Origin of the sequence: Hyphomonas sp. KY3 (assembly GCF_017309975.1) — a bacterium.
GTDB lineage: Bacteria > Pseudomonadota > Alphaproteobacteria > Caulobacterales > Hyphomonadaceae > Hyphomonas.
The window spans coordinates 1,750,447-1,807,780 of record NZ_CP022271.1 but is presented as its reverse complement, the minus strand read 5'-3'; the positions used below and the strand labels follow the sequence as shown (position 1 = coordinate 1,807,780).

Annotated in this window: 53 protein-coding genes and 1 pseudogene (1 of these 54 cut by a window edge); 24 read left to right on the top strand and 30 right to left on the bottom strand. The window is 56.4% G+C overall.

Features of this window, described 5'->3' with window-relative positions:
• A protein-coding gene (locus tag CFA77_RS08915) for a TetR/AcrR family transcriptional regulator (protein ID WP_206990398.1) crosses the window boundary here: on the top strand, window positions 1–517 show its 3' portion. 116 nt of this gene lie to the left of the window's left edge; 517 of the gene's 633 nt are visible here — the last part of the coding sequence; its start codon lies off the left edge, out of view; the stop codon is at window positions 515–517.
• A gap of 54 nt (window positions 518–571) precedes the next feature.
• Here the strand turns inward: CFA77_RS08915 and CFA77_RS08910 are convergent, their stop codons facing one another.
• Window positions 572–1,516, bottom strand: a complete 945-nt coding sequence (locus CFA77_RS08910) for a phasin family protein (RefSeq protein WP_206990397.1) — start codon at window positions 1,514–1,516, stop codon at window positions 572–574.
• A 144-nt stretch (window positions 1,517–1,660) separates the two neighbouring features.
• Between CFA77_RS08910 and CFA77_RS08905 the strand changes: the two genes are divergently transcribed.
• Window positions 1,661–2,362, top strand: coding sequence for a dienelactone hydrolase family protein (locus CFA77_RS08905; protein WP_206990396.1), 702 nt, complete (start codon window positions 1,661–1,663; stop codon window positions 2,360–2,362).
• Here the strand turns inward: CFA77_RS08905 and phoB are convergent.
• The 5 genes from phoB to pstC are packed head-to-tail and all read right to left on the bottom strand — an operon-like array spanning window position 2,359 to window position 7,580.
• A complete protein-coding gene (gene phoB / locus CFA77_RS08900; RefSeq protein ID WP_034812767.1) occupies window positions 2,359–3,045 on the bottom strand; it encodes a phosphate regulon transcriptional regulator PhoB in 687 nt (228 codons plus the stop codon). The genes CFA77_RS08905 and phoB overlap by 4 nt on opposite strands.
• 26 nt (window positions 3,046–3,071) lie before the next feature.
• Complete coding sequence (gene phoU / locus CFA77_RS08895; RefSeq protein ID WP_034812765.1) at window positions 3,072–3,764, bottom strand: phosphate signaling complex protein PhoU; 693 nt, start codon at window positions 3,762–3,764, stop codon at window positions 3,072–3,074.
• Window positions 3,765–3,773: 9 nt separating this feature from the next.
• Window positions 3,774–4,604, bottom strand: coding sequence for a phosphate ABC transporter ATP-binding protein PstB (gene pstB / locus CFA77_RS08890; RefSeq protein ID WP_084333129.1), 831 nt, complete (start codon window positions 4,602–4,604; stop codon window positions 3,774–3,776).
• Window positions 4,604–6,172: a phosphate ABC transporter permease PstA gene (gene pstA / locus CFA77_RS08885; RefSeq protein ID WP_206990394.1), complete on the bottom strand. Its 1,569-nt coding sequence runs from the start codon at window positions 6,170–6,172 to the stop codon at window positions 4,604–4,606. Before pstA ends, pstB begins: the two co-directional genes overlap by 1 nt.
• Window positions 6,165–7,580: a phosphate ABC transporter permease subunit PstC gene (gene pstC, locus CFA77_RS08880; protein ID WP_206990393.1), complete on the bottom strand. Its 1,416-nt coding sequence runs from the start codon at window positions 7,578–7,580 to the stop codon at window positions 6,165–6,167. The genes pstA and pstC overlap by 8 nt, the downstream gene beginning before the upstream one ends.
• A gap of 129 nt (window positions 7,581–7,709) precedes the next feature.
• Here pstC and hslV point away from each other — a divergent pair, with 129 nt between their 5' ends.
• Window positions 7,710–8,267: an ATP-dependent protease subunit HslV gene (gene hslV, locus CFA77_RS08875; protein ID WP_206990392.1), complete on the top strand. Its 558-nt coding sequence runs from the start codon at window positions 7,710–7,712 to the stop codon at window positions 8,265–8,267.
• Window positions 8,268–8,329: 62 nt separating this feature from the next.
• Window positions 8,330–9,634: an ATP-dependent protease ATPase subunit HslU gene (gene hslU / locus CFA77_RS08870; RefSeq protein WP_206990391.1), complete on the top strand. Its 1,305-nt coding sequence runs from the start codon at window positions 8,330–8,332 to the stop codon at window positions 9,632–9,634.
• Here the strand turns inward: hslU and CFA77_RS08865 are convergent.
• Window positions 9,631–10,434, bottom strand: a complete 804-nt coding sequence (locus CFA77_RS08865; RefSeq protein WP_206990390.1) for an NUDIX hydrolase — start codon at window positions 10,432–10,434, stop codon at window positions 9,631–9,633. The genes hslU and CFA77_RS08865 overlap by 4 nt on opposite strands.
• Before the next feature lie 122 nt (window positions 10,435–10,556).
• On the opposite strand from CFA77_RS08865, the gene CFA77_RS08860 reads away from it, so the two are divergent.
• A complete protein-coding gene (locus CFA77_RS08860) occupies window positions 10,557–11,234 on the top strand; it encodes an EAL domain-containing protein (RefSeq protein WP_206990389.1) in 678 nt (225 codons plus the stop codon).
• Here CFA77_RS08860 and CFA77_RS08855 read toward each other — a convergent pair.
• The 5 genes from CFA77_RS08855 to hfaA all read right to left on the bottom strand — a co-directional run bounded on the left by CFA77_RS08855 (window position 11,231) and on the right by hfaA (window position 16,377).
• Entirely contained in the window at window positions 11,231–12,391 is a 1,161-nt protein-coding gene (locus tag CFA77_RS08855; protein WP_206990388.1) for a DUF2336 domain-containing protein, read from the bottom strand. The two genes, CFA77_RS08860 and CFA77_RS08855, sit on opposite strands and share 4 nt — an antisense overlap.
• 141 nt (window positions 12,392–12,532) lie before the next feature.
• Window positions 12,533–13,870 carry a trigger factor gene (gene tig / locus CFA77_RS08850; RefSeq protein WP_034812882.1) on the bottom strand — a complete coding sequence of 446 codons (1,338 nt, stop codon included), beginning with the start codon at window positions 13,868–13,870 and terminating at the stop codon, window positions 12,533–12,535.
• 336 nt (window positions 13,871–14,206) lie between these two features.
• The gene (locus tag CFA77_RS08845) at window positions 14,207–15,121 is read right to left on the bottom strand and encodes a hypothetical protein (protein WP_206990387.1); all 915 of its coding nucleotides are present in this window, start codon (window positions 15,119–15,121) and stop codon (window positions 14,207–14,209) included.
• A 12-nt stretch (window positions 15,122–15,133) separates the two neighbouring features.
• Window positions 15,134–15,988 (bottom strand): CsgG/HfaB family protein, encoded by an 855-nt coding sequence (locus tag CFA77_RS08840; protein WP_206990386.1) that lies wholly within the window; start codon window positions 15,986–15,988, stop codon window positions 15,134–15,136.
• A 2-nt stretch (window positions 15,989–15,990) separates the two neighbouring features.
• The gene (hfaA, locus tag CFA77_RS08835) at window positions 15,991–16,377 is read right to left on the bottom strand and encodes a holdfast anchoring protein HfaA (protein WP_206990385.1); all 387 of its coding nucleotides are present in this window, start codon (window positions 16,375–16,377) and stop codon (window positions 15,991–15,993) included.
• A gap of 229 nt (window positions 16,378–16,606) precedes the next feature.
• Between hfaA and CFA77_RS08830 the strand changes: the two genes are divergently transcribed.
• The 4 genes from CFA77_RS08830 (at window position 16,607) to CFA77_RS08815 (ending at window position 20,298) form a co-directional block, all read left to right on the top strand.
• Entirely contained in the window at window positions 16,607–17,158 is a 552-nt protein-coding gene (locus CFA77_RS08830) for a heme NO-binding domain-containing protein (RefSeq protein ID WP_206990384.1), read from the top strand.
• Window positions 17,159–17,160: 2 nt separating this feature from the next.
• A complete protein-coding gene (locus tag CFA77_RS08825) occupies window positions 17,161–18,852 on the top strand; it encodes an ATP-binding protein (RefSeq protein ID WP_206990383.1) in 1,692 nt (563 codons plus the stop codon).
• A 14-nt stretch (window positions 18,853–18,866) separates the two neighbouring features.
• Complete coding sequence (locus CFA77_RS08820; RefSeq protein WP_206990382.1) at window positions 18,867–19,472, top strand: response regulator transcription factor; 606 nt, start codon at window positions 18,867–18,869, stop codon at window positions 19,470–19,472.
• 151 nt (window positions 19,473–19,623) lie between these two features.
• The gene (locus CFA77_RS08815; RefSeq protein WP_206990381.1) at window positions 19,624–20,298 is read left to right on the top strand and encodes a Crp/Fnr family transcriptional regulator; all 675 of its coding nucleotides are present in this window, start codon (window positions 19,624–19,626) and stop codon (window positions 20,296–20,298) included.
• A gap of 161 nt (window positions 20,299–20,459) precedes the next feature.
• Here the strand turns inward: CFA77_RS08815 and CFA77_RS08810 are convergent, their stop codons facing one another.
• The gene (locus CFA77_RS08810; RefSeq protein ID WP_206990380.1) at window positions 20,460–20,819 is read right to left on the bottom strand and encodes a hypothetical protein; all 360 of its coding nucleotides are present in this window, start codon (window positions 20,817–20,819) and stop codon (window positions 20,460–20,462) included.
• 223 nt (window positions 20,820–21,042) lie between these two features.
• Between CFA77_RS08810 and CFA77_RS08805 the strand changes: the two genes are divergently transcribed.
• Together CFA77_RS08805 and CFA77_RS08800 are read left to right on the top strand one after the other, a co-directional pair.
• Window positions 21,043–21,978, top strand: a complete 936-nt coding sequence (locus tag CFA77_RS08805; protein WP_242517290.1) for a bifunctional enoyl-CoA hydratase/phosphate acetyltransferase — start codon at window positions 21,043–21,045, stop codon at window positions 21,976–21,978.
• Window positions 21,975–23,150 carry an acetate/propionate family kinase gene (locus CFA77_RS08800; protein ID WP_206990379.1) on the top strand — a complete coding sequence of 392 codons (1,176 nt, stop codon included), beginning with the start codon at window positions 21,975–21,977 and terminating at the stop codon, window positions 23,148–23,150. The genes CFA77_RS08805 and CFA77_RS08800 overlap by 4 nt, the downstream gene beginning before the upstream one ends.
• Here CFA77_RS08800 and CFA77_RS08795 read toward each other — a convergent pair.
• From CFA77_RS08795 to CFA77_RS08780, 4 genes are read right to left on the bottom strand one after another with little or no spacing between them, the layout of a single operon-like run.
• On the bottom strand, window positions 23,147–24,439 hold the full coding sequence (locus CFA77_RS08795; RefSeq protein ID WP_206990378.1) for an efflux RND transporter periplasmic adaptor subunit: 1,293 nt from the start codon (window positions 24,437–24,439) through the stop codon (window positions 23,147–23,149). The two genes, CFA77_RS08800 and CFA77_RS08795, sit on opposite strands and share 4 nt — an antisense overlap.
• Before the next feature lie 4 nt (window positions 24,440–24,443).
• The gene (locus tag CFA77_RS08790) at window positions 24,444–26,819 is read right to left on the bottom strand and encodes an ABC transporter permease (RefSeq protein ID WP_206990377.1); all 2,376 of its coding nucleotides are present in this window, start codon (window positions 26,817–26,819) and stop codon (window positions 24,444–24,446) included.
• Window positions 26,813–27,562 (bottom strand): ABC transporter ATP-binding protein, encoded by a 750-nt coding sequence (locus CFA77_RS08785; RefSeq protein ID WP_206990376.1) that lies wholly within the window; start codon window positions 27,560–27,562, stop codon window positions 26,813–26,815. Before CFA77_RS08785 ends, CFA77_RS08790 begins: the two co-directional genes overlap by 7 nt.
• Window positions 27,563–27,572: 10 nt before the next feature.
• Entirely contained in the window at window positions 27,573–28,445 is an 873-nt protein-coding gene (locus CFA77_RS08780; protein ID WP_206990375.1) for a universal stress protein, read from the bottom strand.
• 164 nt (window positions 28,446–28,609) lie between these two features.
• Between CFA77_RS08780 and CFA77_RS08775 the strand changes: the two genes are divergently transcribed.
• The 3 genes from CFA77_RS08775 (at window position 28,610) to CFA77_RS08765 (ending at window position 32,500) form a co-directional block, all read left to right on the top strand.
• On the top strand, window positions 28,610–31,312 hold the full coding sequence (locus tag CFA77_RS08775; RefSeq protein ID WP_367173564.1) for a cation-translocating P-type ATPase: 2,703 nt from the start codon (window positions 28,610–28,612) through the stop codon (window positions 31,310–31,312).
• Between the two features lie 98 nt (window positions 31,313–31,410).
• The gene (locus CFA77_RS08770; RefSeq protein ID WP_206990373.1) at window positions 31,411–31,926 is read left to right on the top strand and encodes a hypothetical protein; all 516 of its coding nucleotides are present in this window, start codon (window positions 31,411–31,413) and stop codon (window positions 31,924–31,926) included.
• A 136-nt stretch (window positions 31,927–32,062) separates the two neighbouring features.
• Complete coding sequence (locus CFA77_RS08765; RefSeq protein WP_206990372.1) at window positions 32,063–32,500, top strand: host attachment protein; 438 nt, start codon at window positions 32,063–32,065, stop codon at window positions 32,498–32,500.
• Between the two features lie 4 nt (window positions 32,501–32,504).
• On the opposite strand, the gene CFA77_RS08760 is transcribed toward CFA77_RS08765, so the two are convergent.
• Together CFA77_RS08760 and CFA77_RS08755 are read right to left on the bottom strand one after the other, a co-directional pair.
• Window positions 32,505–34,778 carry a bifunctional diguanylate cyclase/phosphodiesterase gene (locus CFA77_RS08760; RefSeq protein ID WP_206990371.1) on the bottom strand — a complete coding sequence of 758 codons (2,274 nt, stop codon included), beginning with the start codon at window positions 34,776–34,778 and terminating at the stop codon, window positions 32,505–32,507.
• A 37-nt stretch (window positions 34,779–34,815) separates the two neighbouring features.
• Window positions 34,816–35,427 (bottom strand): AraC family transcriptional regulator, encoded by a 612-nt coding sequence (locus CFA77_RS08755; protein WP_256434911.1) that lies wholly within the window; start codon window positions 35,425–35,427, stop codon window positions 34,816–34,818.
• Window positions 35,428–35,506: 79 nt separating this feature from the next.
• Here CFA77_RS08755 and CFA77_RS08750 point away from each other — a divergent pair, with 79 nt between their 5' ends.
• From CFA77_RS08750 to CFA77_RS08730, 5 genes are all read left to right on the top strand, one after another.
• On the top strand, window positions 35,507–35,863 hold the full coding sequence (locus CFA77_RS08750; RefSeq protein ID WP_206990369.1) for a hypothetical protein: 357 nt from the start codon (window positions 35,507–35,509) through the stop codon (window positions 35,861–35,863).
• A gap of 28 nt (window positions 35,864–35,891) precedes the next feature.
• The gene (locus tag CFA77_RS08745) at window positions 35,892–36,569 is read left to right on the top strand and encodes a hypothetical protein (protein WP_206990368.1); all 678 of its coding nucleotides are present in this window, start codon (window positions 35,892–35,894) and stop codon (window positions 36,567–36,569) included.
• Between the two features lie 1,025 nt (window positions 36,570–37,594).
• Complete coding sequence (locus tag CFA77_RS08740; protein WP_206993125.1) at window positions 37,595–38,887, top strand: tetratricopeptide repeat protein; 1,293 nt, start codon at window positions 37,595–37,597, stop codon at window positions 38,885–38,887.
• A gap of 104 nt (window positions 38,888–38,991) precedes the next feature.
• Window positions 38,992–39,444: a hypothetical protein gene (locus CFA77_RS08735; RefSeq protein ID WP_206993124.1), complete on the top strand. Its 453-nt coding sequence runs from the start codon at window positions 38,992–38,994 to the stop codon at window positions 39,442–39,444.
• 385 nt (window positions 39,445–39,829) lie between these two features.
• Window positions 39,830–41,182, top strand: coding sequence for an MFS transporter (locus tag CFA77_RS08730; RefSeq protein ID WP_206993123.1), 1,353 nt, complete (start codon window positions 39,830–39,832; stop codon window positions 41,180–41,182).
• Window positions 41,183–41,267: 85 nt separating this feature from the next.
• Here CFA77_RS08730 and CFA77_RS17300 read toward each other — a convergent pair.
• The 6 genes and pseudogenes from CFA77_RS17300 to CFA77_RS08700 all read right to left on the bottom strand — a co-directional run bounded on the left by CFA77_RS17300 (window position 41,268) and on the right by CFA77_RS08700 (window position 44,887).
• Window positions 41,268–41,896, bottom strand: a pseudogene (locus CFA77_RS17300) (transposase).
• 154 nt (window positions 41,897–42,050) lie between these two features.
• Entirely contained in the window at window positions 42,051–42,314 is a 264-nt protein-coding gene (locus CFA77_RS17295; protein WP_206993122.1) for a MoaD/ThiS family protein, read from the bottom strand.
• A gap of 2 nt (window positions 42,315–42,316) precedes the next feature.
• Window positions 42,317–43,360, bottom strand: a complete 1,044-nt coding sequence (gene moaA / locus CFA77_RS08715; RefSeq protein ID WP_371822988.1) for a GTP 3',8-cyclase MoaA — start codon at window positions 43,358–43,360, stop codon at window positions 42,317–42,319.
• Between the two features lie 11 nt (window positions 43,361–43,371).
• Window positions 43,372–43,818 carry a cyclic pyranopterin monophosphate synthase MoaC gene (gene moaC / locus CFA77_RS08710; protein ID WP_367173563.1) on the bottom strand — a complete coding sequence of 149 codons (447 nt, stop codon included), beginning with the start codon at window positions 43,816–43,818 and terminating at the stop codon, window positions 43,372–43,374.
• A gap of 52 nt (window positions 43,819–43,870) precedes the next feature.
• Window positions 43,871–44,431 carry a molybdenum cofactor biosynthesis protein B gene (gene moaB / locus CFA77_RS08705; protein ID WP_206993119.1) on the bottom strand — a complete coding sequence of 187 codons (561 nt, stop codon included), beginning with the start codon at window positions 44,429–44,431 and terminating at the stop codon, window positions 43,871–43,873.
• Window positions 44,432–44,437: 6 nt separating this feature from the next.
• A complete protein-coding gene (locus tag CFA77_RS08700) occupies window positions 44,438–44,887 on the bottom strand; it encodes a molybdenum cofactor biosynthesis protein MoaE (protein WP_206993118.1) in 450 nt (149 codons plus the stop codon).
• A 94-nt stretch (window positions 44,888–44,981) separates the two neighbouring features.
• Between CFA77_RS08700 and CFA77_RS08695 the strand changes: the two genes are divergently transcribed.
• Window positions 44,982–45,737 (top strand): sulfite exporter TauE/SafE family protein, encoded by a 756-nt coding sequence (locus tag CFA77_RS08695; RefSeq protein ID WP_206993117.1) that lies wholly within the window; start codon window positions 44,982–44,984, stop codon window positions 45,735–45,737.
• A gap of 9 nt (window positions 45,738–45,746) precedes the next feature.
• Window positions 45,747–46,937: a molybdopterin molybdotransferase MoeA gene (locus CFA77_RS08690; RefSeq protein WP_206993116.1), complete on the top strand. Its 1,191-nt coding sequence runs from the start codon at window positions 45,747–45,749 to the stop codon at window positions 46,935–46,937.
• 30 nt (window positions 46,938–46,967) lie between these two features.
• On the opposite strand, the gene CFA77_RS08685 is transcribed toward CFA77_RS08690, so the two are convergent.
• A complete protein-coding gene (locus CFA77_RS08685; protein ID WP_206993115.1) occupies window positions 46,968–47,582 on the bottom strand; it encodes a molybdenum cofactor guanylyltransferase in 615 nt (204 codons plus the stop codon).
• Window positions 47,583–47,912: 330 nt separating this feature from the next.
• Here CFA77_RS08685 and CFA77_RS08680 point away from each other — a divergent pair, with 330 nt between their 5' ends.
• Genes CFA77_RS08680 through CFA77_RS08670 form a run of 3 tightly spaced genes read left to right on the top strand, consistent with a single transcriptional unit; the run spans window position 47,913 to window position 51,077 of the window.
• Complete coding sequence (locus CFA77_RS08680) at window positions 47,913–49,145, top strand: hypothetical protein (RefSeq protein ID WP_206993114.1); 1,233 nt, start codon at window positions 47,913–47,915, stop codon at window positions 49,143–49,145.
• Complete coding sequence (locus CFA77_RS08675) at window positions 49,129–49,797, top strand: ANTAR domain-containing response regulator (protein ID WP_242517532.1); 669 nt, start codon at window positions 49,129–49,131, stop codon at window positions 49,795–49,797. Before CFA77_RS08680 ends, CFA77_RS08675 begins: the two co-directional genes overlap by 17 nt.
• Window positions 49,797–51,077, top strand: coding sequence for a CmpA/NrtA family ABC transporter substrate-binding protein (locus CFA77_RS08670; protein WP_242517531.1), 1,281 nt, complete (start codon window positions 49,797–49,799; stop codon window positions 51,075–51,077). Before CFA77_RS08675 ends, CFA77_RS08670 begins: the two co-directional genes overlap by 1 nt.
• On the opposite strand, the gene cobA is transcribed toward CFA77_RS08670, so the two are convergent.
• The 4 genes from cobA to nirB are packed head-to-tail and all read right to left on the bottom strand — an operon-like array spanning window position 51,070 to window position 57,322.
• Window positions 51,070–51,828, bottom strand: coding sequence for a uroporphyrinogen-III C-methyltransferase (gene cobA / locus CFA77_RS08665; protein ID WP_206993113.1), 759 nt, complete (start codon window positions 51,826–51,828; stop codon window positions 51,070–51,072). The two genes, CFA77_RS08670 and cobA, sit on opposite strands and share 8 nt — an antisense overlap.
• 4 nt (window positions 51,829–51,832) lie before the next feature.
• Window positions 51,833–54,529 (bottom strand): nitrate reductase, encoded by a 2,697-nt coding sequence (locus tag CFA77_RS08660; protein ID WP_206993205.1) that lies wholly within the window; start codon window positions 54,527–54,529, stop codon window positions 51,833–51,835.
• A 10-nt stretch (window positions 54,530–54,539) separates the two neighbouring features.
• The gene (gene nirD / locus CFA77_RS08655) at window positions 54,540–54,857 is read right to left on the bottom strand and encodes a nitrite reductase small subunit NirD (protein WP_349678450.1); all 318 of its coding nucleotides are present in this window, start codon (window positions 54,855–54,857) and stop codon (window positions 54,540–54,542) included.
• 26 nt (window positions 54,858–54,883) lie between these two features.
• Window positions 54,884–57,322, bottom strand: a complete 2,439-nt coding sequence (gene nirB / locus CFA77_RS08650) for a nitrite reductase large subunit NirB (protein WP_206993111.1) — start codon at window positions 57,320–57,322, stop codon at window positions 54,884–54,886.
• Between the last annotated feature and the right edge of the window lie 12 nt (window positions 57,323–57,334).

The window sequence follows — 57,334 nt, the reverse complement described above, 5'->3', positions numbered from 1 at the left end:
CTATTACCATTTCAAGGGCAAGGACGCGATCATCCATGCCCTGTTTGACCGGTTCGAGAACGAGATGCGCATCATCCTGAGCGGGTCCCGTGGCCGGATTACCAGTCTGGAGGACAGCTGGGTCTACCTCTACATCATTCTCGAAGAAATTTACGACTTTCGGTTTTTTTATCGCGATCTTGGACTATTGCTCGATCGGTATCCTGACCTTGCCAAACGGTTCAGATCCATCCTGTCGCGGATGCGGACCGCGCTTGTTGGTGTGCTGGATGAATTGACCGCGGGATCGGTGTTGCGGCTGGATCCGCGTCTGAGAGAAGTTCTGACAGACCAATTCATGACGACCCTGACCTTTTGGTTGGCGGAGGATCATTTGAATGCGGACAGCCATGATGGGCCAACCTTGATCCACAGGACTGTGCTTCAGGTCATGTGCCTGTTGCCACCCTATATGGGTGACCGGGGTGTGGAGACGCTGACAGATCTCTTCGAGCATTACGACACCGTCGTCGCATAAGAAAAGGGCGGTCCCTCACGGAACCGCCCTCACCAGTTTCATGATGGTGCCGGACTACTTCATCAGCACTTTGGCTTGTTTGACCCATTCATCGCGGGCGATACGGCCACGCGCCATAATCTTGGCGTCCAGGGCCTGAATGTCTGCCGCCTTGAGCGCGGCGATATCGGCAAAGCTCTTGAGACCCGCCGCTTTCAGCTTGGCGGCTAGTGCAGGGCCGACCCCTGTCATGAGCGTGAAGTCATCCGCCTTGGTTGACGCGGCAGAGGCCGGTTTTGCCTTTGCGACAGGCTTGGCTTTTGCAGATGTCTTCGGTTTAGCCTCCGCTGGCTTTACGACGGCGTCCTGAACAGCCTTTGATGTGCGTTGGGCCGCCTTCTTGCTCGTCTTAACAAGATCCGCACCGGACTCCGTTGCCACAGCTTCGATCTCTTCGGTCAGCCGTGAAATACGCTGCTTCAGATCATTGCTGCGGTCTTTGGTTTTGGACCGAGCCTTCGAAACCGTTTCAGCAACTTCGTCTTCCAGTTTGTCGAGCTTGGCGGCGAGCTTGCCACCTTTCTTGCCGAGGCCCTTCACGCCCAGCAAGTCGCGCATGCGTTCCATCCGAGCTTCGAACTCGTCACGTGCCTGAGTCTGAAATTCGCGGGCGACGCTGGCATATTTGGCCGCGTTCTTCGAAGCGTTCTGAACAACATCATTGTCCTGAACGCGTGCGCGGACGTCATGCTCAATCTCTTCGCCACGCTTGACGAGGTCTTCGAACAATTCGGTGGACTGCTTGTTGAACGTCTTCGTATTGGCGATTGCCTTGTCATAGGCTTTGCCATAGGCGCCTACGCCTGCGAGCCAGATCTTGTGTGCCATGTCGGCCGTGTTTGGCTCAGGCGCTTTGGAAGCCTTCTTTGCCTTGGCTGGCTTCTTGGTGGATTTGGAGGCTTTTGCGCTCGCGGCTTTTGCCGACTTCGCTTTCGCCTTCTTCTCATTTTTCTTGGCCATGTGTGGCGGGTCCTTTATCCGTAAGTTTCAATGGAACAGGACGTATCGAAAATTCCTAGAATCTTCATACTAATCGCTGCCCCCCTTGAAACAGAGGACCGAATGCCCTGTATCTGACAGGCACACACCAAGGAGAGCAATGACATGAGCGAAGTTGATTACACTGTCGATGGCAAGACCTATGAGGGCTACTTCCTACGCCCAAAGGGCAAGGATACAGCTCCAGTCGTCGTGATCGCCCATGCATGGGGCGGCCTGGGCGACAATGAGCGCGAGAAGGCCGAACGCATAGCAAAGCTTGGTTATGCCGCTTTCGCCATGGACGTCTATGGCAAGGGAAAGCGCGGCACGACGGTCGAAGAGAACCAAGCCCTCATGAATCCTCTTGTTGGCGACCGGGCCGAATTGCAGAAGCGCCTTGCAGGTGGCCTTGCTGCCGCAAAGCAACAAGTGGGTGTTGACCCAACGAAAGCGGCAGCCATCGGCTTCTGTTTTGGGGGTCTCGCCGTTCTGGACATGGCTCGCGCCAATCATGAGGTTCTGGGCGTAGCCTCATTCCACGGCCTGTTCCGCCCAGCCGAAAATGTGCCGGCACCGAAGATCACCGCGAAAGTGATGATCGAGCATGGCTGGCATGATCCAATGGCCACTCCGGAAGACGTGATGGCCATTACGAAGGAACTGGACGGGTCAGCTGCGGACTGGCAATTGCACGTGCACGGTAATTCCATGCACTCCTTCACGACGCTTGGCGCTGATAGCAAGGAAATGGGTACGGTCTACAACGCAGATGCAGACCGTCGCAGCTTTGAAAACCTCGAAAACTTCCTGACTGAACTTTTCTAGTCAGCTCGAAGGGCATACCCGGCGGAGCGGACGGTCCGGATCGGATCGTCCCCGCCTTCCTGACGCAATGCCTTGCGCAGACGCCCAACATGCACGTCTACGGTTCGCGCCTCGACATAAACGTCCGAGCCCCAGACTGTGTCGAGCAATTGCTCGCGTGAAAACACACGTCCCGGATGCTGCATGAAATAGTCCAGCAAGCGAAACTCGGTCGGCCCGAGATGGATATCCTGCCCATTCCGGGCGACCTTGTGCGCGACCCGGTCAATCTCGATATCCCCTACTGTAATTCGGTCATCCTTCAGGCCGGGACGAATACGGCGCAACACGGCGCGAACACGCGCCATCAATTCTGTCGTTGAAAAAGGCTTGGTGACGTAATCATCGGCGCCGGTATCGAGCCCCCGAATGCGGTCACTTTCTTCGCCCCGTGCGGTCAACATGATGATCGGCAAGTTCGGATTGGCCCCGCCACTGCGGATCCGACGGCAGACTTCGATGCCGCTGACCTTGGGAAGCATCCAGTCAAGCAACAGCAGATCTGGTGCGCGCTCCTCGATCATCAGCATCGCTTCTTCACCATCGCTGGCAATTGCGACCTCATAGTCCTCTTTCTTGAGATTGTAGAAAAGCAACTCCGAAACGGCGCTCTCATCTTCAGCGATAAGCACATAGGGCTTCATGACAGATCCTCTTGTCCTACGTCTTTTCAGACGCCCGTATTGGGGGCTTTCGGGCGCTCATGGGGCATGAGATATTCGCCAGTGATTTGAAAGTAAATGAATTCTGCGATGTTCGTGCAGTGGTCGCCGATGCGTTCAAGGTTTTTGGCCATGAACAACATATGCGCTCCAGCACCGATGGTGCGCGGATCCTCGATCATGTAAGTGATCATTTCCCGGAACAATGAATTATAGTGCTGGTCGATGTCGTCATCGCTTTCCCAGACCATTTTGGCGGTCTCGGCATTGCTGGTCGCATAAGCATCCAACACGGAATGCAATTGCAGTGACACCGGGCGTGCCATGCGCGCTACGCCGTGGCGCATCATGGACGGGACAGCATCATCCAGCATCAGGGTGCGTTTGCCGATATTCTTCGAAAGATCACCAATCCGCTCCAGCTCACCCGCCGTCTTCAGCGCCGCAAAGACCGACCGCAGATCATGAGCCATGGGCTGGCGGCGCGCGATCAGACTCACAATCTGGCGCTCCACTTCTTCTTCCAGCCGGTCGACACTGGGATCGCGGGAGATCACATCCTTTGCGAGTTCCTTGTCATTGCGGTCTACTGCCTGGCAGGAATCCAGGATCATCGTTTCCACAATGCCGCCCATACGCATGAGATCGGCAGCGATCTTGTCGAGCTCGTCTGTAAATGCTGAGACGATGTGATCTGCCATGCAGTCTCCCTATCCGAACCGGCCGGTGATGTAGTCTTCAGTGCGCCGCTCACGCGGGCTGGTGAATATTTGGTCGGTGTCGCCCATCTCAACGAGGTGGCCAAGATGGAAGAAGGCCGTGCGTTGCGACACTCGCGCTGCCTGTTGCATGGAATGGGTCACGATTACAATGCAATAGCGCTTTCTGAGCTCATCAATCAGTTCTTCGATCCGTGCCGTTGCAATCGGATCCAGCGAAGAACACGGCTCATCCATCAAAATAACCTCAGGTCGCACGGCGATTGCGCGGGCAATGCACAAGCGCTGCTGCTGCCCACCTGACAGGCTGGTGCCGGGCTGGGTGAGCCGGTCTTTGACTTCCTGCCACAGACCGGCGCGGCGCAGGCTTTTCTCGACGATGGCATCGAGTTCCTGCCGATCGTCTACGAGTCCATGAATGCGCGGCCCATAAGCGATGTTATCGTAAATGGATTTCGGAAACGGGTTGGGCTTCTGGAACACCATGCCGACACGCGACCGCAATAGCACCGGGTCGACATCTGGCGAATTGATGTTCTCACCATCCATGAAGATGTCGCCGGTCACCTTCGCTCCATCAATCGTATCATTCATACGGTTCAGGCAGCGCAGAAAGGTGGATTTTCCACACCCGGATGGGCCAATTAGCGCCGTAACCGAACGGTCGAAAACTGGCAGCGACACATCGAACACGGCCTGTTTGCCGCTGTAAAAGACGTTGACGTCCTGACAATTGATGCGGGGATAAACCAGCGCCTGCGCCTGGTCAGCGCCTTCTCCGGTCAAAGCCGGATCGTGATCTGTCTGGGCCGTGGTATCCATTACCATCTCCGCTCGAATTTGCGTCGCAACATAACGACGATGACATTCATTGTAACAAGAAGCGCCAGAAGGATCACGATAACTGCAGCCGTCATCGGCTCCCAGGCGCGCTCCGCATTTGACGCCCAGCTATAGATCAGCACCGGTAGCGCAGTTGCCTCGTCGGTCGTCGAGGACGGCACTTCCGCAACAAATGCCACCATTCCAATCAGAAGCAATGGTGCTGTCTCCCCCAATGCGCGCGCCATTCCGAGGATTGCGCCGGTCAACATGCCCGGAAAGGCGAGCGGCAGAACATGGTGAAACACGGCCTGCATTCGAGACGCGCCAACAGCGAGCGCGCCGCTTCGGATCGACGGGGGCACAGCCCTGAGGGCTGCGCGGGCAGCTATGATCACAACCGGCAGGATCAGCAAAGCCAGAACGAGACCGCCCACCAGAGGCGCCGATCGCGGCAAACCGAACGTGCCGAGCAACAAGGTGGCCCCCAACAGGCCAAAGACGATGGACGGTACCGCTGCCAGATTGTTGATGTTCACCTCAATCAGTTGAGTCAGCCGGTTCTTCGGCGCGAACTCCTCAAGGAATATGGCGGCAAAAATGCCCATGGGGATGGCAACCATGCCAGTAACCAGCATCGTCAACAGAGATCCAACAATTGCCGCTAGAGATCCCGCAAGTTCCGGATATGTGCTGTCTGTGCTGGTCAAGAGGCTCGTATGGGGCACGCGCCGAATGATACCTTCCGATTTCAAGGCCAATGCCCATGCGATCTGCAAATCAGAAATCGTCCGGTTGCTCTCGGGAACGGCCACGATCAGACCCTTCAACGGCTTGCCTTGAAAGTCTGCGAGATCGCCAGCCAGTATCTCGAACCCGGCGGTCTGGTCTTGCAAATCTGTCAGACGCGCCACTGCGCTGTCGGCGATCACCAATACCGATGGCGCGCCTTGCTGCGATCCGAGCGCTGTGAGCGAGGAAAGAACGGACTCCAAGGCCGGATGCCTCAGGACCATTTCATCCGTACCCTGCCCCAGGCTGATTTGTGCGCCCTGTCCAAGCCGGAACGGTATGCTGCGCGGCGACGACCGCTTCAGGAACAGGTCGACGTCATCCGAAACGGGAACCTGGATCGAGACCGTCTGGTCAATCAATGTAGGATTTTTCGCCACCCGACGCGCGAGCGGCAAAACCGCCAGCCGGTCAATCAAGGCGCTGAAGTCCTTCCGTACTGCGGGAGTGTCTTCCAGGTTAGCGAATTCCGCAAAAAGGTCATCCCGCACCAGCGTGTAGAAGCCTTCGATATTTCGGGTGATTTCTTCTGGCGAGGCATTGCCATCGGGTACAATGCGGTCAGCCTCGAGCACGATATCAGTCTTCACCACATGATAGGTGACCGCGCTGCTCGCCTTCCAGGCAATCGCGCAGATCAAGAAGACCAAAGAGAAAAGTGCAAAGCCAAGGGCCACGAGCCCATACACCCGGAATCGCGTGTCCGCAGCGCGGCGGCGGCGCAGGTGCTTCAAGGCCTTTTCTGACCGAAGCGGTGTTTCCACGGGACTACTCATACTTCTCTCTGTATCGCTGGACGACCCGGAGGGCGATCAGGTTAAAGCCGAGTGTAACGACGAAGAGGACAAGTCCCAACGCAAAGGCTGACAGCGTCTTCGGACTGTCGAACTGCGTCTCCCCCGTCAGAAGTGCCACAATCTGGACCGTAATTGTCGTCAAATCCGTAGACGGATCGAAAGAAATGCGTGCCCGCTGACCTGCCGCCATAACAACAATCATGGTTTCGCCTATGGCTCGGGAAACGGCCAGCAGCATGGACGCGACAATACCCGGCAAGGCGGCCGGCAAGATGATCTGTTTGATCGTCTCCGACTTGGTTGCCCCCATAGCGAACGCAGCATCACGCAAAGTTTGCGGCACGGCATTGATCACGTCATCCGACAAGGATGACACAAATGGAATGACCATGACGCCCATGACCAATCCCGCCGCCAGCGCGCTTGTCGGTTGTGCTGCCAGCAAAGGTTCGGACGTGATGCCAATATTGATCAACAAGCTGTTGATCCCGAGTGCAGCCGCCCTCACACCGGGCGCAATTACCAGAAGCGCAAAGAAACCATACACAACCGTCGGAATGCCGGCGAGCATCTCTAGCAACGGCTTCGTGTACCGCCGAACGCGCGGGGAGGCATATTCCGACAGGAATATAGCGGCGAACAACCCGATCGGGGCCGCCACCAGCATCGCGATCAATGCGATCATGAACGTGCCGAAGAAAAGTGGTAGTGCGCCGAATTCTGCGCTCGTCTGCGCGTTCCACCGCGTGCCGAACAGAAAGTCGGTTATCGGCACCTGAGCGAAAAAACGTATGCTCTCGTAGAGAAGGGAAGCAACGATACCGACTGTGGTGGCGATCGCGATGGCCGCGCACAGGAACAGGAATGCTTCTGCCCCACGCTCCACTTTGAGCCGGGCCCGAAAAGCTGGAGCGACCTGGCGACGCGCATAGGCGATACCTCCAATCGCAGCCAGAACCATCGCCCCCAGCGTAGCACCATTCAGACTGCCAGATAATTCAAGGTAGCGGTTCGTAACCGTCGCGAATATGCGGTCTGCGCCCGTATAGCCGCCAGTCCGCGCCGCCGCTGAGACAGCTTCCAAATAGGATTGAAGCTCAGCCCTGGAAAATTGGCGGAAGCCCTCCGGCAACTCGTTGTCCAGCCACCCGAAGATGGCCGCGCGTGAAAACAGGATATAGGCCGACGCGATGAATAGCGTGGGCAGCAGGCCCCACATTGCCACATAGTAGCCGTGATAGTTTCCACGTGAATGAAATTTGTGACGGCCCGACACCAAGTAACGCTCAGCGCGTATTCGCCCCACAGAAAATCCGGTCGTGACCACGAAGATTATCAGCGCGGTCAGCAACCATCCCATAGGTAGTTGGCCGAGCTGTTGCACCATTCAGGCGGTTCCCTTCCATCCGCGCCCAGATAGCCGGGCAAAGCTACACTTATATGACATATCTCTGTGGAAATTCATGTAACAGGTCCTCTCTTGAACAGACAGCACGGATCGGCCACATCATTCGCCATGACGCACGACACTGACAACGCCGCCATTTGGCATGGCACAACCATTCTCGCCGTCCGCAAGGGCCGAAAACTCGTCATGCTCAGCGATGGGCAGGTTTCGATGGGTCAGACCATCATGAAAGGCAACGCCCGCAAGGTCCGCCGAATCGCTGGCGGAGACATTCTCGCAGGATTTGCCGGCGCAACTGCGGACGCTTTCACCCTGTTTGAGCGACTTGAAGCCAAATTGGAGCGCCACCCTGGCCAGCTCCAACGCGCTGCCGTTGAACTTGCCAAGGATTGGCGGACCGAGAAATATCTTCAGAAACTCGAAGCCTTGCTGATCGTAGCCGACAAGGAATCGACACTCGTCATCACAGGCGCCGGTGATGTGTTGGAGCCCGAACACAATGTCGTTGCTGTCGGGTCTGGCGGCAATTACGCCCTGGCCGCGGCCCGCGGCCTTTACGACTATGAGGACGACTCCGAAGAGATCGGCCGCAAAGCAATGCAGATTGCTGCCGACATCTGCGTCTACACCAATAGCCATTTCACGCTGGAAACGCTGGACCTCTAGGTTCCCGCATTTCGCGCCTTGTTTCACGCTGGCCGAGCGCCAGACCCAGTTCGGAAGTCCTGATGAAAGACCTTACTCCCCGCGAAATTGTCGCAGAACTTGACCGCCACATCGTTGGGCAGACTGGCGCGAAGCGCGCAGTTGCCATAGCACTCCGCAATCGCTGGCGCCGGAAACAGGCACCCGACTCGATCCGATCTGAGATCACGCCGAAGAATATCCTGATGATCGGACCCACGGGCGTTGGCAAGACTGAAGTGTCTCGTCGTCTTGCCCGACTTGCCAATGCGCCTTTCCTGAAAGTTGAAGCCACAAAGTTCACGGAAGTCGGCTATGTCGGGCGTGATGTGGAACAGATCATCCGCGATCTGGTGGAGTCATCGGTTTCGATGATCCGCGAACAAAAACGAGAGGGCGTAACGGCGCAGGCGCGAGATGCAGCCGAAGAACGTCTACTCGATGCGCTGGTCGGCGAAGAGGCCCAGTCCTCCACACGCGAAGTCTTTCGTACCAAACTCCGCGCCGGAGAACTCGACGACAAGCCGGTCGATCTCGACATCGCTGAAACCAACAGCCCGATGCAGATGATGGATATTCCTGGCCAAGGTGGCTCCATGGGCATGATCAATCTCTCCGACATGCTGGGTAAAGCCATGGGCGGGCGCACGAAGCGTGTGCGAACGACGGTCAAGGAAGCCTACCAACCGTTGATCGAGGAAGAAGCTGATCGGTTGCTGGACGAAGACGCGATTGTCCGGGAAGCCGTTCATGCGGTCGAAGAAGATGGGATCGTCTTCCTGGATGAGATCGACAAAGTTGCCGCCAAACAAGGCCGTGGCGGCGCTGATGTCAGCCGCGAAGGCGTTCAACGCGACCTCTTGCCCCTAATCGAAGGCACCACTGTCAGCACCAAGCGCGGCGCCATCAAGACCGACCATATACTCTTTATTGCTTCCGGCGCGTTTCACGTTTCGAAACCGTCTGACCTCCTGCCCGAACTGCAGGGGCGCCTCCCCATCCGCGTCGAACTCGACGCTCTGACACGGGATGATTTACGTCGTATTCTGGTAGAACCCGAAGCCAGCCTGATCCGCCAGTATCAAGCCCTGATGGAAGCTGAAGGCGTCACACTGGAATTCGAAGACGCTGCCATCGACCGCCTTGCCGATCTTGCCGAGGCCGTGAACAGCAGCGTGGAAAATATCGGCGCCCGTCGCCTGCAAACAGTCCTGGAGCGCCTGCTGGACGAAATCAGCTTCGAGGCGCCCGACAAGTCAGGCGAGACCATCACGATCACGCCCGACTATGTGAATGAGCGTGTCGAGAGCCTGGCTGGAGATGCCGACCTCTCGAAATTCATTCTCTAGACGTTTACGCGGGACAGCAGCTCAACGGTCTGGCCGTACCCCTCCACGTCTGGAATGATCAGACACGGCTCGCCTTCGGGTGTCTCTGACTGCTGCGGTTTGACGGTTATAACGGTTTCGCGGCCAAATCGCTCGACCGCATCGGCCACGGAACTGGCCGTTGCGAACTTTTTCAAATTCATCCGGGTGGGGAAGATGATAATAGCCTCACCGGTCTCCTCTGCATCCAGTGCGGCTTGCGCCCCAATCCACACAGAGTCCGTTGTCTCGCGGCCATCATGGGCGGCAATCTGATCTGGCGGTGCAGGCGCAACATAGAAATGCGTATCAAAGCGCTTGGGCATCATGTCGGGTGTGATCCAGTGCCCAAAGTAAACGAGACTATCGAGCGCGAGCACGAGATCATTGTCGCGTATCAGCTCCAGAAAGCTCTGCTCGCCCCGGTCTACAGCTGACCGGAATGCATCCAGTTTTTCCGCCATGTCAGGGCCAACCAGCGGCTGATTGGTACCACGCTGCGCGCGCGGGCGCGCCAGCAGCAGGCCCGACTCCTCATAAGCTTCGCGCACCGCCGCGATACGCGCGTCCTGCTGCACCGGCCCGAAATCGCCATCGGTGTAGGGATCCCAATCCGCGCTTGCATCTTCCGCATTTGCCTTGCCACCTGGGAAGACGAGCGCGCCCGCAGCAAAGTCGATCTGATAGTGGCGTTTCACCATCAGAACTTCGGGAATGTTTGCTCCATCTCGAACGATGAGCACTGTGGCCGAGAGTCTTGGTGCGTCGGGCTGCGTTGTCATTTTCTTATGGTCCCGTATTTTTCTGTCAAATTTCCTCAAAATCCCAACGGATTTCTGCGCGTGATCTTCAATCCTCTCCCTTAGGTAAGGCAATAGGCACGGTCAGAAAGACGGGAAGAGTGATGCGGGAATTGCTTCAAACGAAAGTTGTCGCCCACAGTGGACAGAAGGTCCATCTCCGCTTCCAGCCTGTCATGCATGTGCTCGACGGTACCTCGTTTGGTACGGTCTGCGAGATGTCCAAGCGGTATGAAGAGAAGGCCGCCTTCGGCCCGGCCGCTTCCCAGTCAGCAACAGGCCCAGCCAAATGGCTTGCTGATCGTCTTCTCGAAGTCGCCAGCGCGGCGCATACATTTGACAATCGGATGCGCCCAATCATTGTGCCGGCCCCGGCAGCAGCGCTTGGGGATGACAACACAGCTGTAGGCTGTGATGCCGCGATCCGCCGAACGACCCTCTGCCAACAAGAAATCAGTCTCGAATTCCAGGATTCTGTCTTCGCCGATGGGCGCACGGAGGCGATCCACAGCGTGGCAAGTCTCCGCAAGCGCGGCTTTCGCGTATCAATCGATATGCGTAAATCGTGGCAGACCCAATTGCGCGATGGCCTCGGTCTGATGATCGATAGTATCCGAGTGGATGCCCGAGAACTGCAAATCAATGAAGAGCTGATGGATTTGTGCGAATTTGCCAGCGCCGCCGGTATTCTCGTCATCGCCGACAAGGCGAATTGGCGTGATGGAGCGTTTTTCGACAGTCTGGGTGTCCAGGCGGGCGTCCGAATGCGCACCGACTGCTAGGCGACATCTACCGTACCGCTGGCTTCGTCCATCGCCGCCATTTCCGAATAATAGTCCAGTTTCTCAAGCAGATAGTCGAGGTCTTCCTTCGGGATGGCCTGGAACTGGGTCAATACACGTTCGATCATGCGCGCGCGGAATCGGGCCCGATCATTTGGCCCACCGTCATGCGTTGTCTCATGGAAAACATTCACAGCGGCCCGGAACGCGGGCAGCATTTTCCGGGGCATACCGGCTCTATCGAATACAGCCTGTAGCCCCAACGGCCCCGCATCGTGGATCATCAACCAAACGCGCTGGTGGCCCACACCAGATAATTCCGCCAGAGAATGCTCAACGAACGGCATCTGGCCACAGCAGAGCGCCCGCATAATCAGTGAATGCGTCAACCGTCCATTCAGGTGCAGTTGCGAGACGAAACGCGGTAAATCATAAGTTCGCCCCGCCTGCTCTACCAGATCAATCGTTGCCCGCTCACGCGATGCCGAGGCGAGGTCGATCGCCATTTGTGCCGGAAGCTCGTGGCGATTGACCAGCAAGTCAAACAACTGGCCAGAAACCAGCGAAACCATCTTTTCGGCGATATGGGTGGGGATGTATTCGCGACTGATAAAGCCCTTTTGCACATCCTCATCAGACCCAAACCGGCGGATCGAGTTGTCATAAGCGGCGTCCGTAAACTCCGCCCCTTCATTTTCGGACAACATCCGCACGGCCTCAACCGTTCCATGCTCGGAAATCACGTCTGTCAGTGTCGTCGACAGGGTTTCACGATTGGCAATTGCGGCCTGTTTTGCCGCGGTGACGGACAGGACAAGTTCAATCAGATCCTCTTCGGTAAACACCGGCGAGTCCTGCAGTACGGGAATGGCTACAGCCTCGATATCCTGCGCCAGCTTCAAGGCGATCTCTCGTGGCAAAATCGGCGAGTTTCGTAACGTGACAGACAAGGTGCGCCGCACCAGATCCGCCGCATCATCCGCGAGTATTCCCATGATTTCCTGTGCATATTCGCGCTCGGAATCACTCAGCACATCCAGAGCGATCCGGCGACACAACCGATGGGCAACCGATGCCCGATCTTCGGGTGTTTCACCCTTGATCAGTCTGTGGATGTCCTGTTCGTTCAGTTGTGGGCGAATACTCTGGACGCTCATCTTCTGATGCCTCTTATTTTCGATTCGATACAAACTCGCGGCATGCGGTTAACATCCGGTTTACCTATTGGGGTTCGCCACATGAAAAAAGCCAGCCCCTGCGGACTGGCTTTCATCAGATTTCGTCTACTGGCGTGAAGACTACTCGTCTTCTTCCTTGAACAGGTCTTCGCGGGACACCGTTTCCTCGGTGATTTCAGCGACTTCCAGAATATGGTCGACGACCTTGTCTTCGTAGATCGGTGCGCGCAGCTGGGCCATCGCGCCAGGATTGTTGCGGAAGAATTCCACCACCTGCGTTTCCTGACCTGGATACTGGCGTGCTTCGCGGACCAGAGCCTGGTTCACTTCCTGCTCGGAAATGCGAACGTCGGCCACGCGGCCGATCTCGGCGAGGACCAGACCGAGGCGCACGCGACGCTCTGCGATCTTGCGATACTCTTCCTTGAGTTCGTCTTCCGACTTGTCCTTGTCTTCGTCAGCGGTGCGACCCGCATCCATCTCCGACTGCAGTTGCTGCCAGATCTGATTGAACTCCTGCTCCACCATGTTTGGCGGCAGGTCGAAGCTGTGAGCCTCATCCAACTGGTCAAGCAGGTTACGCTTCGCTTTGGCGCGGGACGCACCGTCATGCTCAGCTTTCAACTGGTCTTTCACAAGGCCGGTCAGCTGCTCAAGGCTTTCCAGACCGAGGCCCTTGGCGAATTCGTCGTCGAGTTCAGCCGTTTTTGGCGCGCGAACTTCGTGCACTTTCACTTCGAAGACAGCTTCCTTGCCGGCAAGGTCAGCGGCGCCGTACTCTTCCGGGAACGTTACGGTCACGTCTTTTTCGTCACCCGCCTTCACGCCGACCAGTTGGTCTTCGAAGCCCGGGATGAACTGGCCGGAACCAATGACCAGTGTCTGCTGCTCGGCGCTACCACCTTCAAAGGCTTCGCCATCGATCTTGCCCACGAAATCCATGACGACTGCGTCGCCTTCCTTGGCTTTCGCCGTCTTGGCGCGCGGTTCATACTGTGTGTTCTGTTCGGCGATACGGCCAAGCGCTTCGTCGATCTGTTCCTGAGCGACGTCCGCGACGGGGCGCGTGATGGTCAGCTTGGTCACATCGGCCGGCTCGAATTCCGGCATCACATCGACATTCATGTTGTAGGACAGGTCGGCTTGGCCCTTGACCACAGCTTCCATGTCGCCGTCGATCTGGACGTCTGGCTGGCCAGCCGGGCGCAGCTCATTGTCTTCAAGCGCCTTCTGGTTGGTCTCGGTGACCAGCTTGTTGATCAACTCGCCCATCAGGTCCTGGCCGTACAGCTTGCGGACATGGGATGCGGGCACTTTGCCCGGACGGAAGCCCTTGAGCTTCATTTGCGGCCGGATTTCTTCAATCCGCTCGTCGAGTTTGGCCTGCAGTTCCGAGGCCGGCACTTTAACGGCGAACGTGCGGCTAAGACCTTCTGCCTTGGTCTGGGTAACTTCCATCGGTTCAATCATCCGTATCTTGGGTCACGGGCGCAAGAAATGCGCGCGGGCGCCCTGTGAATCCTGTCTGAAGGGGCGGCTTATGTCATAGCCGAAAGCCCCTGTCCACGTTGGACTATAAGCGTATTACAGCACTTTCGGTCACCTCCTGACCAGAAAGCCCAGTTCGAACGGATTCAGAGCCACAGAGAGGCCCCGAAACCGCCCGCGAGCAATGGAAAAAGGCCCGTCCGCACAGGACGAACGGGCCTTGGACCAAAGAGCACTTTATCTATCAATGAGGGCGCCGAACTTGCATTCGGGGGACTGACGGCAGTCCGGCGCCCCCTTCCACACCTACTGAACGGAGATGTTCACCGAGTTGCCGATGGATGCAGCGGTGGCTGCGGCCTCGGCACCATGGGACACCTGGGCAGCAAGTGCAGAAATCTGATGGCCAGAATTCGCCTGTCTGACGCGAGTCAGGGCGTTGCCCACGACATCAGAGTTCAGGCTGGTGAGCGATGCGGAATTGCCGATCGCAGCTGCGGTGGCTGTTCCGTCAGCAAAGCCAACCAAACGACCGTTCAATTCGGCGACCATCGTACCGGAATTGTACTGCTGCGCAGTCATGCTGCCGCTTCCCGGGATCTCAACGGATAGCGAGTTGCCGATCGACGCCGCAGTTGCGGTGACTTCAGTTATCTCACCGATCGTCGCATTCATCTGAGTGGTCATGTATCCGCTGTTCGATTGCGTTGAGCGGCTTGCGAGTGTGCTGGCTTCTGACGTGACCGATGCAGTATTGCCGATGGCAGCTGCCGTCGCTGTTGCGATACCGGAATTCTCGATGTTCACATTGGCATTGGCATAGACTGCACCTGAATTGCCTTGGTTGACCGATGAGACGGCGTCGGCAACCGAGTCGATCGAATAGGAATTGCCGATTGTCGCAGCCGTGCCGGTGACTTCACCCATCGCACCGCTGAGAAGGTTGAGAGTTGCACTCTGATTGCCGCTGTTGACCTGACGCGTTGCGTAGTCAACTGCGTTGGCGGCGGCATCGGACACGTCACCAAGAGCTGAATCGCCCAGCACGTCCAAATCGGCATCAACCAAACTGTCGCCACCAATGTCGACAGAGGCATCGACGACGTCTCCAATGCCGAGATCGACATCGACTGGACCTCTGCCATTATTGTTGCCGCGGTCGGCGACCGCCTGTCCGCACAGAATGAGGGCAGAAGCGAAGAAAAGAGCAGACCGTTTCATGAATATTCTCCTTTAATGATTAGTCTGTTGAAAGGCAGGCACGTCCGACATGACGAACTCTGCTTGAGAGCAGGCTTGCGCGGACGGACCGGCGATGCCTGAGACGAGATCGAAAACGGCGCTTTCGATGATCGTTCGGATTGCAGTGTGCACAGGCTCCTGAGCGCGCTCGCCCATGCCAATGTCGATGGTTGTGTCCCCAATGAATTCGAACACACCCGCGCGAATTTCGCGCCCGCGAATTATTTTCCGTTGGCTGACCAGATTTACCACGCTCAAATCAGTGGCATTGACCAGACGGAGGTCCAGGGCGACAGTCATTGCATAGTGGCGTTCACCACCTACAACAGGCCCTATACGTGCTTCGCGAACATCGCTGTGCACGTTGAAATTCAGTTCCGTGATACCGCCGAGCAGGATGTAGTCGCTGCCGGCAATCGAACCTGTGAATACTTTGCGGTAGTCTTCGGTTGGTTCGCCAGCTTCACTGATCAACCGATTGTTTGCGAATTCCAGCTCCTGCTCGGCGACCGCCGTATCCAGACGTTCAGCCAGTGGAAAACCAGCCTGGCTCACTGCCGACATCACCATCAGAGAGGCGCCCTGCGTGGCCACTGCGCCTTCGAAAGTTGAAAATCTTCCGGTCATGTCGCGAATGTCGCCCACGGCAATCCGTGGTTTCTCCGCTGGTGTGCTCCACTTCATGCAGCTGAGCTGGCCCGAATACGCAGTGGAGCTATCTTCCACGATTGCGCCCGTCGACAAGTAGTCGGGATTGGAGACGATTCCTTCCATCGACGTGCAAGCCGTCGAGAAGACCAGACCTGCGCCGATCAGAAACGTGCGAAATGCTTTTCGATAGGTCATGATCAGTCACTCCCACTCGTTGGAAGGTGAGCGACGATTGCGGTCTGATTCCCCGTGTTGATTTGGGAGGCATCCACCATCACGGTGTTGTTGTTGCCTTCAATATCCACACTGATCATGTTGCCGATTGCGGTAGCACTGCCGCCAGTTGTTGTACCTGACCATGACGGCATCATCGCACGCGTGCTCCCGAAGGGAGCGTTAGTGGCTGAGGATCTGGATCCTCCGCCGGCGACGATGACGCGATTGGCCTGGGCATCGCGGCTGAAGCCTAGCGGCGTATCTGACCATCCGCCGGCTTCCATGCTTATCTGAGCCGAAGCCGGGATAGCAGACACAAGCGATGCAGAAATCGCAATTGCTTGTAGTTTCAGTTTCAAATTCGTCATTTCGTATCCCCGAATGAGTACCAAGCTCGAGGACACAATCGACCTTTATTGTGGCGCCGTATATTCTCCGGAAGGACGGTCTTGCAGCGCAAAGGGCGGGGCCGACCTGACCTTTTGGTCAGGTAGTTCCCTCAATCGATCACTGGTATTCATTCAAAAGGCATAGAAGCCCTGGCACGATCGGGCCGAGGTCTACTGCTTTGCTGTATTTGGAATGAACTGGAGCCAAATGATGAAGGGAGTTGTGTTCAGACAGTTTCTGGAATTCGCAGAAAAGGAGTTCGGCGAAGCCAAAATCGACGAATTGCTGCGCACGACCGACTTGGAATCGGCTGGAGTGTATACGAATGTCGGATATTACGACCATGTCGAAATGCTGACATTGGTTACCGCGCTCTCAAATCAGACAGGCCGGTCCGCACGACAACTCCTGGTTGGCTTTGGACGCAGTCTGTTCCCCACGCTTATTGCGAGTCACCCTCAAGACGGTATCAGCCATGCCTTTGACTTGATCGAACGCATACATGGCGTCATTCACCGGGATGTTCGTAAACTGTATCCCGATGCTGAAGTCCCGGATATCCAGCCCCGATCTCGTGATGGAGACCGCGAAATGCGCATCACATACGCCTCGGGACGACCCATGGCCGATTTATGTGAAGGCATGATCATGGCGGCTCTTGATCACTATAATAAACTCGAAGATTTTGAGATTGTACGAACCGATAGTAAACATCGGTACCTTTATAATGCGGAATTTCATGTATTCCGCAGGGATTGAACTTGAGCGAAAGTGATGAAAATCTCGCACGGCTAAAACGGAAGCTCGAGAGAGAGTCTGCTGCACGCACGGCTGCGGAAAACCTGCTGGAAGTTCGATCCGCTGAACTTTATGAAATCACCGAGCAACTCCGTGAGGAAGCCCTCCAAGTCAAACACTTGTCGACCGCGATTGATGTGTCTGCTGACGGTGTCGCCATCACCAACAAGGATGGCGTCTTCACCTACATGAATCCGACCCATGCCAGTATGTTTGGGTACGCCTACGCCGGTGAGTGTATCGGACGACCCTGGACGATTTTGTACGCCAAGGACACGTTACGCCGATTTGAACGCGACATCTTTCCTCTCTTCCAGCAAAACGGGTATTGGCGCGGCGAAGTCGCCGGCATTGCCAATGATGGTTCAAAAGTACATCAGGATCTGTCGCTGACGGCGATCGCGGATGGAGGCATCCTCTGCTCCACACGCGATGTGGGCATCATTCGGCGCCGCGAAGCCCAACGAGAACAATTGCACGAAATGCTGCTCGACGCAGAACGCCGCGATGCGCTCGGCCGTATGGCGAAATCAGTTGGGCACGACTTCGCAAACATACTGGCCATCATAAACGCCTCTGCACAATTGCTGGCTGATGACGGACAGGCCGACATCTTCGAATTGTTGATAGAGCGCATTCTCCAATCCTGTAATCAGGCCAATGATCTGGTCGAAGACTTGATGCATTTCGATACCGAACCAGAGCAAAAAGTCTGTTCCCTGAACGACCTCGTTCGGGATGTCAGCGAACTCAACAGCAACCAGTTCCTGGCAACGCAGGGCTTCGAAACCCTGGTGACCACAAGCAAGCTCATCTGCGAAACCGATCCGACCCTGTTTTCCCGGATGGTCTTCAATCTTGTCAAGAATGCACGCGAGGCCATCAACGAGAATGGGAGCGTCTACCTCTCCCTGGAGCAGATCGATGAAGACAGTACGGTGGAACCTGACTTTCACCCATCCGCAATTTGCAACCGTGGAGACTGCCAGTCATTCCCGGCTGCGCGCCTGATCGTGCGCGACGATGGAGTCGGCATGTCTCAAAAAGCTCTTGATACAGCTTTTTTGCCATTTCAGTCGACCAAAGGTACCGGGCGCGGGCTTGGACTGGTTACGGTTGATGCCCTGTTACAGGGTCAGATGGGCCGAATGCGCGCTTTCAGCCGCCCCGGCGAAGGGACGATGGTCGCGATCGACTTGCCCTTGCTGGACGCACGCGCGCCCAGAACGTTTCCCAATTCCATCAACGACCCCGATAAGCCAAGTACGGGCGCTCAAGGCGCACTGGTCATAGACGATGATCAATTTCAAGTGGACCTTGTCGTCACCCTGTTGAGAGAATTCGGTTGGGATGCTGTGGGTTTTACAAATCCGGTCGCCGCACTTGGCGTCTTCAAAGTTGCACCCTGGGCCTTCGAGTTGATTGTAACAGACCGTCGCATGCCACAAATGAGCGGTGATGAGCTGGTTCTCGAATTGCTGGATGTCCGGGCGGACATCCCCGTCGTAATGAGTTCCGGCGCTCTCGCATCCCCCCTGCCAGCCGGTCTGGCCGCGACCATTGCCAAACCACTGTCTCGTGAAAAATTATGGGCAACCCTGCACAAGATTGGCAAAACTGCGCCGGCACATCCACCATTGTCAGCGAACGAGTGAATCGGATTTACAGCATGCACCTTCTAATTGCCGATGATCATGATCTCGTGCTGGACGCCGTCCGGTCACTGCTGGAGCACGAATTGCCCGACGCGAAGATTACGATCATGCGCGATGGCGATGTCGTCAGGACCGCTCTTCAGAATGGCGATCGCTATGATCTCGCTTTGCTGGACCTGCGGATGCCGGGCATCACGGGTGTTCAAGACGTCAAAGAGCTTATTGCCATGTTTTCCGATCAACCGATTGCGATCCTGTCAGGTGTTGCAGGGCAGATGGAGATAACTGCTCTATTGGAAAGTGGCGCCCGGGGCTTTATTCCCAAGACCATGCCGGGCGACGGCTTGGTCGCCGCGGTCCGTCTTATTCTGGCAGGACAGGTTTTCAGTCCCACCCAGACCGACAAGAGTCAGGGAGCAGACGGCTCAAGTCTCACCCCACGTGAACGCGAAGTGCTGTTCTGCCTGCAGCGAGGGGAATCCAACAAACAGATCGCCCGGTTACTCGACATTCAGGAAACAACAGTAAAGCTACACTTGCGGTCGTTGGCCTTGAAACTGGAAGCACGCAATCGCACCGAAGTGGTCGTCAAGGCGATCCAGTCGGGTCTAATCGCATAGATAACCGTCTCATGAGCACGTCATTCAACAAGCGGCGCACGCCGGCTTGTTTTCTCGTGCCCCACTAATTCCGATATGCGTATTCTTCCGGAGTGTCCGCGCCACCGCTTTGCACCACTCTTCTTTGATGGATCAAAGTTAGGAGAATGGCATGGCACGGTTTGCAGCAGTTCCTGAAGCACATGCGAGCTTAGCTAGCGCACGACAAGTGTACGCCCCCGGGACTCATCTTTTCCATCAAGGCGATATTGAGCGAGGCATCCACAAGATTGTATCGGGTACCGTGACCGTTTACCGAGTCACGGCGGATGGACATCGCCAGATCGAAGCATTTTCCGGCCCAGGTGAATATGTCTCTCTGTGTTTGTGCGCCACCAGTCCGACAAGTGCAGAAGCGCTAAGCCGCGTGGAAACAAACTATGTGAGCCGTGAATTTTTTGAGCGGTGCCTTCTGCAAGACGCGCAATTTCGACAGACGGTGTTTCGCGAGATAGACAAGGCGTCCGCAGACGTGCGCCGTCAGGCCACATTGCTAGCCTGTCGCTGTGCGAAGGAGCGGGTAGCAGATTTCGTGCTTTTCCTTGATTCACGCTTTGCACCCAAAGCCGATGGCTACACACCTATTCGAATGAGCCGGTGTGACATCGCCGATCATCTGGGCCTGACAATTGAAACCGTCAGCCGCATGCTCAACCAGTTCAAGCAAACTGGCGTCATCGACATGCCTCGGGCTGATCGCTTTCGCCTAAGAAACCGTCAATATCTCAAACGCCTGGCCGGCCAGAATGATGAAGCTGATAGCAGACCACACGGACTGGCCCTGTAAGTCAGTCCTCTTTACAATCCGTTGATCCCCGTACGGCGTATGGTGCGGTGACTTTCCAAGCAGGAAATTTCGGCGAGTGATCTTGTACTCGCGGAACACTAATACGTCCGGAGGCAAATTTTTCACCTCCGACTACAGGTTAAGCTGTGCGCGCCTTAATGCTATTCAGAGGATGAACTATCCAGTGTAATCGCGACGAAGCGGTCGAACTGGTCGACATAGTCATGCGCTGCTTCGCTGGCTGCGCGGAACCAAACTGCGGCGCCCTGTTGTGGCGATTTACAAGTGCCAAGTTCACTCATGAAAGAAATGTCCTTCCGCAGGCGCCTGTTGTAGAACTTCGCCATATCCTGACTTGCTTCCATGAAGTGCTTCATGCTGACGGCACCAAATTGCATTGTGTCGGTCACCGGGATCGGTATCGCGCTGTTGGGAATGAACCCTGTCCCGTTTGTGCCAACTTGCGAACTTGATTTTTGACTCGCTGCCGCTTTCTGGGTTGTGGACTTAGTCTGGGCCATGGCATCTCTCCGATATGTGTTGAAATGTTTGGGTTAGAGTTCTGTCTTTTACCATACAACCGCAGTCTATCTCGCCGCGAAATACGCATTACTCCTGAATTCACGTACTTCTACGGGCTTGCCCAAATGTCTCCGTCAGGATTGAGTATGCGAAACGGTATTCCGGAGAGAGTGATCGCATGACAAGTACAATTCGATATCCCGCCAGAACCCGGTCAGGGTCGTGACCAGCGACATGGATGGCAAGTTCGATTGGCTCATTGCGAAAGCCGCGGCTCAACCCGGCCCGACATTACGCGTTGCGGTTATACATCCTGTAGATGCCTCCAGCCTCAAAGGTGCTTTGGACGCGGCGCAGGCTGGTATCATGACGCCCATCCTGGTGGGACCGATTGCAAAAATGTCTGCAGCAGCGGAATTGGCCGGTCTCGACATTTCTGGCCTTGTGCAGATTGAAGCACCCTACAGCCACGCAGCCGCGGCAAGATCCGTAGAGCTTATCCATGAAGGCAATGCAGATGCCCTCATGAAAGGCGCGCTCCACACAAATGAAATGATGGCTGAAGTCGTCAAACGCGCCGGTGGCTTGCGCACTGACCGGCGCATGAGCCATGTGTTCCTGCTCTCCACCGCCGGTTATCACAAACCGTTGCTGATCAGTGATGGCGCCCTCAATATTGTGCCTGACCTCACCTCGAAACGCTGGATAACGCAAAACGCAATTGACGCGGCCCGTGCCATCGACATCGATCCGCCAAAAGTCGCCATCCTGTCTGCAACCGAAGAGGTGGACCCGATCATACCGTCCACACTGGATGCAGCCGCCCTGTGCAAGATGGCGGACCGAGGTCAGATCAAGGGCGGCGTCGTGGACGGCCCCCTTGCATTTGATCTGGCTGTCTCACCTGAATCGGTCGCAACCAAAGGCCTGAAGTCTCCGGTCGCCGGGGATGCAGATATTCTGATCGTTCCCGCCATCGAGGCTGGAAACATGTTGGCCAAACAGCTGGACTATCTAGCCGGCGCATCAGCGGCTGGAATTGTTCTGGGTGCCAGTGTTCCGATTATTCTGACCAGCCGCGCCGACAGCGCCGAGGAGCGAATGGCTTCATGCGCCTTTGCGTCAGCAGTGGCGCACTGGCAGCGAGACCAGCCATGACGCGCCGCGCTGTCGCAACATTCAATGTGGGTTCTTCCAGCCTCAAATTCTCGATTTTCGAAATCGACGCTGTCGGCGAGTTGGGAGAATGCCTCTTTCGCGGCGCCGTGCGCGACCTTTCCGGCGCGCGACGCTTAGACGTATCAGACCCGGAAAAAGTGAAGCCGCTTCAGAGCGTCATAGCCAGCATATCTGATCCAAAGCATTTGATCACCGCGCTTGCGACCTGGCTAACCGGGCCGGAGGCGGGCGTGACCATTTCCGGTATAGGACACAGGATCGTGCATGGCGGCACCCTGTTTGAGGGCCCGGTCGCCGTTAGCGACAGGGCTATTGAGCGCTTACAGGCCCTCGCAGTCTTCGCGCCAGCGCACCAACCGCATAATCTCGCGGGCGTGCAAGCCGTTGCAAATGCCCTGCCCGAGATCCGTCAAACCTTGTCATTCGACACGGCGTTCCACAGGACCATGCCGCACATTGCCGAACTCTATGCCCTGCCCCGTGCGCTAAGCGAGCAAGGCATATTGCGCTTCGGATTTCATGGATTGTCATATGCGCACATCGTAGAAACTCTTGGTGAGGTTCTGGGCGCGCGTCCAAACCGTGTGCTTGCCTTGCATCTGGGCAGCGGCGCGAGCGCCTGCGCCATGATTGACGGGAAAAGCATCGCCACATCCATGGGCCTGACTGCACTTGATGGCTTGCCCATGGCGACTCGCTGCGGGGATCTGGATCCGGGCGTGGTCCTGCACCTGATCAAGGATCGTGCTATGCCAGTCGAAGAGGTTTCCGACCTGCTTTACAGGAAGTCTGGCTTACTTGGCGTCTCTGGCATATCGGGAGATACCAAAACGCTTCTGGAAAGCCCTGCCCAAGAGGCGAAAGAAGCTATCGATCTATATTGCTACAGGATCGCCAGCCAATGCGGCTCACTTGCCGTAGATATGAAAGGGTTTGACGCAATTGTATTCTCGGGCGGAGTCGGCGAGAACGCACCAGCAATCCGCTCACGAGTTATTCAACACCTCGATTGGCTAGGTCCAACTCTTGACGACGCCGCGAACGAAGCGAATGCAGAAGTTCTGTCTCCCAAGGGGGCGTCGGTGCCGGTGGTGCGCGTTGTCGCGGATGAAGAGCGCATCATTGCGCGCGAATGTGCCTCTCTTCTCTAGCGGATCAGAAAATCGCAGCCACCTACAGTATTGTCCCAAGTAGCCGATAGCTGCACTGCCGCTGACTCTGAACCGTCCTGCGCCTCGGAAGTCGGCTGTGGAGCTTCACGTGCGCGCACCAACACCTTGTCGACAATCCGGCTCGAAGGGTGCTCTACCAGCAAATCTCCCTCTTCAAGACCCAACAGGATCTCTGCCTCCTGGCCATTCAAATGCCCGATCGTTACTTGACGCAAGCGGGCGCGACCGTTTTCGATGCGATAGACGGACCAGTTGCGATCCTGCTTGAACAATGCGGTTATTGGAATCGTGAGAACATTGTCCTGCGACCAGATCTGGACAGCTACGTCCACCCTGTATCCATGACCCAGCCGGTCCGCAGGCTGGCCTTGCAGCAAGTCCACGACAACATTCACACGCTGCTCCTCAATCCCGAGTGCAGATATTTTTGTGAAGGCAAAAGGCTCAATTTGCCGAACCTTACCTTGCAGGACGGGACCACCCCAATCCGAGATGATCACAGGATCTCCGGGTGAAATGCGCACCGCATCCTCAGACAGCAGATCCGCCACGATCTCGATCTCCTCAGGATCCCCAACTTCCACAAGAGGTGCGCCCTGTGCCACCGGCCCCTCGCTCTGGCGAAGGCGCCGCAGCAAAACCCCATCGATAGGTGCGATGACATCGATCAGTTCTCCGCCCTCGTCCTCACTGCTCGGGCGAAGCGCAGCGCGGGCGGCTGCCAGTTCCTGCCGGCGCATGGCAAGTGCAGCTTCCGCAGCCCGAGCAGCCGCCTGCAGCGTCGTCTCTTCCGCTTCGGCCCGCTCCAGCATCTGGCGCGATATTGCTCCACCTGGCGCCAGCAGTCGATAGCGATTGGCATCCGTGGTGGCATGGTTCAGTTCGGACCGAACCCGGTCGAGTTCCGCCTTGGACGCCGTCACAGCAGCAGCGGCAGCATCGGCAACTGCCGACAATTGCTTTTGGGATCGACTGTCCAGCACAGGCGCAGCCACGGGACGGATGCCTGCGACGATTGTCTCCCCTTGATATACGCAATCGCCTGCTTCGAGGCTGATCCGCTCCAATTGCCCTGAGACGGGCGCGGAGATTTCAAAGACATCATGAATGCGCGTCTTGCCTTCCTCATTTACGGAAACGGTCATCGACCTACTGCTTGCTTTCACGATATCTACGTCGATGGCGCGGGGTGAGAATGCCCAGACCGCCAGCGCCAGCACAATTATGGCGATGACAGCCCAAAACAGAAGACGATTGCGAAGGGCCATGAGGTCACTCCCGGGTTTTCAAAACGGCGATAAGGTCGAGCGATTTCACGCGCTGGCGCACGAATAGAGCAGCGGCGATCGATGACACGATCACAATGGAAGCGGCCAGCCCGTGCGTGGAGGGGGCGACTGTAATGGGTACTCGGAATAATTCAGTCGCCATTGATGTCGCCACGAGATAGGCGAGCCCCATTCCCATCGCCCCGCCCAGCGGCAGAGCCAGGAAAACCAGCAAGGCCAATTCTCCAATCAGGATGTACGATACCTCGCCTTCCGAAAATCCGAGCACACGCAGGCTGGCCAACTCGCGACCTCGCTCAGTCAGGCCGATACGCGCAGCATTGTAAACGACCGCCGCGGCAATCGCACCGCCAATCAAAGCGTAGATTGTCATCATGATATTGATGTTCTCTTCCATTGAGTCATTGAAACTCTCAATCGAAGCGCGCTGGAGAGAGACGCTGGCAATCCCGGGGCGCTCCAGAACCGCAGCGCTGAAGACTGCCTCCCTGTCAGGATCAATCATGGCATAAACACCGCTGACGACATTGCTTTCACCCAAGGCGCGCTCTAGCGAATCCACATCCATGAATGCTGGCCATCCCATGGCTTCATTCACAATGGCCGTAACGGACACATCCAGCGTCGGCCTTTCCCCTTCAAGCACTTCCAGACTGACCCGATCACCACGCCCGACATTGATCATTCCTGCCAGCTGCGAAGACACAGCCAATCCTCGATCCGGAACACCCAGGAATTTATCCTGATCATCCAGCAGCCGCCGCAGCCGGCCGTCAGGCTCCACACCCACCAACCTCACCCGTTCGCCCAACTGGCCATGCCTCACGCGGATAGAGATGTCCCGATTAGGCTGCACCGAAAGCACACCCGGCATTCGCTCTATTTCTCGCACAGCGCCAATATTTGTCGGTTCGAGAAAGTTGATTGCGACGTCATATGCATCCGTGCGGTGAAAGTGCTGCTCCATCATTTCGTCAATTGAATCGAACGCAAACAAAGTCCCCACCAGCAAGGCTTGCGCCGCCGCAACGCCTATGACGGTCACGCCTGCACGCACGGGCCACCGCGTGACATGCCTTAGTATCATACGGGTTGGCTCATCAAAGTGTATATGTGCGAACGCACGCTGAACCGGTCCTTTTCCATAAACGGTTGGCGGCGCAGCAGACATTGCCTCGGCTGGCGCTAGCTTCGCTGCAGATCGCGCGGACCCGACTGCGCCAAATATCGCGGCAAGGGTTGCAGCCCCCCCACCGATCACAAATGCCGACGGATCCAGCCGGAAAATCATATCGGGAAACCGGAAGCTATCCGTATAGAGATTGGTCATCAAGCGCGCCAATGCTGCACCAAGGACAAAACCGACCAAAATACCGCCGATCACCATGCCCAACGCCATCTTCACATAGTGCCAGGCGATTTCCCACTCATCGAAACCGAAAGCTTTCAGCAAACCAATCTGCTGGCGCTCCGTCGCGATCAGTCGCGCCAGAATCGCATTTATCAGCATGGCTGACACAATCAGGAATATTGGCGGTATGATCGCAGCGATCGATGCCAGTTGCTGCATCTCGCTTTCGATGAACGCATTAGACAATTGATCTTCCGCGCCATAAGCCCCGCCAGTGCCGTATGGCTCCAACAATTTGTCCAGCGAGTCGATCACCCCTTGTGGGTTGGCTCCGGGACTGAGAGAGACGCTCACACTGTTGAACGCCCCATCCAGATCAAAGGCCGCTTCAAGTGCCCTACGGCTTAGCCAGAAGATAGCGAAACGTTTTTCATCAGGTAGCAGACCGCTCGGGCCCAGCATGTAGACATGCTCTGGGGAATCCCCAACCCCGACAATCTCTAGGTCACGCGCACGTCCATTGATGATGGCGCGTACATGGCTGCCCAGCGTAAACCCGTGCGCATCTACGAACGCCTTGGAAACCACTGCCTCGTCCGGGCGGCTGGGATCGGGGAAGCGTCCGGAATACAGCAGGACGCCGTTCAGCCTTGGTTTTCCGTTCTCAGGCACCGACACCAATTGAGCGTTCGCTGGCTCGCGCATGCCTTCAATGTCCAGTGTTACAAGGCGAGAAATGCGTGTTTCGATGGTTCGGACGCCATCAATCTCCGAGATTTCATTTGCGAGTCGCTCGGGCGCACGCTTCGCATTCGAGAAGACGTCCGCAAATCGAAACCGGTCGTAATAAGTATCGCGGCTCAACTCGAGAGACGATATCGCACCTAGCGCCATCACCATGATCGCTACGCCGCACGCCACAATCGCGCCCACCGCCAGCCCCTGACCGCGCATATGCAACAGATCCCGCAACAATTTGCGGTCCAGCGCAGATATCCATCCTACCATGACAAATCAGTCGGCTTTTTTGCCCTGCCGACTTCTTCAACATCCACAATGCGCCCATCAGACAGCCGAATTGTGCGGTCCGACATTTCGGAGATACCGACATTGTGCGTGATGACGACCGTTGTCGCGCCGAGTTCACTGTTTACATGGTCAAGCGCTTCCAGAACCTGGATGCCGGTCTTGCTATCGAGGGCACCGGTTGGCTCATCGCAAAAGAGCAATGCGGGTCGCTTTGCGATCGCTCGTGCAACGGCCACGCGCTGTTGTTCGCCCCCGGACAGTTCAGCTGGGAAGTGATCCAGGCGCGCACTCAGCCCAACCATGGCAAGGGCGTCTTCAGGGGGTATGGGATCGCGTGCAATTTCTGTCACCAGCGCCACATTCTCACGCGCTGTCAGGCTGGGTACGAGATTGTAGAATTGGAAGATAAAGCCAACATGGTGCCGGCGGTACCGGGTCAATCCCGCGTCCGACCTCCGGGTAAGTGACTTGCCTTCGAACTGGACATCCCCCTCGGTCGGGCGATCAAGTCCCCCTAGAATGTTGAGCAAGGTGGACTTTCCGCTGCCGGACGCTCCCAGCATGACCAACAATTCGCCGCGCCGAACGTCCAGGTCAACCCCGCGCAACGCCTGAACTTTGACCTCACCCGTGTCATAGACCTTGGTCAGCCCCCGGGCAGACAGAAGCACGCCCGTATCGGTATCTGCATACGATGCCGGTGCAGGCGTCAACACGTTCATCCACGCCCCCCTAATGAACCATCAAGATTGGCAAGTCTGCATGCTGGATCATGTGCAAGGTCACGCCGCCCATGATGGATTCACGCAACCGGGAATGAGAGTAACCGCCCATCAAGACAACATCGCTGTCGCTCGCTTCGCATTGATTGAGAATTCGTTCCGCGATTGGCCGCTCCGGCCACTCCACGTGACGGCTCGTGACCAGGACCCCTGCCCGCTCGAGCCACAGCTTTGCCTGCTCAAGGCTCGGCGTGGCTGCGTCCGTTTCCCCAATCGTCAGCAATGTCGTCTCGTCACTTTGCAATAGTAGGGGAAGAGCCGCACGGACGACTCTTGATGCCTGCAGGCTGCCATCCCACGCGACCAGCGGTCGGCGCGGTACGGCGCTCAGGCCAGAACGCGGCGTAAGGAAAACTGGCGCACCCGATTGCATCAACACGGCTTCAAACAGTTCACGCTCCGGATGCGCCCCCTTGGCATCGGGAATTGCCATGACGACAAGGTCTGCCGCACGTGCCGAAAGACCGTAATTGAGCGGGAATTGTCCAACTTCTTCTGTCCACGAAGCGGTCACACCGTTTTGTTTCAACGCCTCCGGTACCGGCACGACATGGGCGTCCGAAGCAGCGCAGAGATCTTCGAACTTCGCTCGCAACGCGCGGGCATAGCGGCCCGCGGCTTCATCATGCCCCTCCATTGCCATCACGGTCGCTGAGGCTGACGCCGGGTAGAATTCCATGGGCGGATAGCCTGTAAAACGCGGACGCACATGTTGAGCCATCACATGCCCCTTGAACGCACCGGCGAGCAACAAGGCAGTCTCTGAAACCAGTTTTGCTGTTTCTTCAAAAGCGAGCGGAGCGAAGATCGTCTTGAACGTCATGGGCGTAATCCTCTCAAGGGGATAGCGAGACCACACGTCTCACGAACACGAGACCCTATATTGAACCGGATCCACAACGTCTCCATCCGTAATTCTACGGAGACGCGAACCACGCGCGGTCATGTATCCATTCAGGGTCCCGACACAGGATCCGGAACACACTCATGCTTGATCATCAGTCAAGACCCAACCAAATGCCGGTGCCTGCTCATGCAGAGTCGACTGAGGCAGCTTTAAAACGCCTCTCATCCTCCCGGCTGGGACTGACACAAGCTGAAGCGGCAGCCCGTTTGAGTGAATACGGATTAAACAGGACGCCCCGCGGACGCAGGACGCCGCTTCTGCTCCGGTTTCTGCGTCACTTTCACAATGCTTTAATCTATGTGCTGATCGCCTCTGCAGCCGTCACATGGTGGTTAGGCCATCCCATCGACACTGCCGTGATCCTGTTCGTAGTGATGGCCAATGGTGTCATCGGCTTCATTCAGGAAGGCCGCGCTGAATCCGCCATGGAAGAGATCGCTACCCTACTCTCACCTCACGCTGCCGTGCTGCGAGATGGAGACAGGGTGACGGTCGACGCCGAAACCCTGGTTCCGGGGGATATCGTGCTCGTTGAGGCTGGAGATCGAATTCCGGCAGACCTTCGACTGATAGAATCCAGCGGCCTGAAAATTCAGGAAGCAATCCTGACTGGAGAATCTGTACCTGTCGAAAAGTCCGTGGAACCGTCGCGCACCGATGCGGTCCTGGGCGACCGTTCGAGTTCTGCATTCAGCGGCACTATTGTCACTGCTGGGCAGGCCGAGGGATTGGTCACCGCAACAGGCGTCAATACGGAGATCGGCCGGATCAGCAGCATGCTGTCGTCTGTGGACGAGTTGCAGACGCCATTGCTGCGCCAGATGAATGCCTTCGCCAAATGGCTGACCATTCTGATCCTGCTGATTGGCTCAGCCTTGCTCTCATATGGCGTGTTCATCAGACATGCCGACTTTTCCGAAACCTTCATGTCCGTGGTTGGCTTGTCGGTTGCGGCCATTCCGGAAGGCCTGCCAGCAGTCCTGACCATCACCATGGCGATAGGTGTTCGGGCTATGGCTGGAAAGAATGCAATCATTCGACGTCTGCCTGCTATCGAAACCCTGGGCGCTGTCTCCGTCATCTGCACGGACAAGACCGGCACATTAACTCACAATGAAATGACGGTCTCAGCACTCATCATCGCATCACAGGCATTCGATGTGACAGGAGATGGATACACGCCAAGCGGGGATATTACGCCATCGCCGTCGGAGACCATCCGTCCTGTATTTGAGCTACTCGCGGAAACGGCGGCGCGCTGCAACGATTCCAGTCTGGCAAAGGAGGGAGACGTCTGGATCGTCAGTGGAGACCCCATGGAGGGTGCACTTCTTGCCTTCGCCGGAAAGGTCCTGGGAAATGCCGAGGATGTGCGACGTGACACTCCCCGTCAGGCTGTCCTGCCCTTCGATTCTCGCCACCGCTTCATGGCTACCAAGAATTCGGGGCCGGCTGGCGTACGAATCCACGCAAAAGGTGCTCCAGAGGATATCTCGGCGCTTTGCACGCACATGATCGGTGCAGATGGAACACCGGTTCCCATCGACCGTGAGGAAATCACGGCGATTACCGCTGAATTGGCTGCGCAGGGACAGCGAGTACTTGCATTGGCCTCAGCAGAGGCCAAGACGGACCAGGCATTGACCCCGGAAGCGCTGAAAGGCGCTTTGGTTTTTCTGGGTGTCGTGGGTCTGAAAGACCCTCCTCGCGCCGAGGCTGTGGATGCTATCGCTGAGTGTCATGCTGCTGGAATCCAGGTGAAAATGATCACTGGCGACCATGCCGGCACCGCGGCTGCCATCGCAAAGGAAATCGGACTTCCTCACTCGGGTCACGTCCTGGAAGGTCGTGATCTGGACGCGATGGATGATGTCGACCTTGTCCACGCGGCGCTGGAGACCAATGTCTTCGCGCGCACGAGCCCTGAACACAAACTGCGCCTGGTGCAGGCCCTGCAGAGCCAAAACATGATCGTGGCGATGACCGGAGACGGCGTGAATGACGCGCCTGCCCTGAAACGTGCCGATGTTGGCGTAGCAATGGGCGTCAAGGGTAGCGAAGCCGCGAAGGAGGCTGCCGCAGTCGTCCTCGCAGACGACAATTTTGCCTCGATCGCTGCCGCCGTCACTGAGGGGCGCCGGATCTACGACAATATTCGAAAACTGATCCGCTGGACTCTCCCCACCGGTGGCGGGGAATCCAGTGTCGTGATTCTGGCACTTCTGTTCGGCACGACGCTTCCAGTGACAGCAATCCAGATATTGTGGATCAATCTGATCACGGAAATGACCCTTGGTTTCGCACTCGCCCTGGAACCTCTTGAGCCCAGAAGTATGCAACAGCCCCCTCGCAAGCGCGATGCGACCTTGCTAGACGGTGGATTGCTCGCAGACATCGTCGTTGCAACTATCCTTTTCGCGGCTGCCGTCTTCGCAGTCTTCACCTATACGCTAGATCAGTCCGCCTCCATTGAACTGGCCCGGACGGTTGCGTTCAACACGCTTGTTGTTCTCCAGATCGCCTACCTGTTTTTCGTTCGCTATCTACATGGAGCGTCCAGCACACTGGACGGGCTGAAGGGCACACCCTCTGTATGGGTGGCACTCTTGATTGTCATGGTCGGTCAACTGATGGCGACCTACCTTCCAGCTGCGCAGAGTATATTTGGCACCGTCTCGCTTTCTCCCTTTTACGCTTCCATCGTAGTCGGTACCGGGATTGCGGTGTTTGGTTTGCTCGAAGTGGAAAAGCAGATGCGGCTTGCCGTGCGGCGTATCCGATAAGGACGAAGTTGTTTCAACAGTTGATAAGCATCAATAAAGGGCGCTGGCGTTTGGTTAAGGTCCATCATCTTGTCCGTATCAGTGGAGGCAATCGAATTATGGCCAATCTCAATCCCTCGCCCGTCGCATCCATCGCGTTGCTGGCCATAGCCCTGCTAACAGGTTGCGCGACGGCGCCAACTCCTTACCAGCCTGCAACTGAACTCCACGGCTATACGAGTGAAAACGTTGGCGATGGGCTGATCCGCGTAGGCTTCAGGGGGGATTCAGAGACAAGCCGAGACGAGGTAGAAGCGAGCCTGTTTCACCGTATGGTCGAGATCGCTGAAGAGGAATCCGCTGGAAGCTTCACGATTGTCGGTCGGGAGACCGCCTGCACAACAACGCTCAGAACAGCCCCCGACACGACTTGCACCTATCATCAATCTGCGGATGCCCTGTTCCCTTACTATTTCGGTGTCTATGAACTCGACAGCCCGTGGCACTCCAAGCCCAAGCGAGAATATGAAGCTGTCGCGACGATCCGACTGTCACCAGAGCCCGTTTGCGGGGATTATGCAGATTGCTTTATCACAACAGATGCGCGGGCCGCGATCAGCAAAAACTCGGAATGACTCTGGACACTGTTGCCGCCTCGATCCGCCTTGGACATCAATAGTCCTGTCTCCGTGAAAGAGGTCAGGTTGATAGTTGTCAAACTGCGAAACGAATAAATCTGCACTCTGTATGCGTCATATGGGAGACTCGATTATGCATTTGCCAACCGGAGCGTTCGTCCTTGTGTGCGATGGCTCAAAAGCCCTGCTTTTGGAAAACAAGGGCGATGCCGATTTGCTGGATTTGAGAATTGTCGAGGCTCTAAAGGACGACAATCCGCCGAATCGAGATCAGTCAAGTGATCGGGCCGGGCGCTTCAAGACACCTTCTGGCGCACATGCCGCAACAGAACAGACTGACTGGCACGACATTGCAGAAGAACGCTTTCTGTCGACCGTCGCCGAGATGGCCCTGAAAGAAATAGGCCAGTCAACTCCCGCCAGCCTTGTCGTCGCAGCAGATCCTCGCTCACTCGGGAAGTTACGTCCGATGCTGACAGATTCAGGATCGGTTTCAATCCTGGCGGAACTTAACCGCGATCTGGCGCATCATACGCTTCCAAAAATCGAAGAAGCGATCAGCAACGCGTGAGCACTCAGGCCAATTGCCCCATGCGGTCGCTTAACTTGATACCCAGTCCCAGTTGTGAAATAGGCGCAGGTCGACCAAACAGATAGCCTTGTACTTCACCAAAGCCTGCCAGGTTCACGAACCGGAACTGTTCTTCTGTCTCCACACCTTCAGCAATCACCTTGATATCCAGAACCCGACTCATGCCTGACAGAATGCCGAGGATTTGCCGGGCGCGATCACTTTCTTCCGCACGAACGAAGAATGAGCGGTCGATCTTAACCCGGTCCACCGGCAAATGCTCCAGACGGCTGAGCGAAGAATTTCCGGTCCCGAAATCATCCAAAGCGATCGTGACACCCATTTCCCGGATAACCTCAATCACCTTGCACGAAGTTTCGATATTGCGCAGCACGCCCCGCTCCGTGATTTCGAGTTCCAGCAGGTGTGGGGGGAACCCCGTCTTTTGAAGTATTTCAGCGACCGATTCAGAAAAACCATCGGACAATAATTCATTGGGAGATACATTGACGCTCAACCGAATGCTGTCACCGCTCTTCGACATCCACCCGAGAACGTCTTCGCATGCCTGACGCAACACATACTGGCCGAATGCAATAATATGCCGACTTGCCTCAGCGATCTCGATGAATTCCGACGGATTGATCGATCCGTACTTGGGGTGAGTCCACCGCGCCAACGCTTCGACACCAACCAACTGGCAATCTGAGACCCGCACAATCGGCTGGTAGTACAACCCGATCTTGCCTTCATCTATTGCAGGCATGAGGTCCCGGTGAATGGACAGGCGACGCTCCAGGCGTTGACGTACTTTCGCGTCTGGAACAACGCAGGAATCACCACCTTGTGACTTCGCTTCGTATACTGCCGCATCAGCCTGTTCCAACACGTCCGCAATGGATTCTCCCTGCAAGCCGATGGCCGCGCCAATGGACGCTGTTACATCAATCAAGCGACCATCATATGCGATTGGCTTTGATACCAAGGATCTGATTCGGTCTGCCAAGACCGAGATATCATCAAGATTCACCGCCCTGCCAACAACACAACAGAACTCATCGCCCCCAATCCGGAACACGCGAATGCTATCGTCTTTGTCGGCGAGATGTTTCAACCGACCCCCGAGTGCGATCAACGCCGCATCCCCGCCAGCATGACCATGCCGGTCATTCAATTCCTTGAACTTGTCCAAATCGATGTAGAGGACGCTCATCAAGGCAGGACGATCATCTCTCTTGCAAGATTCGATCAGAGAATTGAATGCGTGGCGGTTCTCCAAGCCTGTTAGAAGATCCGTCGTGGCCTGCTGCTTCAGCTTCTGCTCAAATTCCTCACGTACACTGATGTCATGCGCCACGCCCAGATACCCGGTAAATTCCCCATTCTCGGAGAACAGCGGACGCCCGCTAACCTCAACGCTGCAATTGACGCCATCGGCGCGCAGAACACCCTTTATCCTCGAAAACGGCTCACGACGCTGAATAGCTCCTGTGAACACCGCCTCGTCGTTTTCCCATCCAATCAGCACGTCGCGCCAACGACGACCGAGAGCGTCGCCCTTGCCGAAATAATGGACAATCTTGCCAGTCGAATCGACTTCAATATGCCAGTCCGAAGACATCTCGGCATACGAAGTAGACCGCCCCCGATATCTATTCTCCCGCTGTAGAACCTCTTTCAGCGTGGTGTAGACATTGTGTCCGAATTGTTTCGGCAGTACGGCCGCAACACAACACGCAATAGCAATCAGGCTCAGCCCGATAGCTGTAAGTGCCGTATTGTCTACTCCGCCTACAATTACGTCCAACCGATCGGCTGGTCCCATATACCAGTTGATGAACCCGATGATGAAAGCAGTGTAGGCAAAGCTCAGCTTCATCGTGGTGAAGAGCCCCCAGATGATCGGTGTAATGCTGAGTAATAGCATTCCCACAAATATGCCTTCATGGTCCAATACAAGCATGGCGAGCAAATTTGCCGGAACACTGACACAAAGCAGCAATCCCTGGAGCAACATGAATTTGCGTCTGGCTGCGAAGTAAGCAGATGCAATCAACGCTGCCGCCGTAAGAGCGTCTATGAAGGTTCCGATATTCAGTTCGTATTGATCAACCACAAGCAGGCTCGTGATCGTGATCATCATGATGATGAGGGCTGTCAGAGCACTGTAGAAGATGATCGATTGCTGCAGACGATCCGGGCTCAGAATGGATTCTGCCAGCTCATCAATCGGGCCATCCCAGGAAGACGTTTTGGATTTACTGATATATTGCTGCATGGGGATCCTCGGCCTGTAGGGTTAACCCTACCCACGCTCAGTTAGCCCTCTGCAAAAGCCGGACTGGAATATCCGCCCAATGACTTAGGATTTGATTAGGATTTCCACGGGGGCCAATGCCACTGAAGCCATGTTGTCCTGATTCCGAACAAGAAGAATTACCCGCTCCACGAAGAGAGACTGCATAGTAAACTTCCCGGAGACGGGTTTTCCCGAAAATCGCAATGTCTGATGGACTGCCGACCAACTGAATCAGGCGTAACATCGCTTCGGTGAAATCAGGGCTCCAGCCCGCAAACGAAAGACCTCGAACCATAGCTCCTTCGGCCGACATGGCGTCGATACCGCCAATACTTTCTATTTCCATGGTGCGCTCAGTCATTACGCGCGGATCGAGCGCGATATAGACGCCGAGGAGCGGATCGTTCGGCGACGCCTTGGGCGCCCCGGCTTCGACGGGAAGGTTTAGGGAGCAGCACATGTGCTGACGACTGTCATAGATATGGCGGTCTCCATCGAGGATTGCCTCTTTGGCGCCATTCAGGATTGCCATGATACAAGGTTCATAAATGACCGGGGCGCAACCCACTGGCTCAGTTATGCGAAACAGCTGAACTCCCCGGTATCCCTGTTTCGAACATTCCTGCACCCGTCAACCGGGCTGCGATGAAACGCTTCAGTTCTGACTTGCTCATTGACGAAACCTATCCGGCGAGAAGGTCAGCGGCATGCTCTCCATCCTTGGCGCAGACAGCGTCACGCGCCTTGCTGAAACTGATACCGAACGCGCCGCAACGGTCTGGCTCGCTGTTGGCATTGTGCAGAATGTTTTGGGCGGGGGCACCGAGTTGGTTGGCGGCGTCTGGAACACGCTAGCCAGCTTGGCCGGACTGCGGCGTCGCGGTTTGCCCAGTGCGTTGAACCTGTTCGGCGTTTTCATCGGGCTTGCCGGAATCGTGACGATCTATCCAGATTTCGAACCCCTCAACGCTGTTTTCGGGCTCAGCCAGATCGTCTGGTTTGTTTGGGTGAGTGTCGTGATGCTGGCCCGCAGGTCACCTGAGCTGCTGCCCTCAGCGACCTGAGTGCCCGATATTATCAGGATGAAACAACATGTCTGAACTTCCACTCATGGGGTTGGCACATCTGTTGATGGGCACACTGGCCGTCATCTCTGGTGCGGGAGCATTGGCGGTCGCAAAGGGGCTCCGTCTGCACAGGGTGGCCGGAAACCTGTTCTTTGGCGCAATGTTCCTCCTGATCGCAAGTGGCCTCTATTTCAGCGTCACGCGATCCATTCTCTTCACTATTTTCCTGAGCGTGATGGCCTTCTATTTGCTCTCGAGTGGCTGGGCGACCGTGATACGCCGCGAAGGTAAAACGGAGCGGTTTGAGCTAGCGAATTGTCTTTTCATTCTCTTTGCAGGCGCGTTCGCACTCGGAACGGGCCTGACCGAAACAATCCGCGGGGCTCCTTTACAGGACGATGTTCCCTCCGCCGCCTTTTTCATCCTGGCCGCGCTCGCGGGGCTGTTTGGGGCGTATGATGTTGCTGTGATCCGGCGCGGTGGCTGTACTGGTAAGCATCGGATTGCGCGCCATCTCTGGCGGATGTGTCTGTCTCTGTTCATTGCAGTGACGATCTTTTTTCTCGGTAACAATGACGTACTGCCGGAAGTCCTGCGCACACCATTCTTCCTCACCGCCCCGATTGTCGCCGTTCTGGCACTGATGGTGTTTTGGCTCGTGCGCGTGATTTTCACTAATTGGTACAGAACTCCTTCCCAATAGATACGCCGTTCGGAGGCCTGTCCGTACCTGTCTCAGCTGGGCGCGTTGATGTTACGGGGCGAATGACGCTGGAAGACGTCATTGGGTGTATATTGCCGGCCAACAACAAAGGGCCAATGACACTTGTGTTCCGATGTCCTCTTTCGCATCCTCAGCGGTCGTTGAATGATTGGAAACGACATTTTGGTTGCTGGGAGAAGGCCCGGTCGGTAAGCTCAACATAACCGAAAATATTGGGAGAACGGGGTTTGCCGCTAATTGAAGACCTCGAGTTCCAACTCCACGTTTCGCTATTTGGTTCATTTCAAGTCGCAACACCATCCGAAACACCAATCGACATTTCCAACCGGCGCGCGCGTACCATTCTCGCTATGCTGAGTATAAATCCAGGGCAAAGCTTAAGCCGGGACTTGGTCAGCAAGCTAATATGGGCGGGCCGCTTCAAGCCTCAGGCGCGCGCCAGTCTGCGACAATGCCTGCACGATCTCAAACGCGAATTTCAAGGCTCGGGTTGGGAAATTCTGGAGATCTCCAACACTCAGCTCGCGGTCAAATCACATTTGATCCACACTGACCTTCAATCGCTGGAAACAGCCTTGAAAGAGAGAGATGATGTCCTTGCAACACAGCTTCTGCTTGAGCTATCCGGAAAGCCTCTGCTCGCGAATTTCGATTTGGGAGACGACCTGACTCAATGGCTCGCAATCCAGCGTGGTCAGATCGAAAACCGACTTCGGATTTCCACACAGCGCCTGTTGTCGGCGCTGAGAGCGAGCGGGCTAGACGAGCGTCATGAAGCTCTAGAACAAGCCTGGCACGGTTGGAGTGGCATATCTCGACTACGTCAACGTAGAGGACTTGCAATCCTGCCCTTCAAGCAGATTGACGAAGTAGGTGGCGATCTGTTTCTCGCAGATGCGGCGGTTGAGGAACTCTCGTCACGTCTTGGCGGATTGAACGGACTGGCGCTTGCCGGACAAACATCTGCGGAGGCGGTGGCTGGATCATCACTAACGCTTCCAGAGATGGCCGAGAAGCTTGGCGTGACACACTTCATTGAAGGCGCGGTCCATCGATCCACAGGTTCAGTCAAGCTCTCCATACGACTGATAGAGGGGGCTTCCGGCAAACAGATATGGTTCGATGAGATTGTTGAGTCCGAAACATACTTTTTCGATCAGCGTAAGTTAATCGGCGAAAATGCCATTGCGGGCTTAAGCCATGCCATGGGTCTTGAGCGAAATTCGCGGCCGGTACGGACGATGACGCGCAGCCGTGAGGCTTATGCGCTGTATCTGCAGGGGCGAACATTGACCCAGCGGGTAACACTGGAAGGGGGATTGCTAAAAGCTGTCGAGCTGCTTGAGCAAGCCTTGGAGATTGACTCGGAGTTTGCTGAATGCTGGACGGCCCTCGGCGAGGCGTTCATTCATGTCGCTGTCTATACGCCCTGTCTCGAGCGCGTTGCGCTATCAGAAAAAGCGGCATCTTGCGCGCGGCGCGCTTTGGATCTCGATCCCAATCAAGGCTATGCCTACGCGATACTCAGTATCCATGAATGGACGTGCTTTAATCCCGCTGGGGCGCTGGAATACGCATTGGAAGCCTATAGGCTGGAACCCCACAATGCCGATGTGACCCTGAGACTGGGATCCAGCCTATTATATCTCGGACGCACAAGAGAGGCCTTGCCCTATATCGAAGCAGCGATTGAACAGGATCCCGTCTATGGCCGGAACTATGTCATGCTTTGTGTCGCACACTTAAATGTTGGAGATCTTGAGGCGGCCATGCGTGCAGGACAACGGATGGCAGATCTCGGGATTCCAGGTTTCTATCTCGGGGTCGCGCAAGCTGCTGCCGGCAATCACGAAACCGCTGTCAAAACTTATTTTGAGACACGGCGTTATGTCGGAACACTCATTATGTCGCCACCTGGCGCGGCCGAAATCTCAGACGAAGCGCGCGATTTCTATTTGAAAACCGCCGCGGAAGGCATTTGCAGCGGCAATGAAGAGGCCCGCCAGACCTATTGTAAACTGATTGACATGCTGCACCAAACCTTGCTCGACCCCTACGATCAAACCGTCGCTTGGCCAGCGGTCTGGATGGGGCATTCTAACTTGGTGATGAAGGTCTATCGTGAACAGATTCACCCTGCCAATATGCCGGGGCTGATGAGCCTTTGGACAGACATCGACCCCATCGGCCGTACGCTTCAGCACCCGGATTTCATGGCGTTCGCTGAAGACATTGGCATGGTTGAGGCGTGGGAAAAATATGGTTGGCCGGATCTTATCCCCTCAGACCCGCGCTAAGTCCCAAGCGAATTAACGCTTTTTTGACGCCACCTCGAATTGACCGTGTTGGCACAAGAGCACCATCCTCCGCGTACCCAAAAAGGGAATTACGGAGAGAAACCATGAAACGAATTTTCAGCTTGCTACTGATCACATTTTCAATCGGACTCACACCTGCGCAGGCCCAACTAGAGCCATTCACTGATTATGAGATCAGCGACGCGGTCTGGGAAATCGGAACTATCAAGGTGAAGACCAATGCGGGCGATCACTATCTCGAGGGTCTGAAGGCGACCTGGGTTCGGGGCGCGGAAATCAGTAAAGAACTCGGCTATATTGAGGACTATTCCATCTATTCGAGCATTACGCCTGAGAGCGGTGATTTTAATCTGCTGCTTGTCACAAAGTATGCCAGTCTTGCCGATATGGCTCCATCGAAAGAGAAGTACGAGGCATTCATGGACGCGCTCGGCCAGGAGCAAGCTGATGCGGGTTCAAAGCGGGCGCTTGAGACCTATCCAGAATTGCGCGAAATCACCGGCAGCTACATCGTGCATGAGATCGACCTTAAATAAAGCCGGCATTTAACAGTGCGGAATTCTTTCACGGCACCCCGTTTCCTGGTCAAACCTCGATATGTGGGGTGTCGTATTTACTTCTCAGTATGGTCCGCACCCGTCACGGTCACATAATCTATCGACCGATTTGACACTATTTTGACGCTTGCATCGCTTGACGGTGGTCGCCGTGACCCTGCACAGTTTACTCGGATTACATTAATAAAAACAGTGTGCTGCATGGCTTATCGGACCTCCGACCGAGAGGCTTGGCATAGCTGTGTCGACCGGAGACTTCTGGATGCCCCCCCTAATTTTACTGGCAACAGAGGTCTCCGGCAAAGGCGATAAGCAGGCTTGGCTCCCGGTTATCCACAACCCTGTTTGAGTGAGGCACTTTGATATGACGGATAACGCGAATATCGCTCTAAAAGCCGGAACCTCTAAGCTGCCAGCTTATACCGAAAATGCACGTTTGCGCTTTGCGACCGGTACTTTACTTTATCTGGCGCAAGGCTTGGCCCAGGGGTTGTTCTTCGTCGCAATTCCGAGTTGGCTTGCCGTGAACGGACAGCCCGTTGGGGCGATCGGGTCGTTTATCGCAGCAATCTCATTACCCTGGAGTCTCAAGTTTTTTATTGGCGCCGTTATCGACCGGTATGCCTTTCTGCCGATGGGCCGTCGGCGCGCATGGCTTGTTGGCGCGCAGGCCTGCTTGATCATTTCGCTCATCGCCTTCGCCATTCGGAGCCCTTTGCCGAGTGAGCTGGCGACGATCATCATTTTTGGCGCGGTCTTGTCGGCCATGACGGCCGTTCAGGACGTGGCGCTGGACGCGATGATCATCGACCTGACTCCCAAGAATGAACTCGGAAAGATCAATGCTTTCATGCTGGGCGGAAAGTCTGTGGGCATGGCTGGCGGCGCGGCATTGGTTGGGTATTTCCTTGAGTATCAGAGCTTTCCGATTGCGATGATCGCAACCGCCTGCCTGTTCTCGATCCCCGCATTCGCCGCCATCCTGATCCGGGAACGCCCGGGTGAAAAACTCTTTCCATGGAATGAGGGCCAGACGTCGGTCCAGAGCCGCGATGCCAAACCAGACGCCTGGGGGCCTGTGTTGCGCGAAACGTTCCGCGTCTTGCTTCGGCGTGACCCGCTCTTGATCATTGGTCTCTGCGTTTTCTACGGCATGCATCAAGGCATAATCGAAGCGACGCTGCCGGCATTCGCAGCCCAGGAAATGCAGTGGGGAGAGACGCGATATTCGTCCTTGGCGGGGATTGGATATCTGATCTCCAGTGCCGGTTTATTGCTGGTTGGGGGCTGGGTAACCGACAAAATCGGGCCAGCCACACTCGGATATTGGACATCGGGTATCGTGGCCGGTGTCATCGCCATATTCATCTTTGTGGCACTCGCTTCGACAACCGACTTGTTTTTTTCAAGCTGGTACCTGTTTTACACCCTGATCGTTTTCGGGTTTTACCTCTGCATGGTGACACTGGGCATGCGCGTGTGTGAAGAGCACGTGGCGGCCACCTCATATGCTTTAATGATGGGATCAATGGCGCTCGGCATGATGCTCGGTGCGAGCAGCGCCGGTCTTCTGGACCAGATCGGTGGTTATGCAGCCCTGCTGACGGCGGCAATCGTTACAATACTTTCGTCAGCCGCCATGGGTTTGGGGCTTAGCCCGGCTACCGGCGGGCCCGTCCGAGCCCCAGGCTTAGTCTCGGAACCGCCGCCAAGATGAGAATCGGCCGCATCGCTCAGCATGTTCGCGCGGATGCTGTCAGTCTAATGCGAACCAGTCTTCACAATTCGCGGACGAGCAGGTGCTAGGCAACAAGGAGGTCGCGCCACTCGCGAAGCGCGGTGTCTCGTTTCTGTTTGAACAGGGTTCTGGTGTTGTCGTGCCTTTCAAAGTTGAAGTGATTGTGCACTGACGAAGAAACTGAGACGAACTTCTGCAGACTTCGCATCCGCCTGAGCCGGGACATCGCCCGCTCTCGCCTGCGGAAGGATAGGTGAGAAATTTATGCGCGTTTATTCAGATGGCGACCAGTTTCTTGGCGCGCCTCACTTCCGATGACCTTCATCGCGGCCCGATTAGACGGCCATCTACGAGTCACAATAATTCGTGGATTCCCATGTCGCTTCATTGCTTTTTTGAGGAAACCTCAACGCAGCAGCCTTATGGCGCTTCTTCGCGACAAACGATTCCAAGACTTCGCTTTCATGATCCACGGCTCGCCAGAGGTAGTGGCGTAAGCCGCGAATCTCGACGAAGACGTCGTCCAGGTGCCACCGCCATTGGAGGCTTCTTCGCATCGACTCTGAGCGCCGCCTCCAGATCTTGTGTGCGAGCAATGTGCCGAACCGATCAACCCAGAGCCTCAGGATTTCGTAGCTGACATCTATCCCTCCCTCGCTTGTGGACAAGGTCCTCGACATTTTGGAGCGACAGCGGAAATCAGACGTACATCAACACGCCAAGCTGGATGATTTCAGGCGAGGATTTAAAGTAGCGACACGGGTTCTTGGCCATTTCCTCAGGCTAAACACCAGCATTGGTCGCCTCCAGATGTTTGCCCTGACAACACCTTCTTGAGGCCATGCAGTCATCCCCCACTCATTGGAGGAATGAAGGCGACCTCATCCTCACTTGAAATTCGGAGCGTTGCCGCTGCGGGATAAATCTCATGATTCACACAGATTCGATTTTGCTGTTCGGAGAGCACCGCGGCAAGGTCAGGACGCGTTTGACATATGTGCGCAATAAACCTGGTTGCAGGCAAGTCTCCATCGAATTCGGGCATTGGCCATTCGTTGGCGCCCGCCAGATCCGACAGCTTTCCGAAAAACAGGATTTTTCCTTTCGCCACGCCTAGCCTCCCGTAACAGACATAGTGCGTTGTGTGGCGGGCTGGTCTATGCGCTCTGCATCGAAATTATGGCGCTCAGGCTTTTGGCGCAATGCCTGATCCAATACGTCGTGGAACACTGATCCATCCGGCTCTGCACGCAGGGCACCGCGCAGATCTACCCCGGCCTCGTATCCAAGACAGGTATACAACATACCCGTGCAGGTAACGCGCACACGATTGCACGTCCCGCAGAAATTGTGGCTGAGCGGTGAAATGAATCCCAATCGGCCGCCTGTTTCGGCAATTCGTACGTACCGCGAAGGTCCACCAGTCGAATAGACCAACGGCTCCAGGCTCCAGCGCTTAGCCAACGTCTCACGTACTGTAAGAAGCGAAAGGTAGTGGTCTTCACGAGCGGCCACACCTTCGCCCAATGGCATGGTCTCAATCAGGGAGACATCAAAGGCCTGACGATGAGCCCATTCGACTATTTCGGGGATCTCGTCTTCGTTGATGTTTCGCAAGGCCACAGTGTTGATCTTGATCTTCAATCCGACATCACGGGCCTTCGCGATCCCCCGCATGACCGTCTCGAACTGGTCTTTCCTCGTGACCCTTTGAAACATCTTCGGCGACAGCGTGTCCAGAGACACATTGATGCGCTCAATACCCAGACGTTTCAAATCCGCTGCATAGTGTTCGAGGCGCGTCCCGTTCGTGGTCAAGGAAATCTCTTTCAGACCGGTCGTGCCGAGTCTGCGCGAAAGATGTTCCAGCAATTGCATGACATCTCGGCGCACAAGGGGCTCTCCACCCGTGATCCTCAGTTTCGTGATGCCTCGCGCGATAAACCCATCAACCAGCCTGGCCAATTCCTCAAAACTGAGAATGTCCGTCTTCGGCAGAAACCGCATACGCTCCGGCATGCAATAGGTGCATCGTAAGTCACACCGGTCCGTGACCGAGAGCCGAAGATAGCTGACCCGCCGCCCTGCCCCATCGATGAGCGCGGAACGCGGTGGTGCTTGGCCTGATGCGCCAACCTCCGCCTCACCGGGCCCGATAAGACGAACCTTCAAGCCGAATCCTCAGCCGGCGACGCGGAGTAGTCACCCGAACTGCCTCCGGTTTTACTCAGCAGTCGGATGGAATAGACCTCCATGTCCTTCTGCACAGCCTTCAGCATGTCGTAGAGCGTGAGACAAGCGACACTCACCGCCGTCAGTGCTTCCATTTCCACGCCCGTCCGGCCAGAAGTGCGCACCTCTGCCACCACTCGAAGGCCATTTTCATTGGGCGTAATATCGACATTCACCCGTGACAAGGGAAGCGGGTGACAGAGCGGGATCAATTCGGCGGTCCGTTTCGCGGCCATGATCCCCGCCAGAATGCCGGTCGTGATCGCATCCCCCTTTTTCGACGTTCCACCTAATGCGAGATCCCGCGTTGCGGCGGACATGCGAACTACGCCTTCAGCCATCGCGACCCGCGCGCTGACATCCTTCGCGGATACGTCGACCATCTGTGGTCGTCCCTGGGAATCAAGATGTGTCAGTCCCTCTCCGCTCATGACGTCATCTCTCTTTCAAGCGGGGCATCAGTTCGACCATGTTGCAGGGGGCGTGGCGACTGTCCAATTGCCACCGGATCACCTTGTCCCAGCCGTCCCGGCAAGCGCCATTCGACCCGGGCAGGCAGAAGATGAACGTGCCATTCGACACGCCAGCACAGGCGCGAGACTGTAATGTGGACAGGCCGACGCTCTGATAGCTCACCATGTGCCAGACGACGGCAAATCCTTCGATCTGCTTCTCGAACAACGGCATCAGAGCTTCCGGCGTGACGTCCCGGCCCGTCAACCCGGTTCCTCCCGTCGAGATCACGACGTCGATGTCCGACGCGTCGATCCACGTCCGGACTGTCGCGGAAATGATTTCCTTGTCGTCCGTGACCAGCGTCCGGGCTGCCAGTATATGACCTGCCTCTTCTACGCGCGCTGAGAGAATAGCACCTGACGTATCAGACGATTCATCGCGCGAATCCGAAACGGTCAGCAGGGCGATACGAACGGGCTTGAAGGCGCGCTCCATCACTATTTTGCCCCCGGGCGCTGGCAGTTCCGGCTTATCGGTCATACGGGATCAACTTTCTTTGTTCCACGCAGCTGCGGCCGCATGATCGCTCGATCTGGGCTCGATCCAGGTCTCTCCGTCGGGACCGATCTGCTTTTTCCAAAAGGGAGCACTTGTCTTCAGATAATCCATAAGAAAGTCGACAGCTTCGAAGGCAGGTTTCCTGTGTTTTGCCAGAACCGCTACCAGTACAATCGCTTCTGAAGGCAATATTCGACCAACACGATGAATTATCAGGCAGTCTAGCACATCGAACCGAGCCCGGGCCATTCGTTCGAACCGGGTGATCTCCGCTTCGGTCACGGCAGGATAATGCTGAAGTTCGAGCGCCGTGACGTTCCCATGCTCGCTTCGAACATACCCTTCGAAACTGGCCAGCGCCCCATAATCCGGAGAGCTCAGGCGATATGCCTGAAGTTCGGACTCTATGTCCAACGGAGCGCTTTGAATACGGATCACGCTGGAATTCCTCGAACAATCCTGACAACCCGGACAACCTAGCCCGGGATAGCCGCATGTTTACATCCCTTTTTTCAGGAGGCACCAAGATACGATGATCTGGCTTACGCTCGGCTTCGCGCTTGTGGCACTTCTCTATTCGAGCGTTGGGTTCGGCGGCGGCTCGACGTATACGGCCCTGCTGGTGATCTCGGGCGTGCCCGTAATGCTGGTGCCGATTGTCTCCCTCTGCTGCAACATCCTCGTGTCCAGCCTGGGGGCGGCGAAATGCTGGAAGGCTGGCCTGTATCCAAACTCTCGCGTCCTACCGATCCTGGCCATGTCTGTGCCGGCAGCCTTCCTGGGCGGACTGACACCTATCCCCGAACGCACACTCGTCCTGCTACTGGGCGGCGCCCTGCTTGCAGCGGGCATCCAACTGGCGTGGACAAGCTTCATGCGCACGTCCCCTGAGACATTGAGCACGTCGCGCCTGCCAAAACTCGCGGCCCCCTTAATAGGCGCAGGGATTGGCTATGTGTCAGGCCTTGTCGGGATTGGCGGCGGCATCTTTCTGGCACCGATCCTCCATCTCGTCAGATGGGCCCCTCCACGAACCATAGCTGCCTTGTCCAGTGCCTATATCGCGGCCAACTCTGTTGCCGCACTGGTCGGAAAGTCAATGTCATTGCAGACTGGCAGAATGACGATCGATCTCTGGGAATTCTGGCCCCTCCTCATCGCTGTCGCCTTCGGCAGCTGGCTGGGGCACAAACTCCTTCTCGGCATGTTCCCCGAGCGTTGGGTGAAAGCAATCACTGCACTGCTTGTGTTGATCGTGGCCTTCCGCCTTCTGACCAGTCATGTATAGACCGATCCCATGATTACCAGACAGGAAGCCTTGGCGCATATCGGCAGTGTGCCAGCCATCCAGGAAACGGAAACGCTTCCATTGGAGGAGTGTGTCGGTCGAATATTGGCGGAAGATGTGGCGGCGAGACTGACCCATCCGCCCGCGGCCATGTCTGCCATGGATGGCTACGCCGTGCGATTCGCAGAAGCGCTCAGCAATGGGCCTCTGGCATTGATTGGAGAGGCCGCCGCAGGCACGCCCTTTGATGGCATTGTCGCTCCCGGCCAATGTGTGCGGGTCTTCACCGGCTCGGTTATCCCGCGCGGATGTGACCATGTCATCATTCAGGAAGATGTCCGGCGGCAGGACACCACAGTCTGGATCAATGTGCCCCAGGTATCGCCGCGCAACATCCGGCAAGCGGGGGTCGATTTTCACGCAGGGCAAGTGCTTCTTGAAGCAGGTGCCCGGATCAGGCCAGCTCACCTCTCTATTTGTGCGGCCGCCAATCATGCATACATGATTGTGTATCGTCGCCCACGTGTGGCATTACTGACCAATGGCGACGAATTGAAACCTCCCGGCTCCGACCTGCAACCCGGACAGATCATATCCTCCAACGAATATGCACTGAAGGCGTTGATCCGCGACTGGGGAGCAGAGGCCATCAATCTCGGTACAGCAAGGGATGACCCATCCGATATCAGACGCCGCGTAGAAGACGCGGGTAACCCGGATGTCTTTGTCCCAATCGGCGGCGCGTCCGTGGGCGATCATGACCACATGAAGGATGTTTTCGGGCATCTCGGCTTTGACCCCATCTTCACCAAAATCGCCATAAAGCCCGGAAAGCCGACCTGGCATTCCAGACGAGATCATCAATACGTTCTGGGATTACCGGGGAACCCGGCCTCGGCTCTTGTTTGCGCCCATCTCTTTCTGAGGCCCCTGACGAATGCTCTTCAAGGCCAACCAGCCGACGCCCAATGGATGCAGGCGTCCCTCGTAGCGTCCTTACCGGCAAACGGAGCGCGAGAGGCCTTCCTGAGAGGGACGTTAGCCCACACCAAGAATGAGGCGCCCAGTATCACGCCCGCCAGCAACCAGGACAGTTCTCTGCTCACCCCCTTTATCGAGACGAACTTCCTTATTCATCGCCCATCTAACGCGCCGGCCCTGGCGGCTGGAGATATGGTGGAAGGTGTCTGGCTGGCCTGATCGATTGATCAAACCCGTCAGAGAGGCAGGCTAAGACCGTTCCAACAAGGCCGCTACAGCTTCAGCGCGCTGAATATCCTCCGGCGTATTTATATTCAGGAACGCCTCATCTTCGGCCTGAAACCGGACTTTGACTGCCCCAACATGATCGGCGATTGCGTGGAGCGCCAATTTGCCCTGCTTGACACAAGAGCGGACATCTGGCGCGAGCGCACATGACCAAAGGCCAAATGTCGGCTGTAGACGAAACTCCGTTTCGACCAGGGCGGCGCGTGCGTTACCGCGGCCAGTGGACAATTGTGCGAATAGGTCCACCGGGAAGAACGGGGCATCAATCGGAACAGTCAGCAGTAAGCTCTCTGGTCCTTTCTCTCGCAGACAATGCTCCAATGCTGCGAGAAGCCCCCCCGCCGGGCCGATAGGCTCACCGTTCGGCTGGAAATCTTGCACGAAAACCAGCCCCGGAACAGCCTCCGACCACTCCGGCGCGGTAGGACCCGTGACCACCATCTGGTCGACCATGGGGGTGATCCGGTGGGTGGCGCGCTTCCAGAGGGGACTTCCGGAAAATTCGATCAACGCTTTTTCAACGCCGCCGAGCCTGCGTCCTGCGCCTCCCGCGAACAGGCACCCCATGACCGTCATTCAAAGATCCTTTCCCCGTGACAGCAGCGTAAACCGCTACATCTTCCCGACCTGCCCAGAATGACTGAATTTCTGGCAGACCTCAATCATCCCGCCCAGAGACTGATCTGAATTGGCGGAAGTTTTTTGTCACTCCTTGATCCCGTTGCACAGTTCGGTGGCCCGGGGCAAAAACTAGCCAGCTTTGAATGGTCAAAGTCTTCGCGCCCGAAGCTGGGCGCAAATCTTCGGTGAAGAAGTTGAACCGTCCGGACGTTGGTTTCCGGGCTATTTTTCTTTCTGCTGGTCTACGCCTTTCACGGCGATGCCAGTTCAGACCGAGGACTGATCATGTCTGCAAAACCCAATTTCCGCGCGCTCATCGCGCCTGTCGTGTTGCTCTCCGTTGCACTCCCGTGTGCGGCCGAAGCCGACCAGACCACTTCCCGCTGGGAAACCGCACTGGCTGACACAAAGCCGATCTTCAATGCACGGCTTCGCTATGAGGGCGTCGAACAGGAAGGCCTGCCGGAGGATGCAAGCGCCCTCACCTATCGCTTCCGAGCCGGCTTCGAGACAGGCAAAATCTTCGACACCGCTCTCTTGGTCGAGTTCGATCACATCGACGACCTCATCGACGATTTCAATTCGACCATCAATGGAAAGACCGGCTATCCGGTCGTCGCGGATCCGAATGCAACGGAATTGAACCGATTTCAACTAACCAATACCTCATTGCCGGATACGATAATCACGCTGGGTCGCCAAAGGATCGGCCTGGATGACGCGCGTTTTGTGGGCAATGTCGGATGGCGCCAGAATGAGCAGACCTTCGATGGCGCAAGGGTTCAGAATTCCTCGTTGGGCGAGCTGAAGGTCGATTTTACCTATATCGCCCAGATCAACCGCATCTTTGGAGATGATTCCGCCGTGGGACGCTGGGATGGCGATTCCTATCTGCTGAACCTCAGTCACCCCACCCCGATCGGTACGCTGACTGGCTTTGCCTATCAGATTGACGTTGACAATGCTGGCGGCGTTTTCTCGTCCCAGACAGTCGGCGCCAGATTGGCGGGAAAGCAGGCCATCGGGACCGGAAAGCTCGGATACACAGTTTCCTACGCTAGCCAGTCCGACTATGGCTCCAGTTCCCTGGATTACTCGGCCGATTACTATCTCGTTGAAGGCACATATTCTGTTGAAGCAGTTACGCTCGGCGCCGGCATTGAAGTGCTCGGCGGCGACGATGCACGCGGATTTCAAACACCGCTGGCGACGCTTCACAAATTCCAGGGCTGGGCCGACAAGTTTTTGACCACTCCCACGACCGGTGTGGAAGATATTTATGCAAAGGCAGCGTATCAGGTTGGCGATGTCGGCCCGTTCAGTGGTGTGGCCTTGACTGCAGTCTATCATGATTTCAGCGCAGATGTCGGAGGGGCCGATTATGGCAGCGAACTCGATCTCGCGGCTTCTGCAAAATGGGACAAGATCGGTATCACCCTCAAATATGCGGATTACAGCGCAGATGACTTCGCCACAAACACCAGCAAGTTCTGGATCCAGTTTGACTTCGCCCTCTAAGGGTCAGGAAGTTGAAGCTGTTCCAGCTCAAGGCGCAGTCACTTCGGCTGCGCCTTTGAGCGTGCTGTTGATTGATGAAGATCCGGAACGGGCCCGGCAGGTTGAAGAGGGACTGATCGCCAATGCCGTGGTGCACACAGCCACGCAAACCCATGGACGGGTTCTCCTCGACCTGATCGTCCGGATCAGTCCGGATGTTATCATCATGGATTGCAATTCGCCGGATAGAGACACGATTGAAAGCCTGCGCCTGGTCGCTCAATCCAACCCCAAACCCATTGTGATGTTCGTGGAGGAAGAAGGTGGCGGCGGTATGCAGGAGGCAATTGAAGCCGGCGTCAGCGCCTATGTGATTGATGGCTTAACCCCCAAACGGGTCCAGCCCCTCATCGACACGGCCATTGCCCGCTTCCGTCACATGGATGGCCTGCGCAACGAACTGAAAAAAACCAAGGACGATCTCGCCGCTCGCAAAGTGATAGAGCGCGCGAAAGGCATGCTGATGCAGCATCATGGCATGACGGAGGACCAAGCCTTCTCCTCAATACGCACCATGTCCCAACAACAGGGCAAGCCCATCAAAGAGGTGGCTGAAAACATTTTGACCATTGTCGGCATGCTTGCCGGCAAGCATGCACCGGACAACATCTGATGGCACATTCTCTCACACTCGGATTTGCACAGCTCACAGATTGCGCCCCATTGGCGGTAGCCAAGGAGCGTGGTGCCTTCGCAGCGCATGGACTGGATGTGACCCTTAAACGGTTTGTTTCCTGGGCAGCCATGCGCGACGCGCTCGGCACCGGCGCGATTGATGGCGCCCACATGCTGTCACCCATGGTCGTTGCCTCGGCAGCCGGCATCGGTCCCTTCCCAGGTGAGTTCACGACAGCCTTCACGCTCAACCTCAATGGCAATGCGATCACCGTTTCAACCGCCTTGTTCGAAGCCATGGCGCAGATGGCACCGGAGACCATTTCTCGTCGTCCGCTCTCCGCCTACGCCCTCAAACGCGTGATAGACCAGCGCAAGGAAGATGGCAAAGCCGCGCTGACCTTTGCGCATGTGTATCCTCATTCGATGCATGCACTTGAATTGCGCTACTGGCTGGCCGCCGCCGGCATTGATCCGATGCGCGATCTCAACCTCGTGGTCGTGCCGCCATCCCTGATGGTTGACGCGCTCGCGGCCGGACAGATCGATGGCTATTGCGTCGGCGAGCCGTGGAACAATGCCGCTGTGGTTGCGGGTATTGGACGCACACTGATCACATCCGGAGAGATCTGGTCGAATGGCCCTGAAAAAGTTCTTGGAGTGCGTCAGGACTGGACCGAGCAGAACAAGGAATGGCATCTAAAGCTCATCGCCGCTTTGTCGGAGACTTGCGCCTGGCTGGATGACATGGACAACCGGTTAACCGCAGCCCAGATCATTTCGACCCCCGACTATGTGAATGCGCCCTTCGACGAAGTTGTAGGCTCACTCACGGGAAAGAACCGACAGACGGGTGGTGAACTCCGCATAGATATGCCCGATTTCAACGTCTTCCACCGCTACGCGGCTAACTTCCCCTGGCGGTCACACGCCAAGTGGATCCTGTCCCAGATGATCCGGTGGGGAGAAGCTCCAGACGATGTGGATGCGAGTGCTATCGCCAGGCTGGCTTTCCGACCTGACATCTACTGCGAGGCTGTCGAGCGACTGGGCATAGCTTGCCCCAGCGCCGATGAAAAAATGGAAGGTGCGCATCAACATGCCTGGCTACTGAGTGATGCAACAGAGCCCGTCGCCATGGGGGCAGACCAGTTCATGGATCGGCGCATATTCGATCCGACCAATATTGATGGCTACATTTCAGGCTTCACCATCAGAGACCAGAGAAGTCGGCTCGGCGCCCTCGACACGAGCCAAATCACCCATTTGGCTAAATAGTCATACCGTCAGCTGGAGCGGGAATAACTTCCACATTCTTCGCACTGAGCGGGTAACGAATGAAAAGTATGGCAGGGTTCCGGACTCTGTGTTGCCGCGCATCCAAAGCAAGACGGTCCAAGCGAGTTTCTACCCTGCGACAGTCCGGTTTTCCGACATTCTCCACCCATTCCGCCTGGAGTGACCCCGGCACACCTCGCGCCATCAAGGCGGTCTGAATGCGCCATGCCTGCGCTACGCTCATATAGAAAGCCACGCATATTCCGGGTTTCAATAAATTGGCCCAATCGGGTTCCTTGTCCTTGTTCGCAGAGCGACCTGTCGTCACGACAAAGCTCTGCAACTCGGCGCGCTCGGTCACTGGGATCGAGCATTCCGCCGCCGCCGCCAACGCCGCGGTCACACCCGGAACGATTTCAATTTCGGCGCCAAGTTCAACAGCCACCGCAATTTCCTCAGAGGCTCGGCCGAATATCATGGGATCGCCAGACTTCAGACGTGCAACATGGCGTCCTGCCAGCAAGGCGCCACGCAACATGCTGTTGATGTCAGTCTGCTGACGCCCACCATCCGTACATTTTTTTCCAACATATTGCAGGGTGGCTGCGGGGCTTGCGAGTTCCAGCACATCAGCCTCGACCAATCGGTCATGAAAAACAATATCTGCCTCACCGATCCGGCGCGCGGCACGTATTGTCAGGAGATCCGATGCGCCCGGACCACAGCCGATCAAAGTCAATTTTCCAAGCATGTGCCTACTCCGCAGCCAACGTGTGTGGGGATGTTTCTTCCGGCTTCAACTTTTCCAGAAAGGCACGAATTTCAGGTTTGCATGACCCGCAATTGGTACCCGCGCCCGTAGCGGCCCCGACTCCCTCAACACTCCTGCTCCCGGCCTGGATCGCCTCGCCAATTGCCACGCTGCCAACACCCAGACAGGAACAGATAAGCCGGCCGGACGATTTCCCGCTTGGAGGACGTCCCGCCAACAGGCCCAGCCTCGTTGTCTCGTCCATGTCGACGGCAAGCAAGCCAGCGAGCCAGCCACGATCCGCGCTCACAGGTCCGGACGTTGACGCGATCAAGCATATGTCGAGGGAGTCATCTTGAAAGGACGCGCGAGCGATTTGACCGTTTGCGCGGATCATCTGGACCGCCAAGATGTCCGGACATAATTGTTCTGCCCATTCTTGCAGTTTTCCGCACCCAGCCAATTCATATCGCCATCCCCCACTCGCGCGCGCAGAGGCCCAATAGTCCAGCTTTCCCAGAACCTGGCCCGGTAGCTCTGTTCTGCAAACCACGAATGCAAACCAATCCGGCCGTAGAGGTGCTAGGGACACGACAGAATGTTTCGACTCGGGTTGTCCCGACACGGGGTCTACATTTGGCGCAACCAGGCAGTCCACGCGGCCGCCTGAACTGTACCGAGCCGTCCAGTGCATCGGGGCGAATACAGTTCCGGGCTGAACCCGGTCCGTCACCAGAACCCGCAGGGCTACACGCCCATACTCGTTCTTTACCTCCGCAAGCCCCGCTGGATGCAAGCCCAGCCTGTCAGCATCTTCAGGGCAAATTTCGAGGAATGGTTCTGCGGTGTGGGCGGATAGACGCGGCGATTTTCCTGTCCGTGTCAGCGTGTGCCAATGATCCCGCACACGGCCCGTGTTCAATACATAAGGACGTTTCTTGCTCGGTTGCGACAGGGCTGGCAGGAACGGCGTCGCAACAAATCTGGCGCGGTGATCGTCCGTGAAAAACTCGCCGTCGGAAAAGAAGCGATGATTGAGGGCCGCCAAATTGCCAGAGCGAGGGGTATCTTCTGCCAGCGGCCACTGGAACGGCACAAGTTCATCATATGCCTTCTCGTCAATATTGGCATGGGCCCCGATATTGAAATCACGTGTTCCATCATTCTCGAACGCAGATAGCGCAGCATACTCCTGATAGATTTCGGCGGCTGACGTAAAGTCAAACCCGTTGAACCCCATGCGGCGCGCCACTTCGCAAATCGCCCACCAATCATGTCGCGTTTCGCCGGGAGCTCTCAGAAAGCTCCGTTGACGGGAGATCCGGCGTTCGGAATTGGTGACCGTACCTGACTTCTCCCCCCAGCCCGTGGCCGGGAGCACAATGTCAGCCAGCTTGGCTGTATCAGACCGCCCGGTGACGTCCGACACAATAACCAGGGGGCACGCCTTAATGGCAGCTCGAACGCGATCAGCATTCGGCAGCGAGACGACGGGATTGGTTGCCATGATCCAGAGTGCTTTGATCTTTCCCTCATGCACAGCCTCGAACAGGTCGACCGCTTTCAGACCAGGTTGTGTGGCCATATTCGGCGCCTGCCAGAAACGCTGCACCCGGTCGACATCCTTCGGTGCAAAATCCATGTGCGCGACCAATTGGTTCGCGAGACCGCCAACTTCGCGCCCCCCCATGGCATTGGGCTGGCCCGTCACGGAAAATGGCCCGCATCCGGGCTTCCCGATACGTCCCGTGACCAAGTGGCAATTAATTATCGCATTGACCTTGTCTGAACCTGCCGAGGATTGATTCACACCCTGAGAATAGATGGTTACCGTCGCGGGCGTCTGCTCCACCCACTGAAAGAAGGTCCGCAAGTCAGATTTTGGCAGCGCTGTGGCTATGGAAAGTTCGGCCAGTCCGAGGGGCCCTGAAGCATCCAGCGCTGCGTCCAGCCCCTTGGTGTGCGCATTAACGAACGACGTATCATGAGCGTCGCTCGCAGCAAGGTGAGCAAAGAGCGCATTGAACAACAGAACATCTGCTCCCGGACGGATCGGAAGATGAAGGTCAGCTGCATCGGTGGTGGCCGTCTTGCGGGGATCGATAATGACGAGGCGCGTGCCACGCTTTTCCCTTGCCGCCAAGATCCGATTGTGAAGCACGGGGTGGCACCAGGCCAGGTTACTGCCCACCATCACAACAAGGTCAGCCCGTTCCAGGTCCTCATAACAGCCGGGAACCGTATCCGAACCGAACGCGCGCTTGTGACCGGCCACGGAAGACGCCATGCAAAGTCGCGAATTCGTGTCGATATTCGCCGACCCTACAAAGCCTTTCATGAGCTTGTTGGCGACATAATAGTCTTCTGTCAGAATCTGTCCGGAGACATAGAGCGCGACACTATCGGGCCCATGGGTAGCAATCGCCTCTGAAAATCCGTTGCCGATTTTGTCCAGAGCAAAATCCCAACTCGCCCTCTCTCCAGAAATGGTTGGAAACAGCTGGCGTTCGTCCAGATCCAGCGTCTCCCCCAACGCAGATCCTTTCGAGCAAAGTCGGCCAAAATTCGCCGGATGATCGGGATTCCCGCGCACTGTGGCGGCTTCCCCACCTTCGTCAGGTTTGACCAGAACGCCACAGCCCACACCGCAGTAAGGGCATGTTGTGGAGACTTCTTCTGCTGTCGGGCGCATACGGTCCATTGGGGGGGGGTCAGCCGGATTGAAGGCCGATGTAAACTCGGCCACCTTCCCGAATTTCGATTGGGTAGGTGCGCACGCAACCGGTGTCGGCGCCGCGCGCCCTGCCCGTCTCCAGATCAATCACCATCGCGTGCAGGGGACATGAGACCGCAGTATCATGTACGATCCCTTCGCTGAGTGGCCCCCCCTTATGCGGGCAGACATTCTGGATCGCGAACACGGTGTTCGCTGCGGTCCGAAACACGGCCACTTCTTCAGCATCGAGCGTTACCCGCCGAGACCCCCGGAGGGGAATATCGTCAACCCCACACAACTCGGCCCATGACATAATGGCGGTCTGAGTACTCATTCGATCTATCCCACCGGTTCGAGTTTTTTGAATTCGTGCGCATCAGCCCCGCCTGTAGCCCGCTCTGCCCAGGGATCGATTTGAGCGAAACGCTGGGAGTATGCGAAGCGCTCGACCAAATTTGCCCGGTTTTCAGCGTCTTCGACAATTTGCGCCTGAACCCGGTCGATGCCGACCCGCGCGGCCCATTTGTAGATGCGCTCAAGATAGAAGCCCTGCTCGCGATAGAGCTGGAGCACGGCCGTACACATTTCGATCGCCTCTGCTTCGTCGGTGACCTTTGTCAGCAATTCCGTAGCCTTGACCTCCATACCGGCCGCGCCGGCGAAGTGAATTTCGTATCCACTGTCAACGCAAACTACACCAATATCCTTGCAAGTGGCTTCCGCACAGTTTCGAGGGCATCCGGAAACAGCCAGCTTCACTTTGTGGGGGGTCCACGATCCCCACATGAGCTTTTCAAGCTTGATCCCAAGGCCGGTCGAATCCTGCGTTCCGACCCGGCACCAGTCGGTTCCGACGCATGTTTTCACCGTGCGCAGGGATTTTCCGTATGCATGGCCGGAGACCATGCCCGCCGCATTCAGATCTGCCCATACAGCTGGGAGGTCTTCTTTCTTCACGCCCAACATGTCGATGCGCTGCCCGCCTGTATATTTCACCGTAGGAATATCGAACTTGTCCACAACGTCTGCGATCGCTCGCAACTCACTTGCTGTGGTCACGCCGCCCCAAGTGCGAGGTACGACAGAATAAGTCCCGTCTTTCTGAATATTGGCGTGGACGCGCTCATTGATGAAGCGAGACTGATTATCGTCGACATACTCGCCTGGCCATGCTGCCAAAAGATAGAAGTTGAGCGCTGGTCGGCACTTGGCGCACCCACAAGATGTTTTCCAGCCCAGCTCCTGCATGATGGCAGGAATGGATCTCAAGTCCTGAGAGGCAATCAAACGCCGCACATCATCATGGCCTAGATCCGTGCACTGGCAAACCGTGCGCTTAGCGGAAGCCGTGAACGCATTTCCCAACTTGAAGGCTAGCAGACTTTCCACCAGACCCGTGCACGTTCCGCATGATGACGACGCCTTGGTACAAGCTCTTACGCCATCCAGGTCGGCAAGCCCGTTCTCGTCGATAGCCGAAAGGATCTGTCCCTTGGAAACGCCGTTACAACCACAGATCTCTGCCTCATCCGGCAAGGCTGCAACGGCCGCCATAGGGTCCAGGGGAGTCCCTCCGGCATAGGATTGGCCAAATATGAGCGTGTCGCGTTCATCCTCCTCTATGAATTCCGCCTTTTTTATCTTGTCGAAAAACCATGCTCCATCGGATGTTTCTCCATATAGAACAGCCCCGATCAGTCGCCCTTCTTCGAGGATCAGGCGCTTGTAGATACCGCGCCCAGGATCTCGGTACACAATTTCGTCGCGATTATCTCCTTCAGCAAAATCTCCTGCGGAATACAAATCTACCCCAGTGACCTTCAGCTTTGTTGCGGTCTCAGAATGGGAGAATTCCGTTTTCCCCTGTCCCGTCATTACTTTTGCGCAAATCTGCGCCTGTTCGAACAAGGGGGCGACAAGCCCATAGCAATTTCCATCGAACTCGACGCATTCTCCAACGGAATAGATGTTCGGGTCGGACGTTTGCATCACGCCATTGACCTTGATGCCCCGGCCGACTTCCAGACCGGCAAGCTTGCCAATCTCGATATTTGGCCGAATTCCAACCGCCATGACGACGAGGCTGGCAGGAATCTCCGTTCCGTCTGCCAGTCGTACTCCGTCAACCTTGCCGTCCCCATAGATCTCCTTGGTATTCGCCCCTGTCAGGATCGTAATGCCCCTATTGGCGAGTTCCTTTTCCAGGAGATACCCTGCGGACGGATCCAGTTGGCGTTCCATCAATGTCGGCGCGAGGTGAATAACCGTGACGTCCATTCCTCTCAGACGCAGACCGGCGGCAGCCTCCAGCCCAAGGAGGCCGCCGCCGATCACCACCGCCCTTGAAGCCGGCTGGCAAGCCTCAATCATCGTGTGGGTGTCGTCCAGGTCGCGGTACGCGATAACACCAGGCAGGTCGTGACCGGGTAATGGAATGATAAACGGATTTGATCCAGTCGCGATGACAAGTCGATCATACGGGACATCGCCTTTTTCACCGATGACGACTTTCCGTTTCCGATCCACTTCCAGAACCTTTTCGCCGAACCGGCAATTAACTCTATGCCCAGCATACCAGTCATCGGCATGAGTGACGATTTCCTGATAGGTCTTTTCGCCCGAGAGGACGGGAGACAGCATGATCCGGTTATAGGTTCCGCGTGGCTCCGCATTGAACAACGTAACGCTAAAGCGGTCCGGTGCGGCCTGTACGAGGTTTTCCAGCAACCGTCCGGCTGCCATCCCCGCACCAATAATCACAAGTTTTTCCTGGGGCATGTTTTATTCCCC

What these genes read in the sequence shown, in the direction of transcription:
- CFA77_RS08910 (WP_206990397.1), bottom strand. Translation starts at nt 1,516, where the DNA reads ATGGCCAAGAAAAATGAGAAGAAGGCGAAAGCGAAGTCGGCAAAAGCC.
- CFA77_RS08905 (WP_206990396.1), top strand. Translation starts at nt 1,661, where the DNA reads ATGAGCGAAGTTGATTACACTGTCGATGGCAAGACCTATGAGGGCTAC.
- phoB (WP_034812767.1), bottom strand. Translation starts at nt 3,045, where the DNA reads ATGAAGCCCTATGTGCTTATCGCTGAAGATGAGAGCGCCGTTTCGGAG.
- phoU (WP_034812765.1), bottom strand. Translation starts at nt 3,764, where the DNA reads ATGGCAGATCACATCGTCTCAGCATTTACAGACGAGCTCGACAAGATC.
- pstB (WP_084333129.1), bottom strand. Translation starts at nt 4,604, where the DNA reads ATGGATACCACGGCCCAGACAGATCACGATCCGGCTTTGACCGGAGAA.
- pstA (WP_206990394.1), bottom strand. Translation starts at nt 6,172, where the DNA reads ATGAGTAGTCCCGTGGAAACACCGCTTCGGTCAGAAAAGGCCTTGAAG.
- pstC (WP_206990393.1), bottom strand. Translation starts at nt 7,580, where the DNA reads ATGGTGCAACAGCTCGGCCAACTACCTATGGGATGGTTGCTGACCGCG.
- hslV (WP_206990392.1), top strand. Translation starts at nt 7,710, where the DNA reads ATGACGCACGACACTGACAACGCCGCCATTTGGCATGGCACAACCATT.
- hslU (WP_206990391.1), top strand. Translation starts at nt 8,330, where the DNA reads ATGAAAGACCTTACTCCCCGCGAAATTGTCGCAGAACTTGACCGCCAC.
- CFA77_RS08865 (WP_206990390.1), bottom strand. Translation starts at nt 10,434, where the DNA reads ATGACAACGCAGCCCGACGCACCAAGACTCTCGGCCACAGTGCTCATC.
- CFA77_RS08860 (WP_206990389.1), top strand. Translation starts at nt 10,557, where the DNA reads ATGCGGGAATTGCTTCAAACGAAAGTTGTCGCCCACAGTGGACAGAAG.
- CFA77_RS08855 (WP_206990388.1), bottom strand. Translation starts at nt 12,391, where the DNA reads ATGAGCGTCCAGAGTATTCGCCCACAACTGAACGAACAGGACATCCAC.
- tig (WP_034812882.1), bottom strand. Translation starts at nt 13,870, where the DNA reads ATGGAAGTTACCCAGACCAAGGCAGAAGGTCTTAGCCGCACGTTCGCC.
- CFA77_RS08845 (WP_206990387.1), bottom strand. Translation starts at nt 15,121, where the DNA reads ATGAAACGGTCTGCTCTTTTCTTCGCTTCTGCCCTCATTCTGTGCGGA.
- CFA77_RS08840 (WP_206990386.1), bottom strand. Translation starts at nt 15,988, where the DNA reads ATGACCTATCGAAAAGCATTTCGCACGTTTCTGATCGGCGCAGGTCTG.
- hfaA (WP_206990385.1), bottom strand. Translation starts at nt 16,377, where the DNA reads ATGACGAATTTGAAACTGAAACTACAAGCAATTGCGATTTCTGCATCG.
- CFA77_RS08830 (WP_206990384.1), top strand. Translation starts at nt 16,607, where the DNA reads ATGATGAAGGGAGTTGTGTTCAGACAGTTTCTGGAATTCGCAGAAAAG.
- CFA77_RS08820 (WP_206990382.1), top strand. Translation starts at nt 18,867, where the DNA reads ATGCACCTTCTAATTGCCGATGATCATGATCTCGTGCTGGACGCCGTC.
- CFA77_RS08815 (WP_206990381.1), top strand. Translation starts at nt 19,624, where the DNA reads ATGGCACGGTTTGCAGCAGTTCCTGAAGCACATGCGAGCTTAGCTAGC.
- CFA77_RS08810 (WP_206990380.1), bottom strand. Translation starts at nt 20,819, where the DNA reads ATGGCCCAGACTAAGTCCACAACCCAGAAAGCGGCAGCGAGTCAAAAA.
- CFA77_RS08800 (WP_206990379.1), top strand. Translation starts at nt 21,975, where the DNA reads ATGACGCGCCGCGCTGTCGCAACATTCAATGTGGGTTCTTCCAGCCTC.
- CFA77_RS08795 (WP_206990378.1), bottom strand. Translation starts at nt 24,439, where the DNA reads ATGGCCCTTCGCAATCGTCTTCTGTTTTGGGCTGTCATCGCCATAATT.
- CFA77_RS08790 (WP_206990377.1), bottom strand. Translation starts at nt 26,819, where the DNA reads ATGGTAGGATGGATATCTGCGCTGGACCGCAAATTGTTGCGGGATCTG.
- CFA77_RS08785 (WP_206990376.1), bottom strand. Translation starts at nt 27,562, where the DNA reads ATGAACGTGTTGACGCCTGCACCGGCATCGTATGCAGATACCGATACG.
- CFA77_RS08780 (WP_206990375.1), bottom strand. Translation starts at nt 28,445, where the DNA reads ATGACGTTCAAGACGATCTTCGCTCCGCTCGCTTTTGAAGAAACAGCA.
- CFA77_RS08775 (WP_367173564.1), top strand. Translation starts at nt 28,610, where the DNA reads ATGCTTGATCATCAGTCAAGACCCAACCAAATGCCGGTGCCTGCTCAT.
- CFA77_RS08770 (WP_206990373.1), top strand. Translation starts at nt 31,411, where the DNA reads ATGGCCAATCTCAATCCCTCGCCCGTCGCATCCATCGCGTTGCTGGCC.
- CFA77_RS08765 (WP_206990372.1), top strand. Translation starts at nt 32,063, where the DNA reads ATGCATTTGCCAACCGGAGCGTTCGTCCTTGTGTGCGATGGCTCAAAA.
- CFA77_RS08760 (WP_206990371.1), bottom strand. Translation starts at nt 34,778, where the DNA reads ATGCAGCAATATATCAGTAAATCCAAAACGTCTTCCTGGGATGGCCCG.
- CFA77_RS08750 (WP_206990369.1), top strand. Translation starts at nt 35,507, where the DNA reads ATGCTCTCCATCCTTGGCGCAGACAGCGTCACGCGCCTTGCTGAAACT.
- CFA77_RS08745 (WP_206990368.1), top strand. Translation starts at nt 35,892, where the DNA reads ATGTCTGAACTTCCACTCATGGGGTTGGCACATCTGTTGATGGGCACA.
- CFA77_RS08740 (WP_206993125.1), top strand. Translation starts at nt 37,595, where the DNA reads ATGGCCGAGAAGCTTGGCGTGACACACTTCATTGAAGGCGCGGTCCAT.
- CFA77_RS08735 (WP_206993124.1), top strand. Translation starts at nt 38,992, where the DNA reads ATGAAACGAATTTTCAGCTTGCTACTGATCACATTTTCAATCGGACTC.
- CFA77_RS08730 (WP_206993123.1), top strand. Translation starts at nt 39,830, where the DNA reads ATGACGGATAACGCGAATATCGCTCTAAAAGCCGGAACCTCTAAGCTG.
- moaC (WP_367173563.1), bottom strand. Translation starts at nt 43,818, where the DNA reads ATGGTCGACGTATCCGCGAAGGATGTCAGCGCGCGGGTCGCGATGGCT.
- moaB (WP_206993119.1), bottom strand. Translation starts at nt 44,431, where the DNA reads ATGACCGATAAGCCGGAACTGCCAGCGCCCGGGGGCAAAATAGTGATG.
- CFA77_RS08695 (WP_206993117.1), top strand. Translation starts at nt 44,982, where the DNA reads ATGATCTGGCTTACGCTCGGCTTCGCGCTTGTGGCACTTCTCTATTCG.
- CFA77_RS08690 (WP_206993116.1), top strand. Translation starts at nt 45,747, where the DNA reads ATGATTACCAGACAGGAAGCCTTGGCGCATATCGGCAGTGTGCCAGCC.
- CFA77_RS08685 (WP_206993115.1), bottom strand. Translation starts at nt 47,582, where the DNA reads ATGACGGTCATGGGGTGCCTGTTCGCGGGAGGCGCAGGACGCAGGCTC.
- CFA77_RS08680 (WP_206993114.1), top strand. Translation starts at nt 47,913, where the DNA reads ATGTCTGCAAAACCCAATTTCCGCGCGCTCATCGCGCCTGTCGTGTTG.
- CFA77_RS08670 (WP_242517531.1), top strand. Translation starts at nt 49,797, where the DNA reads ATGGCACATTCTCTCACACTCGGATTTGCACAGCTCACAGATTGCGCC.
- cobA (WP_206993113.1), bottom strand. Translation starts at nt 51,828, where the DNA reads ATGCTTGGAAAATTGACTTTGATCGGCTGTGGTCCGGGCGCATCGGAT.
- CFA77_RS08660 (WP_206993205.1), bottom strand. Translation starts at nt 54,529, where the DNA reads ATGGACCGTATGCGCCCGACAGCAGAAGAAGTCTCCACAACATGCCCT.
- nirD (WP_349678450.1), bottom strand. Translation starts at nt 54,857, where the DNA reads ATGTCATGGGCCGAGTTGTGTGGGGTTGACGATATTCCCCTCCGGGGG.
- nirB (WP_206993111.1), bottom strand. Translation starts at nt 57,322, where the DNA reads ATGCCCCAGGAAAAACTTGTGATTATTGGTGCGGGGATGGCAGCCGGA.